The following is a 57,671-nucleotide window of genomic DNA, read 5'->3' as shown; positions in this document are numbered from 1 at the left end:
TAAGTCTTATAAGCAAGAAAAGCGTCCGGTAGCGTTACTCCTGATTGCAAGGTTACGTCACCCAAATCATAAATCTCATAATCCATCGTGTTGTTAACTCCCTTCAAAATGAAACCAACTTGTAGAATGTATTTCTTGTGATTAGTATAGATCTGTTATACTCTCAATAAAAGTGAATGGATTTCAAAACAGCATTCAATTTTATTGAAAGTAAAAGTAAAAGGGGGAAGGCATAATGGAATTGCGCCAACTGAATACGTTCCGCACGGTTGCTTCAACATTAAACTTCAGTCGCGCTGCGGAAGTGCTGAACTATGTTCCTTCCAACGTCACGATGCAAATAAAAGCATTGGAGGATGAGCTTGGTGTTCGCCTCTTTGACCGCTTGGGCAAGCAGCTCGTTCTCACAACGGCGGGTAAGCGTTTTTTAACTCATATTCAAGGAGTTCTAAATCAATTGGACGAAGCTCGCAGCGTTGTACATGACAATGAACATCATCTAAGCGGCACCTTAACGATAAGTGCCAACGAGGTTATATGCGCCTATCGGCTTCCAGCGGTCTTTCAATTATATCGCTCACGTAATCCGGGAGTACGCCTTATCTTCCGTTCCGTACCCAATCAAGAGCTCAAGCAGACGCTCTTTGAGGGAACCGCGGATGTTGTCTTCATGTTGGACGAACCTATTCGATCGAGCGGACTTGCAGTGGAACCGCTGCAGGAAGAAACGTTCCGCTTATTCGCTGCACCAGATCACCCGCTCGCCAAACGAAGTGTGCTGCAGCTGGAAGATTTTCACGGGGAAGTGTTCCTGACGAATGAAAAGGGTTGTCCCTATCGAACCATGTTTGACCGGTCATTTGAGAAAGAGGGCATTGATAGTATCACGTATTTAGAGTTTCAAAGTGCCGAAGCCATTAAACAATGTGCAATCTCGGGAATCGGTATTGCCTTTCTTCCTGAAATAACGACGGAAGCCGAGGTTGAACGGGGAGAACTTGTTCCTCTTCCATGGCAAATTCCAGATCTGCACGTGTATACACAGATGTCATGGCATAAAGACAAGTGGCTATCACCGATCATATTATCTTTCATTGAAGCTGCAAGGGAGGTTATTGCAAGCGTGGAGGAGGATAAAAACCGCATACGAGATCCAAGGGATTAGTGCTGACGACCGTTGAGGAATACTTTATAGGCGCGGCGATTGCTCATATTTATTCGAGAAAGATTGGTTGTTGGACCGTTAGTTGCGGAAGTGATGCCAAAATTCGCAGGACAAACAAGGCCCGTGAATGGATTACGGGCCTCTTCTTCATGAGTTACAGACTTATGTCTCGGCTCGAAAGGTTTTGCCTAAAGCTTGGCCTAGACCATAATAGTGCCGGAAATTGTAGATAAGCGGACTCCATTTGCCTGGGTCAATGTGTTGTTCATTCTTCATGATGTCCTGATGGGCATGCACATGCACAGCCTGCGTTTCTATAATGCCAAAAAAGGGTGAATCCTCAGGCACCCGAATGTGATTTACCCTGGCTTCAATCTGGATCGGACACTCCAGAATACGAGTCGGCCTGACAACGACGGAATCCACTGGCGTTAATCCGCTTCGTTCAAACTTATCTTTTTCATATGTAAATCCGCTCTCAAGTTTATAGTCCGGAACAGGATATTTCCCTGTCAATGGGGCTAATTGTTCGACATTCTCCCATAATGAAGGGTCCGGTATATTGATGACGCATTCAGGATGTCGTTCCAGATTCTCAATCGCTTTACCCCCAAGGCCGATGCCTAGAATGATATATTCTCCCAGCGCCCATGATGAGGAGATTGGACTAATATTAACGGTGTGATCTTCATTTAGCGTGTTGAGCAGTATAACCGGGGTTCCATAATATAGGATTCTCGGTTTAATTATTTTTGTGTTTATCTTTTGAGCGGTTTTCTTCATACCATCGTTCCTCCCATGAACTATTCTATCTCCACTCATTGTAAAATAAAAAAGGTTCGATGCTCATCGAAATATGGATTACATTAGGGGGGAAGAAGATGAATCCGAATCCAAACATATCACAGATCGCCTCACTGGTAAGCGATGCATCAAGAGCAGCCATCCTGACCGCCTTGTTGGATGGGCGATATCATCCGGCAGGAGAACTAGCGCATATGGCAAATATTAAACCGCAAACGGCCAGCTTTCATTTATCCAAAATGGTTACAGCGAATCTGGTCACCGTTGAAAAACAGGGAAGGCATCGTTATTACGGAATAGCGAATCAGGAAGTAGCCCGGATCATGGAGACCCTTTTATCCATATCGCCACCTGTTGAAATAAGATCATTAAACCAAGCCTTGGAGCATAAAGCGATACGCCATGCAAGGACATGCTACGATCATCTTGCAGGGAGTCTGGGAATCCAATTGACGGATTCGCTTCTCAGCGCAGGAGTCTTATCCGATGTGGGCGATCAATTTACGGTTACAGAAAAGGGAGTTGCCTTCTTCCAGACATTCCAGATCGATCTGGAACGCGTGAAGAAAAAGCGCCGCTCCTTCACGCATCGATGCCTGGATTGGAGTGAGAGACGTCATCACCTTGCCGGAGCATTAGGCCATGCCCTGCTAGAAAGGCTATTAGAATTAGCTTGGATACAACGCATGCCAAAAACCAGGGCTATATCTATCACGCCGGAAGGCAAAAGGGGGCTAAAAGAAACATTCCATATTGATATCGAATAGGCACCATACACATGGGGCAAGCCTATCGCGCGCGCTGTGACGGGATACAATCGTTCTGGAAGCGATGCTTAACCAAAGGGGCTTGAGATCCCGGAGAGGTTTACAAAACTGTCTGTACCAGCATGAACATGGGCTATCTTCCCGGAGCCGCTGCTTTTGCGGTTTTTGGGCTACAAGTTCTTGTTCCGAGTTGAGGACAAGAACTTGTTTTTTTCTGTAGAGGACAAAACTTGTACGAGTCTAAAGTGAATATAGATTCAACGATCCTGGTTCTTGACTCCCCACTCACATAAGCCTTCCAAAACAGGCAATAGGGTTTCCGCTTTCTCTGTGAGACTGTATTCCACCTTAGGGGGAACTTGAGGGTATTCTATCCGTTTTACCATGCCGTCTGCCTCCAACTCTTTAAGCTGTGAACTTAACATTTTATAAGTGATAGCTCCGATCTGCCTTTTCAGATCATTAAAGCGTACCGTCCCGTTCTCGGCGAGAAGGTAGATAATGACCATTTTCCATTTCCCGCCAATCACCGATAAGGTATAACCAAATGGCGTATCTTGAATATTTCTAACCTTACCTTTAAATTCAGCCATACTCATGTTTACACTATCCTTTCTGGAAGTACCTATCTAAAAAGCATATACTGTTTTTTTGTATGATTACATTTTAAACTAGATCTACTTTAAGTAAAGGGGATTATGAGTCCGTATGCTAATCTTTTCTTGAATGATTATTGCGAAATAAAGGCACCAGACGGACTAACCTTAGCCATTGCATAAATGTTGTACAATGAAGTCAGGTAAACCATTGCTTGCGCACACATGCGCTGCAAACGGAGAAAGGACAATATCAATATGGAAAACGTATCTATTTCAGATCAGTTGGAATCCATAAGGTCTCTGCAATCGACAGTCAGCAAACTCAAGAATGCCCTGTCCCAGATGAATCAAAGTGGTGCAAATACTACTCTCGTAAAGAAACGACTTCAAGCTGTTTCTATTGGCTTATCCATGCTGGAGCACGTTTGGAATCAAAGCCCCCATCATCACGGCCAGGAAGAATTAGCAGCTGCTCGCCATGTTATAAATGGTTTATTACCATCCATCCAGAACAGCTACGCTAAGTCTAAGGCTGGCAGTCCCCAAAGAACGCTTCTGGAAAGAAGAATGAGAGCGTTGGAACTTGCTGTTCAAGCGATTGACGATTACACCTCATAAGAAAGGGGAGGGAGTATTCGGGGGCATGAAACGATCGATTCTGTGAGGCTGGAAAAATAATTTATAAAAATAGTTGACGGCACCACTACTCGGTGTTACGATGTACGTGTAATAAGTAATACTAAATAGCGTGATTTCCATAAGCTACGGAGTAAAACTTCCCTTGGAACTATGTTGTACTGAATATATAGGTCAGACTAATTAGAGGAGGGACGAAATAAAGGAGGTTCTGAATATGGACAATTTAACTGAAATGCTGAAGGGTTCGCTGGAAGGCTGCGTATTGGAAATCATCAGCCGCCATGAAACCTATGGCTACGAGATTACCCGCCGATTGAACGATCTAGGGTTTACCGAAGTCGTGGAAGGGACAGTCTACACCATCCTCGTGCGATTAGAAAAGAAACAGTTGGTGAACATCGAAAAGAAGCCGTCAGATATGGGGCCGCCCCGCAAATTTTACTCGCTTAATGAAGCTGGCCGCCAGGAACTTGAATTGTTCTGGGAGAAGTGGGATTTTGTATCATCCAAAATCAACGATTTGAGATCAAAGGAGGATAAAAATTAATATGATGGAACTGTTCAAAAAATTGATCGGTGATAAAAAAGAATACAAGATGATGATGGCACGGGTGGATGCCCTGCCAGAGGATTATCAGTTCGTATTTAAGAAAATTCAAAACTATATGTGGAATTTCGCAACGGGCAGCGGAATGGATATGCTGAACATTCAATATGAATTAATCGAATTGTTTGAAGGTGGTGCGGCGGAAGGAAGACCAGTGCTGGATATCACCGGAGACGATGTGGCTTCCTTCGCCGATGAATTAGTCGCAAATGCGAAAACCTATGTCGCCAAATACCGCGAAGATTTGAATCAGAGCATCCAGAACCGGTTGGGAAAAAATAAATAAATAGATCATATCGACTGATTAGCTGGTTACCCAATGTGAATTGCCGCCTTCGCTATTCAGTTATATTTTTGGTCCGGTACTAAGTAATACTTATTATAAGTCAGACTAAATAGCTTATGAGGAGGAAGAAAGTATGAGTCATGCAGCAATTTCTGTAAAAGAGTTGAAAAAATCCTTTAAAGACAAGGAGGTCTTAAAGGGGGTGGATTTTAAAGTGCAACGTGGTGAGATATTCGCCCTGCTGGGCTCCAATGGAGCGGGCAAGACGACCACGGTGAACATTCTCTCAACGCTGATGAAGCCAGATGGCGGCGAAGCTCGGGTTAGTGGCTTTGATGTGCAGCGTCAACCGGATGATGTTCGCCAGAGCATCAGTCTGACAGGACAATTTGCAGCTATAGACGGCATGCTCACCGGGAGGGAAAACCTGATCATGATCGCCAAGTTGCGGGGCGTTTCCAATCCCGATCAAGTTGCCGACAATCTGCTTGCAAGATTCAGCCTGACTGATGCGGCCCATCGCCGGGCAGACCAATACTCCGGTGGGATGAAGCGCCGGATTGACATCGCCATGAGTTTGATTGGAACGCCAGCCGTCATTTTTCTCGACGAACCGACGACAGGACTTGATCCCGAAGGGCGAATTGAAGTCTGGGATACCGTCAAGGAGCTTGCCGGAGGCGGCACGACGATCTTGCTGACGACCCAGTACCTGGAGGAAGCCGAACAACTGGCAGACCGTATCGCCATCCTGCATGGCGGGAAAATTATCAAGACCGGTACCCTTACCGAACTCAAAGCGATGTTCCCGCCAGCGAAAGTGGAATATATCGAGAAGCAGCCGACGCTGGAGGAAATTTTCCTGGCGATGATCGGCAATAAGGAGGGAATGTAAATGAAAAGCAACACAGGGATATTACTTGGGCGTTTAATGCGCAACATCATGCGCAGCCCGGATACGATTATCACGGTGGCAATTACGCCGATTATGATGATGCTGTTGTTTGTCTACGTATTAGGGGGGGCCATAGAGACCGGCACGGACAACTACGTCAATTATTTATTGCCGGGAATCTTGCTGATGGCTATCGCATCGGGTGTAGCATACACGAGCCTTCGGCTGTTTAATGATGTAAAGAGCGGGCTGATGTCGCGTTTCATTACCATGCCTATTAAGCGCTCGTCGGTATTATGGGCGCACGTATTGACTTCGCTTGTATCCAATGCGCTTACGATTGTAGTGGTTTTCCTCGTAGCGCTCCTGATGGGCTTCCGTTCCAGTGCGAATATCCTGGATTGGCTCGCGGTAGCGGGTATGCTCGGACTGTTTACACTGGCGCTGACATGGCTGGCGGTCATTCCCGGATTGACGGCGGGGTCTATGGAAGGGGCGACAGCCTACTCGTATCCGTTGATTTTCCTTCCGTTTATCAGTTCGGCTTTTGTTCCAACCGAGACTATGCCTACCATTGTCCGTGTGTTCGCTGAGAACCAGCCCGTGACTTCCATCGTGAATGCCATTCGGGCCCTCTTGCAGGAAGGGACTGTCGGCAACGATATCTGGATCGCGCTTGCCTGGTGTGTCGGTATCATGATTATCGCTTATTTCTTTGCAAGTAAAGCATTTAAACGCCAGTTAGGCTAAATACACCATGATGGTTATTACATCAATTGAGCAGAACTTTTAAAATCAGATGAATAAGACAGAGGCAGCCGACCCGATGGAGCGGCTGCTTTTGCTCATATTACGGATGAATCTATAGCAAGTCATACTACTAAGCAATCAATCCTCTTTCCCCCATCAGGAACAGCTCATTCATCAAAAAGCATACACATACACCTTGGTGCATAGCGCATCCCGGCACGTGATGGTACGCAGCGGTACCTTGCCTGGCAAAGCAAAACAGACACTAATCACCCTGGCACCAGCCGGCAGTTCCCGGATGAATTTGTCCACGAGAAGATTCATCGCTCCGGGGAATAAATAACAGATCACACAATCCGCATGTTCATATGAACGGCTGTAGATATCGCCACGAATGAATCGCAGCCGTCCCTCCAGAGAATTCCGACTGCCTCTGGTCTGTCGAATGCGGACATTTACAAACGCAAGCAGCTGCGATGACCACAAGGGGACGAGTGAGTTTTCAATACCCGTAAGCCGTTTCCCAGGACAAGACCTGACCACGTCCAGAGCCAGCGTTCCCCACCCGGAGCCCGCTTCAATCACATTACCGTAACCGGGAATGCGGTTTACTTCCTGAATAACGACCTGTCTGACATGACTGGATGCAGGCATGGGCGAGATTCCGTTTTTCCAGCTGACCAGCACGATGGAGACCACCAATATAAGTGTCACCAGAGCAATCAACCATAGTATGAATTGAAATATGACCATAACCTCAACCCTTTGTATTTAAAATAAGAGGCTTTTACTTCTACATCATAACAAGAGAAGCTCCCCCAGGTCCAAATAGGCAGTGTTGAATTTTATGTCACGACGTGATATAGTCGTGACGTGATATATATAGTTGTGACATAGTTGAACAATACAAAGACAAGTGAGGTGGAAATTCTGGACATTGAAAAAGTGCTGAAAAAATATATACCCATGACTGAAACGGCCTTTTATATTCTTCTGTCCTTGGCTGAACCGCGTCACGGATATGGAATTGTTAAACACGTGGAGGAAATTTCCAATTCGCGAATCCGATTAGGTTCAGGTACTGTATACGGAACTTTAACAAAAATGCAAAAAGACGGGATAATAACCGTATTTGCCGACGAGGAAAGAAAAACGGTATACGGAGTGACTGAGATCGGACAAAAATTAATCATGGCTGAGATCGACAGACTTAAAGAGCTGTACCAGAATGCATTGAAATATGGGGAGGGTTTTTATGATAACAAAGATTTTTAGGCCATTCTGGAGTTATGATGTACAGAAAACCGAAGAGTGGCTCTCCTCTATGGCGGAAAAGGGTCACCAATTAGTGAAAATAAATAAAGGTACACGGCTTTTTATCTTTGAGCAAGCTGAGCCGAGAAAAAGAACGTACAGGATCGGATTCGACAAAATCCAACCCCATTTGCTTTCTAAAGTTTTATTAGATGATGGATGGGTGAAGATTCTGCAAAGTGGAAGGTGGTATGTAACGGCGAATGAACAACCTCAGGAATTAATTAAGACCTTCCCAGTACGCGAAGGCATAGTCAAGCACAATAAGTCGATAGGGTACATCTTCGCAAGTGTTTTAATCTATTTAACGATCATTGTTATGTTTAATCTTATCATCCGCTCGACATTGTTTTTTCAAGATGTACCGGTTCATTTTGTCGAAAGTCCTCTTTGGATTTTAACATACAGTTCAATGGGCATTGGAATTGCCCTATGGGTACTTGCACTTTATTCTGTTATGAAAATTAACAAGATCAACAAGAAATTGATCGCAGAAAACACACATCGAAAGAAACTCCAGGGAAGCGGCACCGTTGAAAGAAGGTTAAGCCAGGATGAAGAGAAGTGGTTAATGCGTTCAGGTCAACTAGTGGTTAAGAGAAGAATTGCATGGATGTATGCTCCGGATAAGCTTGAAAAGTGGCTTGAAGCAATGGAAGAACAGGGGCTTAATCTTTTTCGTGTTGGTAAAACAGGAACCGTTTTTTATTTTAAAATAGGAAGTCCTCGCAAAATAAGTTATTGCGCGGATTATCAAAATAATACAGATGAAAGCTACTTCGATATTCATAGAGATGCTGGCTGGGAGAGTGCTTATGTTTCCACCTCATCCTTTCAAAAATGGACTCTATGGAGCCGTGAATACTCAATGGGCGAGGAAGAACCACAAATCTACAGTGATAAATCACATCAATTAAAACATGCTAGACGTATAGCCGTCACCTATTCTTGTATGTTCATTCCATTAGTCATTTTTAATATTTTATTCATAGGGGCAAATATTCATCAGATGTTCAACTACAATCTGGATAAAATTGAACTTTTAAACATGATTTTGTTTGTCATATTAATCTTAATCTATGGTTCGTTCTCAATCAGGACTTGGCTGTACTACAGGCGACTAAGTAAGCGTTATAATTACAATATGTGACTATAATGGCGTTTTCTCGTACGGAGTAGAACATCGTCTTATTAACTAAAACACGAAGGAGGGACATGGATATGCAATATGGGCCTGATCCTCATGCAATCTACCCTAATGAAGCAATTAAAAGCATATGCTATATTAAAAACGTTGTAACACGTCCCAATATTATTGTTGGTGAATACACGTATTATGACGACATAAACGGTGCTGACGAGTTTGAAAAGCATGTCACACATCACTATGAATTTATTGGAGATAAACTGATTATCGGAAAATTTTGCGCAATAGCAAAGGGAATTGAATTTGTCATGAATGGTGCAAATCATAGAATGCAGAGTGTCACTACCTATCCATTCAACATTATGGGCAATGGTTGGGAGAGATCGACTCCAGCACTGGAAGATTTGCCCTTTAAAGGTGATACTGTAATTGGAAACGATGTGTGGATCGGACAAAATGTTACCGTAATGCCAGGTGTCCATATTGGTGATGGAGCAATTATTGCTGCCAACTCTGTTGTTGCAAAAGATGTCCCTCCTTACCATATTGCAGGCGGGAATCCCTGCAAAATAATTAAGAAAAGATTTGATGACGACCTCATCAATGATCTCCTGGCCATTAAATGGTGGAACTGGCCAGCTCGTAAAATTTTTGATAATCTTGAAGCCCTATGCAGCGGGGATCTTACAAAAATCAAGGAAATTAAATAACTCATTATAAACAGAGTGGGAAGTCGAGAATAAGGCTTCCCACTTTGCTGTTCGGTGGAGTAAAGATATACTTTCTAATACAGGAAAAATATGGTTTAATTGTATTACGCGTTTGGCACCAAGCACCGACAGCCGTAGATAACATTCCATTTGCGCTCAAGACAGTCCTCCATCTTTAGTCGGGTTAACTAAATCCATACTTCATGGCCCCATTCTGCATGTTCATAGAATCCTCGATTTCATCCACAATCACGCATCTTGGCATATTCTATAGAGTTCGAACAACGAAGATTTTACCAACTCTTCGAACCTCTCCCAGCTTGTGTGTGGAACGAACGAATATAAGCTCCCATGTGAGTTTATATATATTTTCGTGATCATGAAGGAGGCGGTAGTGTTTATAGGGATTGAGGGTTTGGAGGTTTATTTTAAATAGGAGGTGAGTTACAAGCAGCTATGGGCTCTCAGATTAACAAAATATAATAATGGAGGAATTCATGATGCCTGAAGTACGTTTATTTTGTGTTAATAAGTCCAGAATGCTGATTACTAGCGGAATTATATTCATGTTTTTATTTGCAATGTCGCTGTTGCTTACGGAACAAGCTTCCGCCCACGGAAATGTGACCAACAGTCGTGCAGGACTCTGTGAGAGCAACGTTAATAAAAACTGTGGATTGATTATTTATGAGCCCTATAGCTTGGAAGCTCATAAAGGGTTTCCGGCCGGAGGCCCTGCCGATGGGAAAATTGCAAGCGCAGGCGTACAGCATTTCTCTCCGCTTGACGAGCAGTCGGCAACGCGTTGGTCCAAAGTGAACATAGCACCGGGTTCAAACACATTTAATTGGAAGATTAAAGTACCGCATGCAACAGCGAGCTGGAAATATTACATCACGAAGCAGAACTGGAACCCTAATGCACCGTTAACTCGCGATTCCTTCGACTTAACTCCTTTCTGTACGGTGCCTTACAACGGTCAAATGCCTGGCAGTACCTATTCGGACACTTGTAACGTACCAAGTCGTACCGGATATCAAGTCATTCTAGCGGTCTGGGAAATTTCGGACACGCTAAATGCCTTCTATAATGTAATTGACGTTGATTTCGGTGGTAGCGTTGACAATATCGCACCTACTGCCCCTACAGCAGCTGCAGTATCCAATATTGGGACAACAAGCGCAACGATTACTTGGAATGCTTCTACAGACAACACAGGTGTAATTGGATACCGAATTTTCAACGGCCCCAACCAAATTGGATCGACTAACGGTGCATTAACCTTCAACGCAACGGGTCTTACAGCCAATACTGTCTATAACTTGACGGTTAAAGCGATTGATGCAGCCGGTAACATCTCCGCCGCGAGCAATGCCGTTTCCTTTACAACGCTTCCTGTGACGGGTCCAGATACAGAGGCGCCAACAGCACCTGGCCATCTTCATGTCATGGGAACCAGAACATCCACAACGATCCCTCTCATGTGGGATGCTTCTACCGATAATGTAGGAGTGACAGGCTATCAAATATTTGCAGGCAATACGCTGGTAGCCACGGTCTCGGGTGGAGCGACCATCGAACATCTTGTGACTGGCTTGACGCCGGATACCTTCTATCAATTTACTGTCAAAGCCGTTGATGCCGCTGGCAATGTATCCGCTGCAAGCAACGTTCTGACTGCAAGTACACCCCCAGCTCCAACCACTTATCCTGCTTGGAATTCTTCTACAGCCTATCTAGGTGGAACCAAAGTCACACATAACGGCTCCAACTATGAAGCAAAATGGTGGACACAAGGTGAAACACCTGGAGCGCCAGGTGTTGATGTGTGGAAACTGATCCCTTAGTATAAGGGATATCATACGAGCTATCTATAAATGGCGGGAAAGCATGTTCGAGATGCTGCCCGCCATTTTGTTGTAGCTGCTTACGGGCAGGATAGTACGGCATCCATGTTGAACTATGGATAGAGTGTATGAATAAGAAGTGTGACTATGAGATTGGAGAACGGAGTGACAAGTTGTTTGTAACTTTTGAGGTTATCACCCAAAAAGGCGTTGGGCTACTAAACGAGGATGCCGTTATTTCTCATCCCACAGCAAATGTGTACGGAGTTGTGGATGGAGTATCTTCATTGACAGCCTACTTAAACACCAACAAGGAAACTGGCGGTTTTATTGCAGCGAATCTGTTAAGAGACTACTTCGAATCTCTTGCTGAACTTGGAAGTCTAAGGGACCATATAGTTGAGGTCAATAATCTTCTTAGAGAACAAATGGTACTTGCAAATATTGACTTGGAGAAAAAAGAAGAGCTTTGGGGAGCGGCATTGTCCATCCTACATGTTCAGGATGATGGTGTGGAATTCATACAGACGGGGGATTGCATGATTCTGGCCGTGTATGATAATGGAGAGGTACGCCCTTTAACTTGGAGACAAGTTTCTCACTTAGAAGCACCGGCATTCGCTAAATGGCAGGAAGGAATATCGAGGGGCTTGAACACCCAGAAGGAGCTTCATGAAACCGTGATTGATACAATAACCAAGAACAGATATCAGTCTAACACGGATGGAGGCTACGGAGTCCTCAATGGGGAGAAGAATGCCGTGCGTTTCCTCGAATACGGAAAAATTAATCTGACAGGTCTGAAACATATTATTTTGTTGACCGACGGGATGTTTTTGCCGAGCAGTGTCGTGCCTGAACAGAACTCGTATTGGAGCTTTGTTGCCCATGAAATATTAACAAAAGGTATCAAACTGTACACTCAAGAGTTACTGGAACTTGAAGATAGCGACCCAGAGTGTATAAACCATATCCGATTTAAGAAATCGGATGACAAGACCGCAATGGTGATTCATTTTCAAAGCGATAAACCTGACGAGTGTAGCTAAGAAGAATACCGCGGCAGCTGATTTGAATGGATTAGTGCCAATACAAGGTCGATAACTTGTTGAAAACAGGTTATAAGCTGGAGAGGTAAATGTAAAAGGGAGGATTAAACAGCGTGTGGAATTATAGAAAATCAAGATTCTGGCTGCTTCTATTCTCAATTGTTATTATGTTAGCAGTTGCATCCGTACAGATTACGAACTCGAAGAATACACCATCAGGTGAGGAAGCCTCTTTGGAGCTACCAGAGAAATCAGCAGCAGAGATCTTAGGGGACCTGGCCAATCAACAATTTTCAATTCTAGGAAGTCAAATTCGTGATGATGATAAAGAAACCGTTGTCGCATTCGCAAAAGCTTTTGTGAATTTATATACCGGTGCTATTGCAGAACAACAAACAGTCTCATTTAACAATTACATATCGAACGGGAATCTTCTTGAGTACACAAATACCATGTTAGAGTTGGAACAAAGGCAGGAAGTGAAGGGAGCCGTCAGGTTCATTTTCGGTTTGGAAAATGAATTTAAACAAGCAGAACTTCAGAAACTTGATGGCAACCTGTTTTTCGTGGAGTTGCCTTTTTCGAACCAAGGTGCTGGAATGAGCCTCAAGCTGTTAGTTCAAGCTGAAAACAAGGCATTAAAAATCGTGGATTTATACTTTGGCAACAAAGATGGTGTGGATACGATTGTAACAGGACATCCCGCTGTCAGAAAACTTCAAGATCCCAAACGATGGGATGACCAAGTATGGGTGGATGGCGTTTTTGAAAAGCTTGAAAAAATAGGGATTTGAATGGATTTCAGAAAACCAACTCTTTTTCAGAGTTGGTTTTTTTTGATACTGCGATGAATTCGCTCTATTTTTCGTGCTCATTAATTTTAATGGTGATGAATCCGAGCGAGTCGGAAGAGGCTGCTTATATGGTTTGCAAAACTTGGTTATTCACACCATGAGTTGAATGTCTAAATGACGGACGATAAGAACTTTTCTGACGCAAGCTGCATATCCGCTCCAGCCCATACGCCACATCACGTTCCTACATACGTTATATAGAATCTGCCTAACTTTATGATAAAAAGCATACTCATTCCAAATAAGGAGTCGGTTAAATCAAATGAGATCAGAGGTTAAGCTTACAGGACGAGTGATTTTTAGGGGAGACCCTGGTTATGAAGCAGCCCGCAAGAACTGGGATCCGCATACGGACCGATATCCGAAAGTGTTCGTATTCGCTCAGAAAACACAGGATGTGGCAAACGCTATCCGCTGGGCTCGCAAGAATAATGTCCCGTTACGTCCGAGAAGTGGCAGGCATGCCCTGGAGGGCAATCTTTCACAGGTTAATGGAGGACTTGTCATCGACGTTAGCGAGATGAAGAAGATTCAATTGAACAAAAAGAGCCGTACAGCCGTTGTGGAGACAGGGAACCAGGTAGGAAGAATCGTGGATACGCTGGCGCGGCAAGGCTATATGGCGCCATTTGGCGATAGTCCGAGCGTTGGGATCGGCGGCATTACGCCGGGCGGTGGAATCGGGCCGCTGCAGCGGACGACGGGGCTCATCAGCGATAATCTGATCGAACTCGAAATGGTGGACGCGAAAGGGAGAATCATTCGAGCGAATAAGAAACAAAATTCCGATCTCCTCTGGGCTTCCCGCGGTGGTGGCGGTGGCAACTTCGGTGTCTACACCAAATACAAATTCAAAGTGCTGCGCGCTCCGGCTAATGCTACCGTATTCAGCATCATCTGGCCATGGGAGCAGTTCGAGAAAGTCGTGAAGAAATGGCAGGTATGGGCTCCTAACGCCAGCACTAAGCTCGGCAGCGAATTAAGTGTCGGTCCCAAAAAAGGCGGGAATGTCAGCATGCTGGGGGTCTACCTCGGGTCAAAAAGCGAGGCGCTTCGTCAGTTGGAGCCTATTCTTAGCGTCGGTACACCGACTCAAAAAACCATTCGTTACCTGCCTTACAGGGAAGCAACGAAGTTTTTGCTAGCCCCTGATCCAGTGCTTACGCAAAGGTTCAGTAACCAGTTCTCCAGCGGCTTTGGCAAACGCCCATTTCCGAATAAAGCTTACAAAACCATACGTAAATTCTTAGAAAAAGCTGAAGGGGGCACGCCAGCCGGCTTCTACTTCCTGAACTGGGGCGGGGCCATAAGTCGTATCGCACCTCGAGCCACCGCATTCTATTGGCGAAAACCCAAATTTTACGTTGAATGGAACAGCTCATGGGTGAAGCCATCCCATGCTGCCAGAAATATCGCCTTAGCTCGGAACACCAGGAAGAAGCTGCAGCCTTACATCGTAGGTTCCTATATTAACGTTCCGGACCAAGGCATCAAATGTTCAGGGCCAGTCTATTATGGAAAGAACTACGCCAGATTAAAAAGAGTGAAAGCGAAGTACGATCCGAATAATGTATTTAACAATCCGCAGAGCATTCCTCCAGCTAAATAAGGACAGAGCAGCTAACATCGGAGTTAAGGCAGTGAGATTCAAGCGGTTCGATATGTATTGATGGTTAGATGCCGAAGAACAAGCCCTAGGGATGATCTGACCCCAATTGTTAGAGACACACACTAACAGTTGGGGTTCAGTTCAGCTCACCGGCTTGTTCTATTTGTTATCTCTAGTTCATTCACCCGTTTCGGCAAACCGTTGAATTCTATGACCAATCTCATCCCGAACCTTCTGGAATACTGACCATTTTTCTTCATCTGTTCCTTGGGCTTTGGCGGGATCATCAAACCCCCAATGTTCTCTTCTTACGTTCGGTGGAGTGACAGGGCATTTATCCGCAGCATCACCACACAGCGTCACAACCAAATCTGCGTTATATAGCAGTTCTGGATCGATGATATCGGAGGTTTGGTCTGAAATGTCAATGCCAATCTCATGCATAGCTCGAACAGCATTCGGATTCAGGCCATGTGCTTCGATACCCGCGCTGTAAACATTCCAGCCAATTCCCAGATGTTTTTTTGCCCACCCTTCTGCGATCTGACTCCGGCATGAGTTACCTGTGCACAAAAAGTATATCGTTTTTTTCTCCATGATGTATCTTCTCCTTATATATGAATTACAAAAAAGTTAACCACAGATAAAGCCCCAGCAAAGTAATAAATAATGTCGGGATCGTGAGGATCATCCCCGTTTTAAAGTATGTCCCCCAAGAAATCTTAACCCCTTTGTTGGAAAGCACATGAAGCCATAGCAAGGTAGCCAATGAGCCGATAGGTGTTATTTTTGGTCCCAAATCAGAACCGATTACGTTAGCATATATCAGCGCTTCTCGGATCGCTTCAGACGTCTGGGTAGCGTCAATAGCGAGCGCATCAATCATAACAGTGGGCAGATTGTTCATGATAGATGACAGAATCGCAGCAATGAACCCCATACCCATTGTAGCGGCAAACAATCCTTGATCTGCAACGGATTGTATTACTTGTGCCAGCAGGTCTGTAAGCCCTGCATTTCGAAGTCCATACACCACGACATACATGCCAATGGAGAAAAAGACAATGGACCAGGGAGCTCCTTTGAGAACCTCTTGAGTTGGGACGCTGCGGCTCCTTTGAGCACATAGCAGGAACATAAAAGCTATGATACCTGCTATGACGGACACTGGAATACCAAGAAACTCGCTAATAAAATACCCGAACAATAGAAGCGTGAGGACATACCAGGAAATACGGAACATCAAGGGATCCTTGATGGCATCAGTTGGCTTCTTCAGGCGAGTGGCTTCAAATTGCCGCGGAATGCTTTTTCGGAAGAAGAGGTACAGGACTAAGATGCTGGTGACCAAAGAAAACAAATTCGGTATGATCATACGACTGGCGTATTCCGTGAACCCGATCCCAAAGAAATCAGCGGAAACGATATTGACCAAGTTACTTACAACGAGCGGAAGTGAGGTGGTATCCGCGATAAATCCACTCGCGATGATGAAGGGAAATACTTTTTTCTCATCGAAATTAAGCGCCCTTACCATTGCCAACACGATGGGTGTCAGAATCAACGCTGCTCCATCGTTTGCAAAAAATGCAGCTACGATAGCGCCCAAAACACTGACGTACACAAACATACGGATGCCACTTTCCCGAGCAGCTCGTGCCATATGCAGCGCAGCCCATTCAAAAAATCCAATCTTATCTAAGATTAAAGAAATGATGATAATTGCGACAAAAGCCAGGGTTGCATTCCAGACCATTTGAGTTACGTCCCAGACGTCTTGGATATTAACTACTCCTACAAGCAACGCAAGGACAGCACCGGCACAAGCTGACCATCCGATGGATAAATTTCGAGGCTGCCAAATGACCAGAGTTAAGGTAATCAAAAAAATAATACATGCTAAAATAACAGTTACCATTACGACCTCCGTTAATGATTAAGTCAGTATTTCATCGATCATTATATAACTATGTACTTATATAAAGGGCGCAAAAAACTCATTTGCAAATGAAAGTTATATCTTTCTTATTCAGGACGTTTAAAATAGTCCTCGAATCGGGTGTGTATTCGAGTACTGACTTAATATAGGGTTTATCATCTACATTCAAGGAGTAATACACCCACTGTCCGCGCTTATCTTCTTTTACAAGGCCCTGGGATTTTAACTTCCGTAAATGCTGACTCACACCAGGCTGAGAAATCTCCAGGATATCAACAAGCTCGCATACGCAAAACTCCCGGTCCTTCAGCAAAGCCAAAATGGTGAGACGTGTACCATCGCTTAACAGTTTCAACTTTTCGACCATTTCGTGGATCTGCTCCAATTCAACTCCTCCTTGCCCATTAAATATAAGTGAATGCTTATATAATATTCGGATATCCGTTAAAAATCAACTGAGACAGCAGCTGAAGCTTCCATAAATTCAACCAATAAAAGGGGGACTGGATATGAAATTTTATAGCAGAAATTGGTATTATATAGGTGGTATCTTATTTGTGATCATGTCCTTCGTCATGGGCTTTTTTGGAGACGGCGTCAGCCAAATTGAAAAAATCCTGATTTTCAGTTTTATGTCATTGCTGGTTCACCAATTCGAAGAGTATGGACTGCCTGGCGGCTTTCCTGCTTTTTTTAATGTCATCATGAACGGTGAGAAGGAAGCGCCCGACAGATATCCGCAAAATAGCCAGCTTGCCATGGTAGTAAACGTCGTGTTAGCTTATCCGTTCTACATGGCTGCGATTATATTTTCAGATGCTATCTGGTTAGGATTAGCAACCATGTACTTTGGATTCTCCCAAATACTCATGCATGGCATAGTAATGAACAGAAAATTGAAGAGCTTTTATAATCCAGGACTTGCGGCGAGTATTTTTCTGCATGGTCCGATAGGGGTGTATTATACTTGGTACGTTACAACCCATGATCTTGCGGGTACCTGGGATTATATTGCTGGCATTATTGCAATGATTGCAGCAGCGGTCATAATCGTAGCACTTCCGATCAAGCTTTTTTCAAGCAGACAGGCAAAGTACCCATTCTCGCAAGAAGAGATGGAACGATTTGGCATGTCAGAAAAAGCAAAGCGGCTTAGCGAGCCTATGAGGGTTCAAAAAAGTAATACATTCTGTTTCTGTTTCATCATTATGTATAGATCGGAACAAGGAGGGCATCTCGCAAGATGTAAGATCCTTTGAGATACCCTCTTGCTTGTATTTCACCTTCGGGCATGGACAATAAGGGCGGGAACGGTTATTGCCCCTGTCTTGGCTGATCAGCCTCGAAATGAATCGGCGCAATGCCTGTTGCTTGCCATACTGTTCCTCTACGCTCGTACTCGAATAACTTTTCGATGGCATTCGCAATCTGTGGCCCTACTTCACGCTCAACCAAATACAAGGCCACGTCAAGTCCGGAAGTAACACCTCCGGGAGTCACCAAGCGCGGAGTATCTTCCACGATTCTTGCATCAACCGGAATTGCCCCGAGAGCTCCTAGTGCACCCATGCCTATTTGATTGGTGACAGCATATCTGTCTTTCAACAAACCACCCATAGCCAGCACCAATGAACCTCCACACACGGTAACCACTGTGACTTCCTTATTATTTAAAGCTTGTTTCATCATACTTGTTAAAGCAGTATCCTTAGCCTGCTTCAATATATTAGGAATAGAATCTTCTGATTTTCCGGCTGGCTTACCCGAAGCTCCAGGAACCACAATAATTCCAGAACGAACGGGGTCAATTACGCCTTGCGCTTCAAGGGAGGGCCCATTCAGACCGCTCGGAACCGAACGCTTGCCTTCTGCGGATACCAATTCTACTGTGACTTTCCCTCCGGAGTACATTCCAGCGGCAGCGAATACTTCATATGGCGCTAACGCGTCCAGCAGATCGAACCCATCGAACAGTACGATTTGAACATGTACACTTTTGTCCTTGGCATCTTGATCCTTTTTTGTATTCGCACTTGCTACGGGGGCAAACAGACTTAACATAAGCGTTAACGACATGAGTAAGCTAATCATTTTTTTCATCCTATACCAATTCCTCTCGTTTTGTTTGAAAGATGATGTTTGGGATAACTAACCCCAGTGCGATAGAGCCGTAAATGTCGATGGTGTAGTCACCCGACGCGCTAGGTACGACAATGATACCCGCAATCTTCCTAGTCTCTATTAGACAGAAAATCTTTCAGCATGCGATATTCCTTCTCATCTATTTCGCCTTTGGCCATTCGCTCCTTCAGAATCATAGCAAAGTCATGCTTTTGATGATCACCTTTTTGTCGATGACGAATCGCGTATACACGAACCGCTAGGAAAGAAAACAGCGTGAGACAAAATAAAGCGCCGAACGGGAAAAATGAGAAAGCTTCATTTTCTAAACCCATATGGAAACCTCCTTCATTGAGTATTCTGTGAGAAGACGATTTTCCGAAATTCAAAGAATCCGTGCTCCCAAATAAAAGCATAACAAACAAATATCTCAAACGAAGATGTAGAAAGGTCTCAAAATTATAAACAAATCATCACAATACAAAAGCTCGTATAAGCACTGGGACAGAGCGATTCGTAATATTGGGAAATTATAAGGAGCAGCCTTTGTTCTTTAACTTCCTCGCCAACCATCATACCCCTATAAAAATGCATGAAATTAATCGATGACTTTAACCAAGTCAAAGGGGGGATACATAATGAGCTATACCATATTGCAAACTCCAACATGAATGAAGTCAACAAGGTTTGGAGAATGATCGTGTAAGATGAAAAAAACAATACAGAATGATTCTAGCTTTGTTACGCAAATACGATCCCGTACAATATCAAGCCTACGTCTAAGATCAAAACACTCGATTTGATGCAAAGGAACCAATGCAAAATTACAAACTGATGATGATCCGAAATGATATTAAAGGTGAGCTTGAATGGTGAAATAAACCTGCACTAGCCACAACATAATTAAAAAAAGCCGCAATCGCGGCTTTTTTATTATCTCGTCTTATCCAATCAAAATATGATCTTCCGCGTAGCCAATTTTGGATGAACGCTTTTTCTGAGCCAATGCGTAAGCCAGTGTCAAGGGACCCAGCCGTCCGGCAAACATCGTTATGGTTACAATGAATTTCCCCACGGGAGATAATTCGCTTGTCAATCCCATCGACAATCCAGTAGTGCTGAAAGCGGATGTCGCTTCAAACAGCACTTCCAAAAAATGTTCTTCCAGCATTCCTTCTGAAATGGTCAGCAATAGGGAAACTCCCAGCACAACCACCAGAGAACTCATGACAACGGCCAGTGCGCGCATAACGGTTTCGCCTGCTATTTTGCGCTTGAAGGCATGGATTTGACCACCCCCGCGAAAGGTTTGGATCGTAGCTAATATGAGTACAACAAGTGTATTGATCTTAATACCGCCGCCTGTCCCTCCGGAAGCAGCACCAATGAACATCAGAATAATAATGAAGAACTGAGAAGCTGCCAGCATACTGCCGATATCAATCGTATTAAACCCCGAGCTTCGTGGCGTTATGCCTTGAAAAAAAGCAGCCAGTACTTGTTCGCTCCCACTCAATTGGCCAAAGGTTGACGGATTCCAGCTCTCCATAAAGTATATAAATAGAAAACCGAGCAGGGACAGCGTTCCTGTCCCGACCAGAACAACCTTGGAGTGAAGCGAAAGTTTTTTCCATGAACGTTTTTGGAATACATCCACAATGACGATATAGCCGAGACCTCCAATGATAAATAACAGGACAATCGTAATATTGACGATCGGATCGCCAACGAAGGGTGTCAGGCTGTCAGACCACAGGGCGAAACCGGCATTGTTGAATGCGGAAACGGAATGGAAAAGGGCGTAATAGGCCGCCTGCCCCCATCCAAAATCCGATTGCCAACGAAGTGTTAGAACAATCGTTGCCAGTGCTTCAAATGCGAAAGCGATAAGTACCATGTACATTGACAATTTAACCAAACCTTGTGCCGAAGTTGAATAGGTGGTCTGCTGGATGATGAGCCGTTGTTTCAAGCCAATCCTTTTCCCCAAAACAATGGCGACCATGACACCAAAGGTCATAAAGCCAAGTCCGCCAATTTGGATCAACATCATAATGATGACTTGTCCAAAAGTTGAAAACACGCTGCCGGTATCCAAGACAACGAGTCCGTTTACGCATATTGCTGACGTGGCCGTAAATAATGCATCCAGCAGACCAACTGAACTTCCGGTGGAGGAAGAGTGGGGAAGCGCCAGCAATGCGGCTCCGATTAATATCAATGTGAAAAAAACAAGCATGATGAGTTGAGGAGGGCTCATCTTTTTCTTAAGCTTGTTGATGAACAACTCCATTTTGCCAGGAGCGGAATGTTGTGTATTTCGATCGTTTGAATTTATAGAGGGTCTTCTCACAAATTCCACTCCCATTTCTTATTAATCTTCGTCCTTGGCATACATTTCTCTGTTTTGGAATAAAGACGAGTCTATTACTTTTCCGTGACTTATTTTTAGATATTGGACTTCTTGATCTGTTTTTATTTTTAGCAAACCGGTGTCAAAATCGGTATTCAACTCTTTGAAAAATAGTCCGCTGGCTACAGGGTTGCCCCCGGATTCCTTATTACCGATTATATAATGAGGACCCTCTTTGAAAACGGCGACTCGAATCCCTCGTTCATGGGTGTCAGTAATTTGTTCATCCATCCTCTGAACTGCCACGATGTGCAGATCCGTTTCGCCAATCTGGTTTAGGAGTTCGTTGACAAACGACCCGCGCGTAATTTCTTGCCATCGTGTTTGTCCAGACTGCCCGATGATGAGTTGGGTAATATGAAGGTTCTTGGCAGTTTCTGCTATGATTTCGGAAGCCTTGCGATCTTTGTTTGGTTTGACGATAAAGGTTGCCCCATATTCGTCGCATTTCATTTGCCACTCAGCCATATACCTTTCTTGTGTCTGATCAAGCTCATTCTCACGTAAGGGTATAACGCTCAACACAAACAGGGGACACTGAAGCAGATTGGCTAATTCACCGCCTCGGCGGATGAGGCGTTCGCCGTTCGGACCATAATACACGCATACCAGTATTTTTTCGTTGTTCAACAGATAAATCATTCCTTTCTTATTCTTCAGTAGACGGTAATTACCACATTAGCTTAAATTAAAAAGGCCTGGTTGCAGAGATATATCTGCTTCCAGACCTTGGCTGTACGAATTTTGGACAAGTCAAAGTAGAAGAGTGTTCTCTCCCAAGACGCTGACGAGGTTAGCTGTCGGATTCGGGATTGAGAGTTCCCGTTCCTTCTTCATCAGAAAGAATTCACCCCTAAAGCTTAAGCAGCTTTTGTTGGTTCCCCCGTTCCTCATAGAGGATTAAGCGTAATGCGTATAAAATTTATTGTAATAAATATTATGCTAAAATAAGCTAAAAGTAAACAGTCTGCCATGGGCAATGAATGTCATTCATGGGTTGAGGTAGAATTCAATCTTTGTTTTGTATATACTCGTTTCAAGTTATTATTTGATTACACGAAGGTTACTTACATATCCGTACCGTCTTTTTCCTTCACGGGGTTAGCTAATCCAAACTTCTTAACCAATGGTTTGATGGTTAACCCCTGCACGAGAAGTGAGAAAAGGACAACACTAAACGTGAGCACGAGTATATCGTCGCGGCCGGCGAAGGTTGAAGGCAAACTTAAGGCGAGTGCGATGGATAAGCTGCCCTTTAACCCTCCCCAATTCAAAACCATCTTCCATGATGAAGGGAAGGGTCTCAGGAAGTACAGGCTCGCGTAGACGGCCACAGTCCTACCGATGAGAACGATCAGAATGGCGGCACCGATTAACGCCCATTTGTCTGCGAAGTTAATATGTTTGATTTCGAGACCGATCATCAGGAATATCAATGAATTTGCAATCAACGTGATGACGTCCCAGAACGAATTAATGTTCATCTTGGTCGTCTCCGACATCCCGATGCGCGCTCCGTAACTGCCGAAAATCAAGCCGCCCACGACGACGGCAATCACACCGGATACATGGAAATGCTCGGCGATAAAGAAACTTCCGAAGAAGAGGAGCATTGAGAACGCAATCTCCAACGGATAATCGTCATAGAAGCGAATGAGCTGTGAGAATAGATACCCAAGCAAGCCTCCAACTGCGATACCGCCGACACTGAACTTGAGAAAGAGCAATAGGCCGCTGCCTGCTCCCGCCCAGCCCATTTCCATATATGTAAGTAAATAAACGGAGGAGATCTGAAACAACACAACGGCAATTCCGTCATTAAACAACGATTCCCCTTCAATAATCGTCACGATTTTCTTCGGTACGCCTAAAGACTTGAAGATGGAGATGACACTGATCGGATCTGTGGCGCTCATTAAAGCCGCAAAGGTAAATGCAACGACTAAAGGTAATCCCATAAGCCCGTACATGGCAAGAGCAATAAGAAGGAAAGAGAGCAAGGTGCCGCCAAAAGCAAGGGCAAGCACCGGCTTGCCTTGTTCACGAAGATGCGAGAATGGAAGCTTTAGCGTAGCATCCCCGAGAAGGATTGGCAGGAACAGGGAAATAATGATCGCTTGAAACACATTCGATTGGGTGATGAAAGATTCGGCTTCATCCAGCACCGGCACGTGGATCAATCCAAGCAGCAGACCTACGATAACAAGAGCAATAGAGTAGGGCTGATTCATTTTTTTGGCTAACGCGATAACCCCCATCGAAACCGCTAGTAGAATTAACAATTGAACGAATATCTCATTAAAATGATGCATAGAGCCCCCCTCCTTAAAGAAGATAATCTCCAGTTATTGTAACTTAATGACCTCCAAACAACAAATATATTGACAAATGGGAAAAAGAGGGCGTATTTTATGAATATAAAATAAAATTAATCACAGAATCATTCCTATGCTGATTAAGGATGTGAAATACGATATGCCAAAAAAATTCTCTGACGAAGAACGTAAGTGGATTCGAGAAAAACTGCTGGTGGAGGCACGTCAGCATTTCGAAAAGTCTGGTCTCCGTAAAACGAGTGTTGAAGAATTAACGAAGGCGGTCGGCATTGCCCAAGGCTCATTTTACATGTTCTTCGGATCGAAAGAGGAATTGTATTATGAACTGATTCTGGAAGAGGAGGATCGAATCCGCAGTGCGGTTCTAAACTTATTTCCTCCGGAACAGGTCAGCAGCCAGGATAGCATCAAACGGTTTCTCTTGTATTCATTAAGGATGATGGATGAGAGCCCGCTGCTTCGACAGATGATGGATCGGGGGGAGATGGAGCTGTTGTTCAGGAAATTACCGAAGGAACTGCTGGACCGTAACTTTACCGAGGATCAGGATGCGCTCCTGCCAGTGATTGCAGCTTGGCAGAAAGCCGGCATTTTGAACGGTACGGCACCCGAATCCATCGTGGGCATGATCAGATCCTTGGCGTTTCTTACGCTGCACAGAAAAGAGATTGGAGAAGCACCATTTACAGCTACGATCGAACTATTGGTAGAGCTATTATCTGCCGGTATGCTCGCAGTGTCCAAAGGGGCACAAGGAGGTGAGGGATTGTGATCGAAGTAAGCGGGCTTCATTTCACTTATCCCAATCGTAAAGAGCCGACCCTGCAGGGACTTGATTTTGTCATACGGTCTGGAGAAATCTTTGGATTTCTCGGCCCGTCTGGTGCAGGTAAAAGCACAACGCAGAAGCTGCTGATCGGTGTTCTGAAGGGATATCGTGGGAGCATAAAGGTAATGGGAAACGAAATTAAGGAAATCGGTCCGGAATATTACGAGCGAATCGGTGTAGCCTTTGAATTTCCTAACTTCTACAACAAATTTTCGGTTCTCGAAAATTTAAAACTTTTTCGATCTCTTTACAAGGGGAATACGGAAGATCCATTGAGATTGCTTGAACAAGTTGATTTGTCAGATGCAGCCAATATGATGGTTTCACACCTTTCCAAAGGGATGAAGATGAGGCTGAATTTCTGCAGGGCGTTAATGCATGATCCGGATATCCTCTTTCTGGATGAGCCTACCTCCGGATTGGACCCCGTGAATGCGAAACGAATAAAGGAATTGATCCTCGCGAAAAAAGCGGCAGGAAAGACGGTTCTCATAACAACGCACAATATGCAAGCAGCAGAAGAGTTGTGCGATCGGGTTGCATTTATCGTCGACGGCGAGATCAAGTTGGTTGATTCGCCAAGGGAATTGAAACTCCGGAATGGAAGAAGGCTGGTGCGAGTTGAATACCGGAAGGACAGTGAGTTAGAAGAGGCTACATTTCCTCTAGATGATATGGGTCGGAATGACCGATTTCTGAGGCTTATACAGGAGTTCCCACCTGAGACTATTCATTCGCAAGAAGCATCCCTTGAACAAATTTTTATTGAGGTGACAGGGAGGCAGCTTTCATGAGAGGGCTAACCCTTTTTCTTTTTGATCTACGTTTCCAGTGGCGCCATGGCTTTTATTACGTTTATATATTCGTCTGTATCTGTTACTGGATTCTGCTTCGATTCGTTCCTGAGACATATCAGGAGATAACCGCCATCGTGCTAACCTTCAGCGATCCGGCTGCCCTGGGACTTATCATGGCAGGTGGTATGGTCCTGCTGGAGAGAGATCAAGGCGTTCACGACCCGCTGTTTGTAGCGCCGGTGCACTTACGGGATTATTTACTGGCAAAAGCATTCTCGCTGTCGCTGTTATCTCTTGCGGCAGGATGGGTCATTCATATGGCAACCGGTACCATTCCCGATTCACCGTTTGCTTTTTCTACAGGTATTGTCTTAACCTCAACCTTCATGACCTTGTTGTCGATTGGGATTGCGGCACGCCAGCGGACCATTAACGGCTTTATTCTGATGGCACAAGTCTACGCGATACCACTCGTGCTTCCCTTGTTTGGTTTCCTTCAATTGTGGCATACTGACCTGTTTATGTTCCTTCCGACTGAAGGAACACTCCGCTTACTTGTTTCCCCTGGTGACGGCTTATCTGCTGGCAGTGTTCTATTCTCCGTATGTCTTTTATCGCTCTGGAACATTGCTGCTTACTTCTGGGCATACCGTTCCTATACTCGACATGTGCTGATGCGGATAGGCGAGGGAGGGGCCGTACATGGAGAAATATAAATTCCTCATTATGAAGGATCTTCGGCATGCTTGGAAGGATCCTGTTCTGATGGCAGCGTTGATCGGACCGTTAGCGATCCTGTTTCTATCGAGATTCGGCTTTCCTGTTGCCGTTGATTGGCTTGAGGTAAACTATTCCTTTCACTTGGAGCTGTACCGTGGTTTTGCTGCATCGTTATTGGTTGTTACGATCCCAATGCTGACGGGAATGCTTACAGGATTGCTTATGCTCGACGAGCGGGACGAGAATATGATTGCTTATTATGCGGTTACACCTTTAACGAGTAAAGGCTATTTGTTTTATAGAATGGCTCTTCCTTTTCTGTTGTGCACCGTCCTATCTTTTGTGTATTTGTTTTTTTCCAATTTGTCAGAAGTCCGTTCATACAATGTATTTGTGTTGCTGTTGCTGGCGTTGGAAGCACCCATGTTTTCGCTGTTTCTTGCCGCCTTCTCAACAAACAAGGTGGAAGGGTTGGCCTTGTCTAAATTAGGGGGGCTGTTCATAGCTGGCCCAGTGGTGGCCCATTTCGTGCCTGGAGCCTGGCAGGTGGTAGGCGCCTGGCTTCCAACGTATTGGCCTGCTAAGATTCCCTACCTGTTCATGCACAATGAATCTTTTCTGGCATCTGTATTTTTTGCCGGTGGTTTGCTCTTACACGGCGTGTTCTTGTACCTGATGGTAACTGTATTCATAAACAGGCGATCTTAACTGGTGCTCCGGCGTTTAATGCAGCCTGCTTGAATGATAGAATTCAAGCACTTGAAGCGAATGGAAGGTGCGTTGTTGAACGGGTCGAGTACTGCATACCCGGAAGTAAAGTTTTATCGGAAATGATGAGACAAGAACATGGACCGATTGCCGGTCAGATAAGTGTGATAGAACCGGTCCATGTTTATATGGCAGTAGGCACGAGCATCTGCTAGAATAATTGCTTACTTGTTTTTAATATTAATCCATACCTAAAAGGTCTTTAACGACTATGTTAGATTCGTTAACCAGGCAGCAAGTGCTTCGCCAATTTCATGAGGCGAATCTTCCTGAGGATAATGAAGTCCACGGACGGTGATCTCCGTTTGCATTGACCAGGTACGGCAGAACTCAACATGAGATACCGGCATAGTGCCTGGATCACAGTTGATGAAGAGTTTCGGGACCGAGCTCTGTACCAACCACTCTCCGTACGTGGTTACAATCTCCGTCACATCAGCGGGATCTCCATCAAACGGAAGTTGTCGCGGCCAGGTTAACGTCGGGCGGCGGCCTTCACCAGGCAGCGAGAATGGCCGACGATATTCATTCATCTCTTCCTCGGTCAACTTACGAAGAATGCCGATTGGGAGGTTAGTCTCGATGAAAGAATTGTGTTCCAACACCATCTGTTCACCTTCCTCCGATCGTAAGGCCTGAAAAATTTTCCGTCCCCGTTCCGGAAGATCGCTCCAACTACGAGGTTGTATGATTCCCTCCATGTAGGCGATTCCTTTAACAGCCTCCGGATGGCGGTAAGCCCAATCAAATCCCAGGGCCGACCCCCAATCGTGCACCACAAAAGTAACCCGTTCGTGAACACCAATCTGATCCAACAGGGCATCGAGATAGCGACGATTCTCTACAAAGGTGTAAGAGTCGGTACCACTATGGGGAATTTTCTCGGAATCCCCCATACCTATGAGATCAGGAGCAATGCAACGACCAAAATCTTGGGCATAAGGAAGAATTTCACGCCAGAGATAAGAGGAGGTAGGGTTGCCGTGCAGGAAGACAATCGGATCTCCACTTCCTTCGTCAACGTAAGCCATTTCTAGACCCAGTACGCGTTGACGCCTTTTTTCGTAGGGAAAAGACGGTGTAATCATTCAGAATCTCACCTTTCTATTGTTAAATTTAATATATATAAATGCTTTCATATATGAAAGCAAGCACATACTTTCATTTATGTTATAAGAAAAGCTCCTTCGGAGCTGTTCTTAGTGAAATAATAGCTAAGGGCTAAGTGCCTTAGTAAATACACTTACACTTTCTTCAATAAATTCCTCAAGCGTATCTTCCGAGACCGCTTCTTTAGCATGTAGTCTACTGATGAAAGCCCCGTAATTCATCCACATGAACGATAAAGCTTGAATTTCAGGATTTGTGGAGACCACTTTGCCTTCTGATGACATTGTAGTTAGATAATCAGCGAGCAAATTTTTTAAGTGCTTCGGATTGCGCGAAGCCTCTTGTAGAACAGAGTCGGGTAGAGTACTACTCCCTTTTAGCGCGATTGATATTAGCTTTCTGTTTCGGTTCATGATGTTATGATACGTTCGACTCACTGTAAGCAGATCCTCATGCAGATTTCCTATAAGACCCTCGTTAAAAAGCCTGGTCATCTCATTGCCATAGTGGAACCGGCTGAAGGCGGCCTCAAGCAGTTTTTCTTTCGTCCCAAAATGCCGAAATAAAGTGACCTCGTTCACTCCAGCAGCTAGCGCGATTTCTTTGGTTGTTGTGCTGTCATAGCCTTTTTCTGCCATGAGGTCCATGGTTGCCAGCAATATCTTTTCGCTTGTAGTCGGATTAGCACTCATGAGACACCCCTCCCTTAATGCAAGTGCTTGCTTACATTTTTTATTGTAGGTTATGTGTAAACAATTGTCAATACAGAATTTTATAGGATTTTCATCGAATCATCATGAGAGGCAACTTCTATTAAGAGGACAGTGAATCGGAAGAGATGGCTATGTTACATCACATTGTTGAAATGGAGGATAAAAGGAGCAATTCATAAGAAAGCATAACGTTTGTTACATGCTAGGATAGACGCAGTTCTCATGAAAGGAGAAATCAAGATGGCAACAAACAATATCCGTGAACCAGAGAATGATAATGCCCTTACTTCACACAATCCGTCTAAACCCCATCCTGCAATGGAACGCTTGAATGTCTTCGTAGGGAAATGGAATACAGAGGGTGTGATTAAAGCCAGTCCATCCGGGGCAGCTGATCTGTTGAAAGCAGTAGATACCTACGAATGGCTACCCGGGGGTTATTTTCTCATTCATCATGTCGATGGCTATATGGGAAAAGATAAGGTCAAGGCTATTGAGATCATTGGCTATGATGCTTCCAGTCAGAACTACACGACACACTCATATGACAACCAAGGTAATTTCAATGCATACCAAGCGAACCTACTCGACCGTGATTGGAAAATTTGGGGGGAGTCGGAGCGATTCACAGGAATGTTTAGCGAAGATAGTAACATCTTAACAGGTAGTTGGGAGCTATCAAGCGACGGTACGAATTGGGTACCATGGATGGACATCAAGTTGACTAAAGTGATCTAGTAAAGAAATTCTCTACTATCCATGAAGTGCATTTGAATGAAAGCAGCCTCTATCGCAACGTTATATCTGTTAAAACCACTGATCAAAATGATTCAGTGGTTTTTTAGTTATGAAAGAGGAGGGAGGGAACCAACAGAAAGACGACAAGAACATATAGGGCTAACCGTTATTGTTATGCGTTATCACTAATCATAATTATTACGATTTTCAGAAAAGCTCTTGACAAAGACAGGTTGTCGGGATAAAGTTGTACCAGTTAATCGTAATATTTACGAATAATAAACATTTCATTTTCAGGAGGGCCAAACAAACCTATGTACCTAAAGATCAAGCAGTGCGAAAAGAGTACCTTGCATTACGGTTATTGTCGATTCCACAATTGAAGGGTTACTTCTTAAATAAAACACTTTAGAATTATCTACTTGATAGGAAAAGGAAGGAAATCATGCATACATCACGCAAGCATTACACACTTACTCTGTTACTATCTCTTTCAATAGTGCTTCTATTATCAGCTTGTTCATCCGGCACAGAAGCAGGAAATGCGCAACAAACCGCCAAAGCTTCCAACGCGGAATTAGTCTTTGCCAGCACCAAGGATATCCGGGATATCAATCCCCATCTATACGCGGGAGAGATGCCGGCACAGAATATGGTATTTGAATCCCTTGTGATCAATACGCCGGAAGGCATTAAGCCTGCACTCGCAGAGAAGTGGGATATATCAGAAGATGGCACAACGTATACCTTCTATTTACATAAAGGTGTTCAGTTTTCGGACGGAGAGCCGTTTAATGCCGAAGCCGTGAAGCTGAATATCGATGCAGTTTTGGAAAATGTCGAGAAGAACTCATGGCTGAATCTGGTCGCCGAGATCAAGGAGACGAAAGTGATCGATGACGCCACGTTCCAGATTGTACTGAAACATCCGTATTACCCGACATTGGAGGAATTGGGGTTAACTCGTCCGTTTCGCTTCATCTCACCAAAAAGCTTTATTGACGGTACAACTGCGAATGGAGTCAGCAGCTATGCCGGAACAGGGCCATACATTTTAACGGAGCACAAGCAGGACCAGTACGCGACATTTACGGTCAATGAAAATTACTGGGGAGACAAACCGCAGATTCAAACGATTAAGTGGAAAGTCATGCCTGACCATCAAACGATTCTGCTTGCCCTGGAAAAGGGAGAAGTAGACCTGTTATTCGGTTCGGACGGTGACATGGTGGACAATGAATCGTTCAAAGTGTTGACGGATCAAGGGAAGTACAGCACGGTCATCAGTCATCCGGTTGGCTCACGTGCGATCGTTCTTAATACCAACCGCTCAGCAACTCAGGAGCCTCAAGTGCGTGAAGCGCTGATGTATGCCATTAATAAACAGATCATCGCGGAAGGCATATTGAACGGGACGGAACAAGTGGCAGATACGCTGCTCTCCACTTCGGTTCCGTACGCAGATGTGGGCCTTGAAGGTGTGCAGTATGACATGAACAAAGCAAGCGATCTGCTTACGGCGGCTGGCTGGGCTGCGGGCTCGGATGGCTATCGGTACAAGGATGGGAACAAGCTTGAACTGACGATCTATTACAATTCCGATAATGCACAGGAGCGGACCATTAGTGAATCGATGCAAAACGATTTGAAGCAGGTTGGGGTAGCGTTGAACATTGTTGGCGAGGAAAAGCAGGCCTATCTGGACCGTCAGAAAACGGGCGAATTTGATCTGATGTACTCCCTCTCCTGGGGATTGCCGTATGATCCGCAAACGTATGTCTCTTCCTGGAGGGTTCCCTCCCACGCAGATTATCAGGCCCAATTGGGGCTGGAGAAAAAAGAGTGGCTGGATCATACGATCACAGACCTGATGGTCGAGCAGAATGAGGAACAGCGCCAAAACATGTACAAAGAGGTTCTAACGTATATTCATCATGAAAATGTATATATTCCACTGACCTATTCGGTTACCAAAGCCGTTCATATCAAGGCGCTTCAGGGTGTGGGCTTTAACGTTTCCCAATACGAAATTCCGTTTGAGAAGATGTACTTCGAAGAGTAATCAGGAATTTTGAAAATTCATTAGGAAAGTCAGGAAGCCTCGCTCACCATCTTCCATTCGCGGAGTTGTGCAGCGGGGTTTCCTTGTGAATCCATGAAATATAAAGGAGGATCACCTTGGGCAGGTACGTCATAAAACGAATATTAGCCATTATTCCGGTGCTGATCGGTATTTCATTTTTAGCATTTATTCTGATCCATTTGCGAACCAGTGATCCGGCTGAAGTGGCGCTGCGGGTGAATCAAGTTACGCCGACACCGGAAATGGTGGATGCCATGAGGGAAACACTAGGTTTGGATAAACCGTTTCTGACCCGTTACGTGGACTGGATTAGCAGCAGCATTCAGGGGGATTTCGGCATTAGTTATGTCAACCAACAATCGGTTGGAGAGCAGATTGCACGAGCCCTTCCAGCCACATTAAAGCTATCGGCTGTTGCCCTCGTTATCATTCTGACGATAAGTATTCTGATTGGTGTGCTATGTGCGATATATGAGAACAGTATCCTGGATCGATTCATGCGTGCATGGGTCTTTATTGGCACAGCCATGCCGAGCTTCTGGATTGGCATTCTGCTGATGTGGTTATTTGCCGTCAAGCTGAATTGGTTCCCCACGAGTGGCATGGAGCAGGCGAGTTCAGTTATCCTGCCGGCAGTAACGCTGTCCCTGGTATTCATCTCTACCTATGTCAGGCTGATTCGCAACAATATGGTGCAAAACAAAACCGAAAACTACGTATTATACGCTCGTGTCAGAGGATTGAAGGAACGGACGATTATCTGGAAAGTGTTCCGTAATTCTCTTCAATTATCGATTACGGCGCTGGGCATGTCGATCCCGAAGTTAATCGCGGGTACGGTCATTGTGGAAAATATTTATGCATGGCCAGGCATTGGGCGTTTGTGCGTCACCGCGATTTTTAATTCGGATTTTCCGATTATTCAAGCCTATATTCTGATTATGGGTGTGATGTTTGTCGTCTGTAATCTACTCGTGGATCTTCTGAATTCAGCTCTGGATCCCCGGATAAGAAGGGAGGGGTAACATGATGTTCTGGAAGCGCCTGGTGTCCGATAAAATGGCAGTGTTATGCATGATTACGATCGCACTTGTGGTCGTCGCTGGTGTTGGTGCACCCTGGTTCGCACCGCATGATCCCACGAGTCTAAACATTATGAACAAATATGCAGGGATCAGTCTGGAGTATCCATTGGGTACAGATCAACTCGGCCGCTGTAATCTGTCACGTCTTCTTTATGGCATTCGTACAACGATCCTGTTTGCTGTAATTACAACCGCGATTACAATTACGATCGGAACCCTGCTGGGCATCATATCGGGTTATTTTCGCGGCAAGGTGGATGAAGTCATTATGCGAATCTGTGACATGATGCTCTCCTTTCCGGCAGAAGTGATGATTCTGGCGATTGTCGGCATTCTCGGTCCAGGCCTGCTAAATGTCGTCGTCGCCAATATTATCGCCAAATGGGCATGGTATACCCGGATGATTCGTACAACAGTTATTCAATACACGGACAAGAACTATATTCGTTTTGCCAAAGTCTCGGGATGCGGGACGGGTCATATTATGAGAAAACATGTGCTGCCTGGCGTTTCGGGCGAAGTCGCTGTCTTTGCGACGCTGGATACGGGCTGGGTCATCCTCAATATATCGGCGTTGTCCTTCCTTGGTCTGGGTGTACAGGCACCTACGCCGGAGTGGGGCATGATGCTGAATGATGCAAAAAATGTAATGATTACACATCCAACGCAAATGCTTGCGCCTGGATTGGCGATTTTGCTGGTCGTGGCTGCTTTCAACTTTTTGGGAGACAGCCTGCACGCGGCGATGAATCCGAAAAGTTATATGCACAAGAAGGGAGGCCGGTTGAATGTCTTTGTTAGAAGTAAAAAATCTGTCCATCACTGATTCCAGAACCGGTCTGCCCATTGTGCAAAATCTAAGCTTTGCGTTGCAGTCCAATACCTGCCTTGGCATTGTGGGCGAGAGTGGCAGCGGCAAATCCTTATCCACCAAAGCCATTCTGGGATTGGCCTCTCCCTGGCTTGAAATTAGTGGAACAGCCTTTTACCAGGGGAAGGATCTATTACAGCAAACCGGGGAAGAGCTTCGAAAGATCCGCGGTCAGCGCATTTGCATGATTTTACAGGATGCAATGACGGCGTTTAACCCGCTGGAACCGATTGGGAAACAAATGATGGAGACCTTTCGAGAGAACCTTCGGATCCCCAAAATAGAAGCCAGACAACTGGCGGCGGATGCCTTGCATCGTGTTCATATTCTTCAACCTGAGCAGGTGCTGCAAAAGTATCCGCATCAACTATCAGGGGGCATGCTGCAAAGAGTAATGATCTCCATTGCCATGATGTTGGAGCCTGACATTATCATCGCCGATGAGCCGACAACCGCACTGGATTCGATTAACCAGCGTGCGATTGTTGAGCAATTCAAGCAACTTCGCGAAACGATGGGTATGTCTATCATTTTCATATCGCATGATTTGGGTGTCGTGCAGTATTTGGCGGATGATCTTATCGTTATGCGGGATGGGGAATGCGTCGAGCAAGGAAAGGCGAATGACGTATTTGCGAATCCTCAGCATGAGTTTACACAATATCTGATCCAGACCCGAATCAAGCTGTCTGATCCTTTTCAAGCCTCCATGGAAGCAGGTGTGCAGTAATGCTGGTCGAAGTGAATCATCTGTCCAAAAGCTATCCCCAATCGGGTGGCTTCTTTCGGAAAGAGACAACAGAAATTCTGAAAGATATTCATTTTGAGATCCGTGAAGGTGAATGTCTGGGTCTGATTGGTGAGAGTGGAAGTGGGAAAAGCACGTTAAGCCGCCTCATTCTTGGATTGGAGAAACCAACACAAGGTGAAGTTCGGATTGAGGGGATGGTTGTTTCCCAATGGATGAAGAAGAATAAAGGGAAAATAAGCGTTGTTTTTCAGGATTATACGTCTTCGGTCAATGGCAAATTCATCGTGCGGGATATCATAGCTGAACCCTTGGTTGCACTGGGTGATATCGCGGATCTGGATGATCGGGTCAATGACCTGCTCGCGAAGGTGGGGCTTCCTCATGCGGTGATGCACAAGTATGCTCATGAACTGAGTGGCGGGCAATTACAGCGGGTGTGTATCGCCCGCGCAATCTCAACCAAACCCAAATTCGTAGTTCTGGATGAAGCGCTCAGTTCGCTGGATGTCTCCGTCCAGGCGCAAATCCTGGAGTTGCTGCGCACTTTGCAGCATGAAATGAACATGACCTATCTATTTGTAGCGCATGATCTTCAGGCTGTGGCGAATCTCTGTGACCGGGTACTCTTCCTGTACCGCGGAACAATTGTGGAGGAGCTAGAACGGAATCATCTCTCGGATGCAACGAATGAATATGCGAAAGCATTGCTTGCATCGGTTATGCCCTTTCGAGCAAACGGTACCTGATTTGTATAATGGCCAGTCACTTCTGTGATTAACTGCCAAATGAAGAAGGAGAGGAACGATATTTTGGATTCTTCAGAAGCGGCCAATGGAAAATTAAACCCCATGTCCTTTTCGTTTATCCGGTTTTATATGCTGGCCTTTTTATTTTTTGCAGCCAATTCGGCCTTGACGATTATTCTTCCCTTGCGGAGTGAAGCAGCCGGCTTGAATCAGGCTGAGATCGGGCTAATAATGGGGGCATACATGTTTACGTGTATGCTTCTAAGGCCTTTTGCGGCCCAACTACTTGGTAAGTATGGACCGCTGCGTGTGATGAAGTGGCTGCTGGTTCTGCATGCGACTACTCTGCTGCTGTTTGTTGTTTTTGATGTGAAATCGTATCTGTGGCTGCGGGCACTGCAAGGTGCGGCTACCGCATTTTTTTCTATGACGATGCAGGTTGGCATTGTCGAGAAACTGGAGGATAAAGACCGGGGGCAGGGGTTATCCATGTATACCCTTTTTACAATGGTTCCTTCTCTGGTTATCCCTATACTCGCCATACAAATTTGGGAGCACGCAAGCGAAATCTGGTTTACCGTACTGATGATCGGTTTAGCGGTGTTCCCAATCCTGATCGGATACAACGTGGACATGCCACGAAGCACGGTGCAGAATAAATCGTATTCACTCAGAGATATAGCAGGGTCATTCAGAGGAATGTTGAACAGCACACCACTGCTGATTAGTAGTTTGGTTATGCTGTTTGCTTCATGCGTATATGGAGCAACCGCAACTTTCCTACCACTGTATATGGTATCGGCAAGGGTGGCGAGTCCAGGAATATTTTTGACGATTCAGGGGTTTGTGGTTATTTTGTGCAGATTCAGCTTGCGCAAAAAAATCCCTTCTGACGGAAGCTGGAATACTTGGCTGATAGCGGGTTTACTTATTTCTGCCTCATTGGGAACCCAATTGCTCGCTCTGCTAGAGATGATTGGGCCGCTTGTGTACCTTTCTGCAGTGTTCAGTGGTTTTGCCGTAGCACTGCTGTACCCAATGTTAACCACATATTTGTCATTTGTATTACCTGCTGATTCCAGATATGTTCTTATGGGCATTTTCATGTCAGCCTATGATCTGGGTTTCTCCCTGGGCGGACTCCTAATGGGTATAATTGTACAAACAAGTTCGTACTCTACCATGTTTACAATCTGCACGTTTCTTACTATCACAGCCATGATTATGGTCATGGTTTTCAGGAAACAGATGGAAGCAGGCAATGAGATCAGATCTGCAATGAATGCTAAATCGTAAAGCCGCGAAAGTGCGGCTTGTTTTTTTTGGAAATTTCTGTTGACTATCTCATAGTGACATGCTATATTACACTTGTCCTTAATCGTAATTATTACGATTAATAAACAAACCAACTGATCACATATTGTAATCAAGGGAGCCCGGTATGAAGCATAAGATCGATTTTGTGAAATGCAACCCTACACAGAATATGACGGTACTGATTAAGAGCAAGCTTCCTCCCGATGACTATAAAGTCATTGCTGCTAAAATCATGTCCTACGACAATGTTTATGCTGAACAGGTTGGATTTATTGAACCGTTCCGGAAGGAGAATGCGGATGCGCGCCTACATATGGCTGGAGGTGAATTCTGCGGTAATGCCTGCATGGCTCTAGCTGCTTATTTAGCAAATGAACAGGGGTTAAATCAAAATGAAACAACCGAACTCCACTTACAAGTATCCGGTGTTGAGCGATTGGTGACTTGTCGGATAACAAAAAACAGTGGGGATTATCAGTGTCAAGTGGATATGCCGCTTCCGTTAACAATTGAACAAACTGTGCTAAACGACGGGAGTGACTCTTACGACATGATCGTTGTCAGATACAGCGACTTTGTCCATTTCGTAATTGAAGTCGAGGACATTGATACTGAAATGAAGAGGAAAATGTTAAATCTGGTTAAACTTATCGGTCCCTTGCTCGATACAAAGATGCTGGGCATTCTGTTATACAACATACGCACCAGTGAATTGGCTCCGCTGATCTATGTGTCGGATCTGGATAGCGCAGTATGGGAAAGAGGCTGCGGCTCCGGAACGGCTTCCGTAGGGGCTTACTTAGCCTGGAAGAATCAAAAAAGTATGGAGGCTGCCATCCAGCAGCCGGGTGGAACGATTCAAGTAAGAGCCTTCTACGATCAAGAGCGGTTGACTCAACTGGAAATCGAAGGAAACGTCGGCATTGTAGCACAAGGCATAGCATTCATCGAACAGGATGCAGACCATGTGGAGGGAGTGAGGAATCGTGAAATTAGCATGGTTTGAGCAGTCCGTGACCGATTATCTCTCAAGTTTTAAGTATTTCGCGGACCAGTTTGATTATTCGGCTGGACATTGTACGGAATTGGAGCAGCTCATTGACGATTATTCTGCGTTTATCATTGATGAGTCCAACCTCAGTAACTGGGAATTGCTGAAGGAACAAGGAATGGGTGGAATAAACGATCTTGTGGATGAGGTGAGAAAGCACTCTGCGAGATGCGTAGCCATTCTGGAGAAATATCGTGCGATGAAATTATTACAGGGAGATGCTGAGATCACCAATTATTTCAGAAATATTGAAGAATGCATCGAGAAGGAGTTCGGCAGCTTCCAGGTAACTTCCGCATCGAGTGTATTGCTGGTTGGCTCCGGCTCGTTCCCGATGACGGCATTGTTAATCGCTCAGCGTACGGGAGCTCAAGTGGTCGGTATTGACATTGACAACGAGGCCATTGAACTCGGATTGAAGGTTACTGAGAAATTGGGCCCCGGATTGAAGATTACTTTAAAAAATACACCGGTGGATCTCCTCGATGATATGAATGTGATTACCCATGTTATCTTCAGTTCTACGATTTCTAATAAATACGAAATACTGGATCAGCTGCACCCATTGACGAATGAACACGTCGTAGTAGCCATGAGATACGGAGACCAATTAAAGTCATTATTCAATTATCCCATGCAAGATACGGATGTAAGCAAATGGAGACTGGTTGGTAACGTATTGCGCAGGAACGATATCTTTGACATTGCGTTGTACAAGAAAAGCTAGGTTCGCCATAAGGTAATCGATGTGAGGTGTTTTTATGGAAAATATGAAGCGAGTCTTATTATTGGGGACGGGACCTGCTGCCTTGCAACTGGCGGTTACTCTTAAAAGGGAATTTCGCTGCCGGCTCGGAATTGCCGGAAGGGAATCGGTCCGTTCCGCTGATTTCTTCGAATCACTTGCAGTAAATGATCAGAAGGTTTGCGTGAGTATTCAAAACAAAAAGCATCATGCTATGGAAGGCGAAGCTTGTATTGACGATGTATTTCGAGGCTTCGAAACCATTGAAGGGGCATGGGATAGTCTCTTTCTTGCAGTGACCACGGATGCTTATATAGATGTGATCCGGCAAATTCATCCTGACGTTCTGTGCAAGGTCAAAAGCTTAGTGCTGATTTCACCGACTCTCGGCTCCAATCAGCTGGTCTCCGGCTACATCCGGCGCTTGAATCCGGATGCGGAAATCATAAGTTTCTCTACGTATATCGGGGACACGAGGTGGATGGATAACAGGGTATCCAACCATGTCATCACAACGGCGGTTAAGAAAAAAGTCTTTATCGGATCTACGAGGGGACGTTCTCCTCTTATCGATGCGTTATGCCGTCTGCACAAGGGCCTCGATATAGATTTAGAAGTCATGCGGACGCCTCTGGAAGCAGAGGCGAGGAACATCTCGCTCTACGTTCACCCTGCTTTGTTCATGAATGATTTTTCACTAAGCGCCATTTTTGACGAATCGAATGACATTCCCAAATATGTCTACAAGCTCTTCCCGGAAGGGCCCATTACACAGAATCTGATCCGTAATATGCGATCGCAATGGAGCGAGATGATGAGTATTTTAGACAAGTTAGGGATACCAAGCATCAATTTGCTGAAATTCATGACCGATGATAACTATCCCGTACGGAACGAAAGCTTGTCGCGTGAGGATATCGAAGGTTTTAACCATTTACAGGCCGTTCATCAAGAGTATTTGTTGTTCATACGTTACGCTTCCTTGTTAATCGATCCCTTCTCGCAGCCAGATCAAGACGGGAAATACTTCGATTTCTCGGCGGTTCCGATTCGGAAGATATTTGTCAATAAGGAAGGAAGCCTGGATATCCCGAGGATGCCCAAGGAGGATTATTACCGGGTAAAGATCATCCAAGGCATTGCCAGAAATCTCAAGGTGAATTGCCCCACTATCGATCGCTTCATTGATACGTATGAGAACAAAATTACAAGTGTGTCGCTAGCTAATCAAGGCCGAGTATTGTCAGACGCCTTTCAGATCCAAAGTTTCGAGGAGGATCTGAAATGGATAGGCGAGGAGATGTCTAACGTATAGCCTTTTGCGTTTACATATAACAACCAGATAAATAGGAGGAAGACTGTGAGAAGAACAACTTTATGGCTATGGATGCTTATGGTTATGACCGCGCTTTTGGCTGCGTGTGGAGCTGAGAATCAGGGAAGCAAGGACACAACCAAGCTCCAAGACGAAATCATTTATGCAACAGCGAAAGATATTCATGATATGAATCCACATTTATACACAGGATCGATGCCGGCTCAAGGAATGGTTTACGAATCACTGGTAGAGAACACAAAAGAAGGAATAAAGCCGCTTCTGGCGGAATCCTGGGACCTATCCGAGGATGGGAAGACGTACACCTTCCATTTAAGGAAAGATGTAAAGTTTCATGACGGGGAACCCTTTAATGCGGAAGCCGTCAGAATGAACATCGAAGCTGTGCAGCACAACGCGGATAAACATGCCTGGATCAAACTGTCGACCAAGATCAAGAGCATCAAGGTAGTGGATGAATATACCTTTCAATTGAATTTAAGCGAACCCTACTATCCTGCACTTGTTGAATTGTCTATGACGCGGCCTTATGTGTTCCTCTCTCCCAATGACTTCATTCAGGGAGAAACCAAGGATGGGGTGCAAGGACATAACGGAACCGGCCCCTACAAATTTACAGAACATAAAATCGATGAGTATGCCACATTTACCGCCAATGAGGAGTATTGGGGAGGTCAGCCAAAAATCAAAAAAAATAACGGCAAAGGTGCTTCCCGCCGGGGAAACGACCTTCCTGGCTATGCAAAAAGGAGAGGTGAACTTCGTATTCACCGATGATCGGGGCGCAGACAGCATCGACGTCCAGGCCATGAATCACCTGGTTGACGCCGGAACCTTTCAATTGGTTCGAAGCGAAGCCATGAATACAAAAATGATCGTGGCTAACAGCAGCAAAGCGGACAGTCCGGTAAGTGAAAAGGCAGTGCGCGAGGCCATTTGGCATGCGATAGATCGCGAAACGATCAGCAAGGATATCTTCGAAGGAACCGAATCGGTGGCGAATCGACTCTTCTCATCCAACGTCAACTATGCCGATGTTCAGCTGAAGGAGCGTGGTTATGACCTCCAAGCTGCAGAGCGAATTCTGGAGCAAGCCGGTTGGACAAAGGACGGTGACGGCGATGCCAGAATGAAGGACGGGAAACGCTTGACCATCAAATTATACTATGACAGTAACTCAGCTTCGCAAAAAACGCAGGCGGAATATATTCAGAATACGGTGGGCGGGATTGGAATCAAGCTGGATCTCATCGGCGAGGAGTCGAGTTCCATTGCGAATCGACGCTCTACAGGGGATTACGAATTATTATTCAATCAGACCTGGGGATTGGCCTATGACCCTCAGAGCACGATTTTTGCATTCACTTCGGAAGCGTCATATCTGCATACAACCAAGGGAATCGCAGAAGCGGATCACCTCTATGACCTGATTCAGCAGGTTATGGTTTCTACCGACGAGGAAGTCAGAAAGTCGTTGTATGCTGAAATCCTGCAAATTGTTCACGATGAAGCGGTATTCATTCCGATTTCCAACGGGAGTGTCACGGTGCTGGCGCCCAAGAGCCTGCAAGGTATTGCATTCAAGCAAACTCAGTTCGAACTGCCTTTTGAGCAAATGTATTTTGAATAGTTCGGTCTGACCGCTGAATCCTAATTCGACAAGGAGTCCTTATGGGAAGTTATGTTGTAAAAAGATTACTGATCTCTGTTCCGATCCTGTTCATCATTTCGTTTCTGACCTTTCTGCTGATTAACCTGTCGCCCATGGATCCTGCAGAAGTCGTACTCCGGGCGCAAGAAGTTCCCGAGATAACGGAAGAACTGTTGGCACAGACACGCGAAGAGTTGGGAATGAATCAGCCGTTCCTGAAACAGTATGCCGACTGGATGCTGGCCAGCCTTCGGTTAGACTTCGGGGAGTCTTATGTAACGGGACAGTCTGTGTGGTCCTTGATCAGCCCGGCCTTTGTCAATACATTCAAGCTGACGATGGTTTCATCCGTCATCATTATCTTCATGTCTATTCTTCTGGGGGTTGTATGCGCATTAAATGAAGGGAAAATACTGGATCGATCCGTAAGAGGCGTCTCTTTTATTCTAACGTCGATGCCTTCGTACTGGCTTGCCTCGATATTGATCTGGTATCTATCGGTCCGCTTGGACTTGCTGCCCACCAGCGGTATGGACTCCTATCAGAGCTATATTCTCCCCGTCACCGTGATATCGGTAAGTTATGTGGGCATTTATTTTCGAAACGTCCGAAGTTCAATGCTTACCCAATTGGATGAAGGCTATGTGGTATATGGGAGAGCCTGCGGCTTGTCAGAGAGAAAGATTACCCAACATATTCTGAGGAATTCCCTGCAGGTGGCCGTGTCCATATTCTGCATGGCGATCCCTATTATTTTGGGGAGTACTGTCGTGATTGAGAACGTATTTGCCTGGCCGGGCCTTGGACGACTGAGCGTAAAATCCATCCTGAGCAGGGATTTTCCGGTGATACAGGCGTATGTTCTTATTTTAGCGGTAACCTTCGTGCTGTTTAACACGTTGTCGGACGTAATCAACGCTGCGCTGAATCCGAAATTAAGAAAGGAATTGTGATGAGCACACTCAAAAATTTGACTAGAGACAAACTGGCCAGCCTGTCACTAGTCGTTATCGCCACAATCGTTGTTGTCGGCCTGTTTGCTCCCTTCTTTGCGCCGCACGATCCTAACCAAGTCGATATGAAACTTCGCTTCGCTCATTCATCCTGGTCGTATTGGCTTGGCAATGATCATTTGGGAAGATGCATTTTATCCAGACTGATCTATGGGATACGTCCCAGCGTTCTATGGGTTCTGGCCACCATGTTGGCATCGGTAGGTGTTGGCGCCATCGTTGGTTTCATAGCAGGTTATTTCAGAGGAAAAACGGATGCGTTCCTGATGAGAGTATGCGATGTGATGCTCTCATTTCCAGGGTATGTGATGACATTGGCCGTAGTCGGCATTCTGGGCGCCGGACTTGAGAACATCCTGATTGCTTTCGTAGCCATGAAATGGGCATGGTTTGCTCGCGTCATCCGTACATCGGTTCTCCAGTACACGGAAAAGGATTACGTTAAGTTCTCAAAAGCAATCGGCATCAGCAATCGAAGAATTATCCTCAGACACATCGTTCCCGTGACCTTCTCCGATATTGCCGTCATTGCCAGCGGTTCGATGTGTTCCATGATTTTACAAATCTCCGGGTTGTCATTCCTGGGGCTGGGTATCAAGGCTCCCAACGCCGAATGGGGAATGATGCTTAATGAAGCAAGAGAGGTTATGTTCTCTCGGCCCGAGCTGATGTTAGCGCCCGGCCTGGCTATTGTGATTGCTGTATCAGCATTTAATTTTCTGGCGGATGGACTTCAAGTCGCGCTTGATCCCAAACGCATGAAGTCCGGCAAGCAGCCGCAAATGACAGAGGTGGAGAAACCGGCTTATGAATATGCTAGAGGTTAATCATCTGAAGGTATGGGATGCCAGCGAGGGAAGAGAAATTATTCGTAACATTTCGTTTCAATTGAAGCAGGGAACCTGTCTTGCAATTGTAGGCGAAAGCGGGAGCGGGAAATCATTGACGTGCAGATCGATCATACGATTACATAGGCCTTGGATTCGTCAATCCGGGGAGATCCTGTACAAGGGTGAGCATCTGGAACATCTTTCAGATAAAGCAATGCGAAAAATAAGGGGCAAACACATCGGCATGATCATGCAGCACGGTATGGGAGCGTTTGATCCGTCCTCCGTGGTAGGCGTTCATGTCCAGGAGACACTGAGAACGCATTATGACTGGAGCAAGAGTATCGCTGAGGCCAATATGAAGAAGGCGATGGAAAGCGTCATGCTGGAGCAGCCTATGGAGATTTTGAACAAATACCCACACCAGTTATCAGGCGGCATGCTCCAACGATTGATGATTGCACTCACACTTGTACTGGAACCCGATATCATCATTGCCGATGAACCGACTACGGCGCTGGATACGATTTCGCAATTCGAGGTCGTTGAGCAGTTCATCCGTCTTCGGGAAAGAATGGGGGCTTCCATGATCTTTGTGTCGCATGATTTGGGGGTCGTAAAGAAGATTGCAGATGAGGTTGCGGTCATGAAAAACGGTATCATCGTGGAGACAGGGAGCGTTGAAGAGGTGTTTACCGCACCTCGGCATCCCTACACGCAATACCTGGTCTCTACCCGGCTTGAGCTCAGCCATCATTTCAATGCGCTCATGAACGGAGGGATGTAATGTGCTGACCGTGGTGAACGTCGAGAAATCCTACCGGACAGGCGGCATGTTTACTAGAAACAAACAACAGGTTCTGCATGGTGTAAGCTTTGAATGCGGCAATGGCGAAAGCCTTGGCATCATCGGTGAAAGCGGCAGCGGAAAATCAACGCTCGGACGCCTAGTTTTGGGTATTGAACAACCTGACCGCGGCAGTGTTCTGTATGAAGGAAAGCCTGTAAGACACCGGCATGTGCGATCCGGCAACATGAGTGCCGTGTTCCAGGATTATTCGTCGTCCATTAATCCATTCTTTACCGTGGAGGAAGCAATCCTGGAGGCACTGGCTATGCAAAAACCACTTCAGTCTGACAAGAGGAGCAAAATCGATCTGCTGCTGAAGCAGGTTGGATTGGACCCTTCATATAAAATGAAATACGCCCATGAGTTATCCGGAGGAGAGGCACAGCGAGTCTGCATTGCCAGAGCCGTTGCCACAGAACCAAAATGCATTGTGCTGGACGAGGCGATCAGTTCCCTGGACGTATCGGTGCAGATTCAAGTGCTTCGGTTGCTAAAGGAGCTTAAAGAAATATATCACATGAGTTACATTTTTATCACGCATGACATTCAAGCTGCCGCTTATCTGTGCGACCGAATCCTTATATTCAAAAGCGGCAAAGTTGTGGAAACGGTTCGTGTTGAGCAATTAAAAGAGGTCGAGTCCGACTACGCCAAAAAATTAATGAAGCATTTGATTACGTTCTGACGTTTATTCGCAAGCAGGAGGAGAGTCATTGTGAGTGGAGCCATGTCTTGGCCATTTTTACGTCTATATATGCTGGCACTTCTATATTTCAGCGCCAACGCCTTGCTCAATGTTATAATTCCGCTCCAGGGGGCCGCTTGGGGAGCGAGTAGTACAACCATCGGCCTTGTCATGGGAGCGTACATGCTTACAACCATGTTCTTTCGGCCCTGGGCCGGGCAATTGATCCAAAAGCATGGACCAGTCAAGGTGCTGCGACTGATTCTTTTGGTTAATGGCGCTGCCCTGATTTTATATACGTTTACAGGAATAGGCGGATATGTCCTGGCTCGAATCCTGCAAGGCGTTGCAACCGCATTTTTCTCGATGGCGCTCCAGATCGGAATCATCGATGCGCTGCCCGAGAAGGAACGATCCCAAGGAATATCATTCTATTCGTTATTCTCCTATATACCCGGGATCATCGGGCCGGTGTTCGCTTTAAGTCTCTGGCAGGCCAACGGCATGGATGCCTTTACCGTCATCCTGATCAGCATCGCCGTCTGTACCGGAGTATTCGGTTACACGGTCAAGATGGAGAAGGAGCCGAATACTGGCGAGAAATCGTCCGATAGTTTTGGAGTGATGGCCTCATTCGGGCAAATTGTAAAGAATCCGCATCTGTTCAAATGCAGCGTGCTGATGCTGTCCGCATCGATCATATTCGGAGCGGTAACGACGTTCATGCCATTATATGGTGCACAGCTGAATAGCGGCAGCGCCGGCATTTATTTGATGCTTCAGGCCGCGGTTGTTGTTGCCTCGCGGGTTCTCCTGAGAAAGCGAATCCCTTCCGATGGCAGATGGCATTCGTCATTTATTATGGGTACTATGCTGCTTATCACCTTGGCTTCGGCATGCATCAGTTTGTCTTCAGCGAAGGGGGCCATTCTACTGTATGCCGGGGCCATTCTTATGGGCGCTGCGCAAGCACTGCTGTATCCCACATTAACAACGTATTTGTCCTTTGTACTGCCTTCTGCGAATCGCAACGTGTTAATCGGGTTGTTTATTGCCACGGCTGACCTTGGTGTATCGATGGGGGGAGCCCTGATGGGGCCCATTTCAGATTATTATTCTTACTCCACGATGTATTTCATTTGCGCTATTTTAGGCATAGTGATGATTGTGTTTTCGTACGAGAGAAGAAAGAGTTCCGATGAATCAGTGATCCGTGTGGATTCTAATGATGGTCCGAGTACCAAGGGCTGATAAACGTTCAATTTATTTAAAAGCCATGAAGAGATTGCAAGAAGCTGACAGTTTAGAACTGTCAGCTTCTTGTGATTGTTCGCAAGGATTTGGTAAACAGCGGAGAAGTAAAGTAAAGAGTTGAAGGTTGTTGCAACAAGAGGGGTGTTTGATAATGAAAGCGTAGCCAATTCCCATTTATTTGCCCTTCATCCCGGTAGTCAAATAACCCTAAAACTTTCTGGACAATCACCCGCCGTTCCAGATTGACGGCAATTTCGGAGGAACCGCCGCTAGGGGAACGATTCGGTTTCAAGCAGAAACAGGGGCAGTATATCAAATCTCTTTAATATAAAAGTTAAGCAAAGAAGTGCTGGCGCACCGCTTGCAAGACCGCGTGCTTCTTTTTTTTGTTTTAATTACGGTACTCTTTTGCTTGACAATACGAGAAACTGATGGATAGCCCAGAATTCCTTGAAGGCTGAGCAAGTCCTTTCACAATTAACCAACACTCAAAGATCTGGTTGTGACAGAGTTATTTGTGTAAACGCCGCAAATGGAGCTTGGGCAAGTTTTTACTAAAATCATCATTTGAATTATTTTTCGACAAATACTTTAACACTAAGATGTAATCATGAGTGAAGGAAAACAAACATTCATGTAGCTTATGAAGGAAATCCTACAAGAAAGAGCGGGTGCATCTATGATTAGGTTTATATGGTTGGATCTTGGTTATACCCTGGTCAAGACCCACCGGGAAGAAGTGTATTTTAAAACCCTGCAGGTCTTTGACGTCTCCAAAACGCTTGATGAAATCACAATTGCGTATCATTTAGCAGACAAGCTGTTCATGAGAGAATTCCGGGGCGTTCTGGGTAAGGACAGTCGATCGTTCATGCCTTGGTACGTGGGCGTGCTCAACTATTATCTTCAATTGAGTTTGCCTATTGAAGAGATAATTCAGGTGCAACAGCGGATATTAAAAGATTCAGTAACGGGTTGGCGTGCATTTGATTTTAGCAAGCCTACATTGAGGTATCTAAGAGAGTTAGGATACAAGGTGGGCTTAATTTCGAATTGGGACAACACGGCAAGGGAGGTACTCCGACGCAACCAGCTAGATGAAGAGATGGCTGAAATCGTAATTTCTTCCGAGGTGAAACTGGAAAAGCCAGATCCAGCTATATTTACTTATGCTTTACAGAAAGCCGGAGTAACTGCGCAGCAGTCCCTTTACGTGGGAGACAACTACTATGATGATGTACTGGGTTCGCGCCAAGTTGGCATGGAATCTCTGCTAATCAATCCTTACGGCAAACAAGGAATTGAGGAGCTTGATTATGAACGGGTTATTTCCAGTTTGGAGGAGCTGCCCGCCTATTTGGGTCACCCGCCTAAGCTCAATTTGTCAGCGTGCTCCGTCGTTGGAGGAACTTGTCATGTCGAGAATTGAAGACAAGATTGCTGAGCAGTTTGAAAATTTGAGCCTTGGGAAAAAGAAAGTCGCTCACTACATCCAGAGTAATCTGCGTGAAGCTGCATTACAATCGGCACAACGAATTGCCGAGAAGTCGGATGTTAGCGAAGCTACCGTTCATCGGCTGGCTCAAGCACTTTCTTATTCAAGCTTCTCCGAGATGCAACAAGATTTACGGCGCATTGTAATTCAGGACCAGCGGGCGGTCCACAATTTTATTCAATCCACGAACCGGCAGGAACATTCGTGGCTGGAAAAGCACTTTACGCAAGAAGCTGAAAATATTCGCCAAACGATGATGCAGGTGGATCGGGCACAAATTCATGAGGCTGCGTCCTTGTTGTTGCAGGCAGATCGCGTTTGGGTTGCAGGCTGGAGAATGGGGTTGTCCGTCACATCTTTTTTCAGTTTTGTCATGAAATACATGCTGGGTAACTGCGAGTTAATTCCTCAAGGGGGAGTTGCGGAGTATGTTTCGTATATTAAACCGGGGGACGTAGTGTTTGCTTGCGGCTACCCGAGGTATTGTTCCAGAACGCTGAAATTATCCAGGCTGGCCAAGGAGCAACAGGCTAAACTGATCGTTCTCACAGATTCGGGTCTGTCCCCTTTTGCCAAGCTTGCTGATTTGGTATTGCTGGCAGAATGCAAATCCAACGGTTTTCTTGATTCATATACAGCCCCCTTAGCTGTAGTCAATGCTATCATCAATGAAATTTCTTATTTGGAGAAAGAACGGGTTCAAGGCAATCTTGAACGGATGGAATTGATGCTTAATGAGTTCCAAGACAGCTTTGAGTGGGTGCACAAACTCAAATGACCTCTAAAGAAGAGTAGAAAGGAAGCATCATGGAGCTTACAGTAATCGGCTATTGGGGAGCCTATCCCGCCAAAAATGAAGCAACCTCTGGCTATCTGCTTAGGCATGCGGACAGTGCGGTATTACTCGATTGCGGGAGTGGCGTCTTGTCACGGTTGCAAAATGAAATCAATTTGGAACAACTGGATGCGGTATTTATTACCCACACACATGCTGACCATTTTGCAGATGTTTATGCACTGGAATTTTCTGCATTGGTGTTAACTCAGCTTGGTAAACGCACTCGCCCGTTAGATGTGTATATTTATGGGGAGAATCTAGCCAGTTTGAATTTTGCTTATCCTGATTATGTCCATGTGCATCCGATTGAACCGGCAAGAACGGTGAATGTTGGAGAACTGATGTTTTCATTTTCAGAGACCGTTCATGAAGTTCCCTGTTGTGCCATCAAAGCGACAACCCGGGAAGGAGCAAATCTAATCTATTCAGGAGATACAGGATATTGCAGCAGTTTTATTGAATTTGCGGAAAACGCTGACCTGCTTGTTCTGGAATGCAGCCTCTACGATGTACAGAAGGGAGTGCTGGATGGTCATCTTACTGCGGGGGAAGCAGGGGAGATTGCTCGCTTAGCCAACGCCGGATATTTGATCCTGACGCATTTTCCGCATTATGGCGACCAGCGGCAACTTGCCATGGAGGCAGCACGTAACTATAGCGGTCCTATCGAATTAGCTTATTCGGGATTGAAATGGAGCTTCTAGTATTCTATTAGAATAAAAATTCATATTCAGGGAGAGGAGCTTTACCATGATGAGCTTGAAGAAGACATTAGTGGCGGGTTTGTCTACACTTACTTTATTTGCGGTAATCATTTCGGGATGCGGTGGAAATGCCCAACCAGCGGCAACGGGCAATAAGCCCGAAACCTCTACAGAAACGGCGGCAGAATCGGATCAGGATAAGGTTATGGAAGGGGGTACAGTAAGAGTAGCTATCGCTACCGAACCGGATAATCTGGACCCCTATCTTTCTGCAGCAACGGATACGAACTCTATGATGGATAACGTATTTGACGGCTTATTTGAAGCGGGTGAGAAGGGTGATCTCATTCCGGCAATCGCGGAGTCGTATGAAGTATCTGAGGATGGGCTTATCTATACTTTTAATATAAAAAAGAATGTGGTGTTCCACGACGGCTCTCCTCTTACGTCGGATGATGTTTCTTATTCTTATGCGAAATTGGCTGGATTGGATGGACAAGAGCCCCTTTCCTCCAAGTTCTCCGGCATTAAGAGCATCGAGAACCCGGATGACTACACCGTTGTAGTCAAGCTTAAAGAACGTGATGCTGCTTTTATGGCAGCTAATATCGTGGGTATTGTGCCCAAAAATTATGAGCAACAAAGCCAGAAGCCTATAGGAGCGGGTCCTTTCAAATTCGTGGAATATCAGCCCGGACAGCAACTGGTACTGGAAAAAAAATGCAGATTTCTACGACAACGAGCGGATGCCCAAGCTGGATCGCATTGAATTTAAAATAATGCCTGACGCCAATTCATCGATCCTGGCATTGCAATCAGGAGATATTGATATGGTGCCAGGCGTTAGCGAACAAGGGGCTATGCAGTTAGGGGATGGCTATTCCATCGTATCTGGTCCGCAGAACATGGTTCAATTGATGGCTTTAAACAATTCGGTCAAGCCGCTGGACGATGTAAGAGTACGCCAGGCAATCAATTTTGCGATTGACAAGAATGTCATCATTCAAACGGTAGCAGACGGAAACGGTACTCCATTAGGTTCGAATATGAGTCCTGCGATGAAAATGTACTATCAGGAAGGGTTAGAAAGTCGCTATGAACCGAATATCGAGCAAGCAAAATCATTGTTAAAAGAGGCAGGCTATGAGAATGGTTTTGATTTGACGATTACCGTGCCTTCCAACTATCAATTCCATGTGGATACCGCTCAGGTCATTAGCGAACAGCTCAAGCAGGTTGGCATTCGAGCGGCACTCAAGCAAATTGAATGGAGCAGTTGGCTGGAGGATGTCTATAATAACGCCAAGTATGAGGCCACCATTATAGGTTTGACCGGAAAACTGGATCCAAACGAGGTACTGGGGCGTTATGAATCAAGCTATGCAAAAAACTTCTATAAATTCAGTAATAGCGAATTTGACGATTTGGTGGGTCAAGCTCGAACCGAGCTGGATGAGAAGGCGCGAGCTGACCTTTACAAGCAAGCGCAAGAGCTGTTGACCGATCAAGCTGTAGCGGTATTTATTATGGATCCCGGCCGGAATGTAGCGATGAAGAAAAGCCTCAAAGGCTTTAAAATGTATCCCGTGCAAAAGTATGACTTCGCTCCAATGTACTTTACGGAAGAATAATTTAGGGGACATGCATCTTGAGATTTTATATTCGAAAGCTGATTATGCTGGCTGCTACTGTGTTACTGGTTTCGGTTATCACCTTTCTTGTGTTTCAGGTGTTGCCCGGTGATCCTGCTCAGATTATTTTGGGAGTGGACGCAGATCCGCATCAGTTGGCGGCGCTACGGGATACGATGGGTCTTGATCGACCTGTGGGAGAACGGTATGTAGCTTGGATTAAAAATGCGGCTGTGGGCGATTTGGGCGAATCACTACGCTACCATCGTCCGGTAACGGAGATTTTGGCAGAGCGGGTGCCTGTAACGGTTTCACTTGCGCTATTCTCCTTGGCGCTGACGCTGCTGATTGGTATTCCCTTGGGAATTCTTATCGCCAGATACGACGGTAAATGGCCGGCCGTATGGCTGTCCGCTTTCACTCAGCTAGGAGTAGCAATGCCATCCTTTTGGCTTGCATTTATTCTCATCCTGGTCTTCTCGGTTACGTTCCGTCTATTTCCAACGTATGGATATGTTCCTTGGGGAGAGAATCCGATTGCCGCTATACGTTCTTTATTTCTGCCGTCGCTGGCTCTATCCATTCCCGGTATTGCTGTTGTGATGAGATATTTACGCAATACTTTATTGGACCAGACTCGCATGGATTATGTACGAACAGCCAGGAGTAAGGGGGTGCGAGAGAGGGCCATTATGTACCGACATATTTTGCGCAATGCCCTAATCCCGGTGGTGACGATAGTGGGTCTCATCATTACCGATACCCTCGGGGGCAGTATTGTGGTAGAGAATGTATTTGCCCTTCCGGGCCTCGGGAACCTGCTGATTACTTCCATTGGCACTCGCGATTTGCCATTGGTGCAAACCCTTGTTTTGTACATTGCTATATTGGTAGCGGGGATCAATTTTATCATTGATTTGCTGTATAAAGTGATTGATCCCCGTATTCGAATAAAAAGGTGAGGAACGATGAACGTAAAATCATGGCTCCACAGCAAGCCGCTTGTCTTCGGCGGGGTGCTGGTTATTATGCTAATGCTGTTCATGCTGACAGGATTATTCTATACCCCTTACGAGCCCAATGAAATGAATACCTCGATGAGGCTGGCTCCGCCACAGACCAGCCATATCTGGGGAACTGACAATTTTGGCCGGGATATCTTCAGCCGAATTATGGAGGGAGCACAGACTGCATTTTTGATTGGTTTCTCCTCTGTTTTTATTGGTTTGTCCTGCGGTCTGCTGTTAGGGGCAATTGCTGGATATTTCGGAGGATGGCTAGATGAGTTGATTATGCGGTTCATAGATGCTATGCAGGCCTTTCCGGGCATCCTGCTTGCTATTATGCTGGTTTCGGTGTTTGGCCCGGGTTTGAACAATACGATATTGGCTTTAGGACTGATGAGTATTCCTTCTTTTTCTCGGATAGCCCGGAGTGGATTTATTCAATACAAGGAGTTTGACTTTGTTAAGGCTTCTGTAGCCAAGGGAGCAGGACCATGGCGTATTATTGTTCGGCATATCTTGCCCAATATGGTATCCCCTTTGATTGTTGCGGCGTCGTTAGGGTTCTCTGGTTCAGTGTTGGCGGAAGCCGGACTTAGTTATCTGGGACTTGGCGTACAGCCGCCGGACCCAAGTTGGGGACGGATGTTGAGTGAAGCCCAACCGTTCATTATGAATGCGCCGTGGTATGTCATCATAACCGGTGTGATCATGACGGCCATGGTATTAGGATTCAATCTGCTCGGTGATGGTATTCGGGATATTTACAATAAGAAGAGTTAGGGGGGAAAGCATGTGAAATCGGAACTTTTGGAAGTACGGGATCTGAAGGTGGCGTTTACCAGTAGGAAAGCTTCCCTTCCGGCGCTTCAGAACATATCCTTTGCATTGAGGGAGGGTGAAGTGCTCGGTATCGTTGGCGAATCAGGCTGTGGTAAGAGCCTGACTTCACTTTCGGTAATGGGATTATTACCCAAGGGGGCTGAGGTTACCGGCGGGGAAATTGTACTAGCGGGGAAAAATTTGTGTGAATTCAGTGCAGAAGAATGGTGCAAGGTTCGGGGCAAGCAAGCTGCCATGATTTTTCAAGATCCCATGACGGCCTTAAATCCCCTGGTTCCAATCGGCTGGCAGATTGCGGAAACGGCTATGGTCCATATGCCGGTTTCCCGCAAGGAAGCCCATAGGCTTGCTCTCGATATGATGGAGCGGGTGGGGCTCCCTCGTGCGGAGCAGTTATTCCGTGAATACCCACATCAATTATCGGGTGGTATGCGTCAGCGGGTGATGATTGCAATGGCGCTGATTTGCAAACCACAATTGTTGATTGCTGATGAGCCAACAACTGCACTGGATGTAACCATTCAAGCACAGATCTTAAGTTTGCTGCAGGTTATGAAGGAGGAGACCGGAGCAGCCATGCTTTTTATTTCACATGACCTGGGTGTCATTCGTGAGATTAGCGACAGGGTTATGGTCATGTATGCCGGTTATGTTGTAGAAGAGGCCCCGGTGAAGGAGTTGCTGAATGATCCGAAGCATCCTTACACGGTGGGACTGATGAAATCCATCCCCGATATTGAGCGTAAAGACAAACCGCTGTATACTATTCCAGGCCGTGTGCCTTCCCTTGCAGAACGTGGAGAAGGATGTCCGTTTACAAGCCGATGTCCTCATGCGGAGAGTCTCTGCTTAACTCATGTGCCTCCGCTCACAGAACAAACGGCTAATCATTTCGTTCGTTGTCACCTGTATACGAATCCGGGGAGGGATTGGGAGGGGGACGAATGAATACGGCGTTGATTGAGATTGAGGGATTGGTCAAATATTATGCCGTTCCAAGGCAAGGTCTATGGGAAAGCCAGCAGTATGTGAAAGCGGTGGATAACGTGTCGTTTACAATCCGTGAAGGCGAAACCTTTGGGCTGGTTGGGGAGAGCGGCTGCGGCAAATCTACAACGGGTCAATTGCTGGTGCGGCTGCTGCAGCAGACCGGGGGCAGCATACGTTACCGGGGTAGAGACGTTACGGGACTGGACCGCCGAGAAATGAGGATATTGCGGCAGGAAATACAAATCGTATTTCAGGACCCCTATGCCTCCCTAAACCCCAAAAAGCAGATTGGCTGGATCCTGGAGGAGCCGCTAATTATACATCGTATTGGCGATAAGCAGGAAAGACGGAAGATTGTCGCCTCTGTGCTGGAGCAAGTGGGGCTGGATAACAGTTTTCTGAAGAGGTATCCACATGAATTAAGTGGAGGTCAAAGGCAACGCGTCGGAATTGCTGCGGCGCTTGTCTTGAACCCTAAATTTATCGTTATTGATGAAGCGGTGTCAGCCCTGGACGTTTCCATTCAATCTCAAATACTTAATCTGCTTAAAGAATTACAACATCGGCATGGCTTGACGTATCTGTTCATTTCCCACGATTTGAATGTAATTCAGTATATGAGCGATCGAATCGGGGTGATGTATCTGGGGCGATTGGCAGAAATCATTGATGTTGCTCAAGCAGGAAGAGAACCGGTTCACCCCTATACACAGGCCTTATTTTCATCCATCCCCCAAGTGAAGGCAACACAGAGGGAGAGGATTTTACTCCAGGGGGATTTACCAAGTCCACTTACTCCCCCAACGGGATGCACATTTCATCCTCGCTGTCCCTATGCCATGGACAGATGCCATCAGGAGATGCCGGAGCTGAAGCCCTATTCGACGGGAAATATGGTAAGTTGTCATCTATATGAAGGGGAGGAAATCAAATGAATCTGGGAATCATATCGGATCTCCATGTCGATTTGAACAAGCAGCCTCAAGATCTTCCTGTTCAGGAAGCACTGCTTGAGGTTGTGAAAGAGCGGGAATTGACTCATCTAATCGTTGCTGGAGATATATCTAATGATTCGCACCTCAGTTTGAGCGTGCTTCATGAACTGCGTGAGAGAAGTGGTATCCCGGTATTGTTTGTCCCTGGAAACCACGATTACTGGAGCAAAGAGAATGGGATTACCGATACTTGGGAAATTTATAAAGCCTATCAATCCTTCCCGGGCTGCTTAAGTGAGCAGCCATATATTCTGAACGATGAGTGGGTCGTAATCGGCAATACGGGATGGTATGATTACACATTGGGAGAGCCCACGTATGGGTCTGCCGATTTCGAGAAAATGAAATTTGCGGATCGCACATGGCAAGACAGCATCTATGTTCATTGGGGAAGAAGCAACTCCGACATGCATCGTTATTTCTACGAGGCAATGGAACGGGAGCTTGCCGAGTATCAAGGCAAACAGATCATCCTGGTAACCCATATGCTGGGGCACCCGTTCTTCAAAGTGCCGATGCCGCATCCAAGGTGGGAATACTTCAATGCCTTCCTGGGAAGTGCAGAATATGCGGATTTGTACGTCAAATATAATGTTCATTACGCCGTGATGGGACATGTGCATTATCGAAAAAAGCATGTCCACCAAAATACGGAGATGGTTTGTGCTTGCTTGGGGTATCGCCAAGAATGGACACAAGAAGTCGCATTAGATGAAATACGCAGCTGCCTGCAAGTCATCTCTCTTTAAAATCTATCATAAACTATCGTCCATATAAAAAAGAAGCGTCGCGACTGGATTAACCGGATGTGGCGCTTTATTTTAACTAAGATGGGGTATTTCCAGCATCATCTTAATAGGACCGAAAGAAAGGTACCTTAACTCGAAATTCGATGAGCTTGTTTGAGGTCGATGAGACTAATAATCTTTTCAGCAACCTGATGTTCGGATAAGGGAGTTTGTTCAGCAGCGGCTAATCAATTTTTGAAGGTGTTCCCTTTTGTAGACTACATGGTTTATTACAACGGTGCTTTAGCTACTTGCAAATCTAAGCAAAATGAGCGGCACATTAGTATCCCTATGGAGATTAGCCAACAGATTCATAAATTCATCGAGTTACGAGTACCTCATTCGATAATCTCATACGAGGTTCATGATTCATGGTATACGTGTAGACCAGTTCCCGATTCACAATGTGCTCAATTAGGTATCCGCTCGAATGACCCGAAACCCCAGGTTGTTGATAAAGATTATATAAGTTTGCTTTCCCCGACCAAAATATTGGTTCTAGGTTGCAGCACATGGGGGGATATATGCGAGCAATTCGGTGACCATGTGAACGTAATCGCAACCGATGGAGGAGTATTGGTCCAAATCATGCATAAATCAGCCTCAAAGGAAAAAGCCGTGCAATGTGTGTTAAGCGATATCGGAGTAAGATCAGAAAATGTAATGGTATTCGGGGATGACTTTAACGATTTAGGCCTGTTTCATATGTCGGGATTTCCAGTTGCAATGGAAAATGCGATAATCGAACTGAAGAATTGTGCAGCCCACGTAACCGATTCAAATGATCATGATGGTGTTGCTGTTGCAATTGAGAGATTTGTAGTGTAATGCAGACCATCCATGACACTATACCGCAATAACTAGTAGAAAACAGGCAGCCCGATACTATCGGCTGCCTGTTTCCTCGTTTTTTTTCGGAAAAAATGAACTGCGCTTTTCTCTACTTCTCTACACGCCAATCTATCTTTTTCAAGATCAACACGATGGACAACAGCGAGAAAAATAAGAGTATAAGCGTGTTCCAGGCGACAGAGCCGGACCAGCCCGATATCAGTACCTCCCGCATGGCTTCAGCGGCGTAAGTGGTTGGAAAGATATAAGAGAACCATTGCAGGATTCCAGGCAATTGATTCATATCCACCATGACTGGTGTCAAAAACGAGATGAACATCATCAACGCCTGGACGAGCATATTTGTCAGTTGATGGCTAGGAGACCAGAAGCCGATCAGTACACCCGCGCCAACCACGCTAAAAACGGTGAGCAGCAATACAGGGACAAGTCCCCAACTGTAGTGGAATTGAATGCCGTAAGCAAGCTGACCAATCAGGGCCAGGATAATAAAAGACGGTACGCTCATGATCAAGCCGCGTAGCAAATTGGCGAAGATGAAGTTTACCTTGGCAATCGGCAGGGACGAATAGTACGTGAAGTGGCCTTGATGCTTCTGCCAAGAAATCTCCTGAGCCATGGAATTGAGTCCCATAACGATTAAGCCGAAGAGCATATTCCCTGTAATAATACGTGTCATGACGGCTGGCGTTGGGTCAACCGTGAAAAATTTGAGAAACAACAGCGTTGTTAACGGAAACATGCATGCCATGATGAATATCCAAACCCACGCCTCGCGGATAATCGTGAATTGAATACGGGCCAGGATCAGCCATTCCGTAATTCTGCGTTGGATGATACTCTGCTCCTGGTGCCCTTGGAGAAAGACCGCTTCTTGCAGCTGCAAGTCATGGCTTTGCATGGATGGTTTTGCCTTTTCCATGTTTAGACCACCTCCGCTGTGACAGGTTTATCCTGTTCGTCATCGATATGAAAATAAACATCTTCAAGATTCGGAGGGACCAGCGAATATTCTTCAATCGGCAAATGCTGGTTGGTCAGGCAGTCAATCGCGTAGCTGGCGTTTTGCTTCTCAATCAGTGCCCGGATTCGGTTTTCTCCTATCTTGGTCCACTGTCCCAGCGCGCTTAAGCTTTCGCAAACATAATCGCTTTCGCCTAAGGAAGTCGTAATTTCCAGTTTCATCCGCTGATCGACCCTTTGTTTTAAGACAGTGACATGATCGATGGCCAATAGCTTGCCGTGATTTACAACTGCTACTCTGTCCACGACCTGTTCGGCCTCCAGCACGTTATGTGTCACCAAGATTACGGTTACTCCTTGACGATTGCGTTCCTGAATCAGATCCCATACGAGCCTTCTCTTTTTAGGGTCCAGTTCATTGGTCGGTTCATCCAGGATCATGACGGGGGAAAAGCCGATCAAACATGTACCAATCCCGATTAAACGCTTCTGTCCGCCGGAAACGTTTTTGAGTAGCTTATGACGGAGGTCCTGCATTCCAAAGCGTTCCAACAATTCCTCTGATTGCTCTATGGAGGACTGCTTTGTCAATCCTCGTAATCTTCCTGTAAAATACAGGGCTTCCCAGGTTTTTAAACTGGTCAGGGCGTGAGGCTCTTGTGAGTAGTAGGCCACCTCTTGGGCAACTCGCTTGGTTTGTGTCTGTACGCTGGTTCCTTTGTAGCGTACCGTACCTGAGGTGGGAGCAAGATGACCTACCATTTGCTTGATTAG

General features: G+C 45.6%; 61 protein-coding genes, 1 pseudogene and 1 riboswitch (2 of these 63 cut by a window edge). Of the genes and pseudogenes, 46 read left to right on the top strand and 16 right to left on the bottom strand.

Annotated elements, in window-relative coordinates:
• On the bottom strand, window positions 1–86 hold the 5' end (the start) of the coding sequence (locus PVOR_RS15685) for an alpha/beta fold hydrolase (protein ID WP_006210318.1). It extends 934 nt beyond the left edge of the window; the window shows 86 of its 1,020 coding nt (coding positions 1–86); its start codon is at window positions 84–86; the stop codon falls past the left edge of the window.
• A 149-nt stretch (window positions 87–235) separates the two neighbouring features.
• Between PVOR_RS15685 and PVOR_RS15680 the strand changes: the two genes are divergently transcribed.
• A complete protein-coding gene (locus tag PVOR_RS15680; protein ID WP_006210316.1) occupies window positions 236–1,165 on the top strand; it encodes a LysR family transcriptional regulator in 930 nt (309 codons plus the stop codon).
• A gap of 162 nt (window positions 1,166–1,327) precedes the next feature.
• On the opposite strand, the gene PVOR_RS15675 is transcribed toward PVOR_RS15680, so the two are convergent.
• Complete coding sequence (locus tag PVOR_RS15675; RefSeq protein WP_006210315.1) at window positions 1,328–1,948, bottom strand: flavin reductase family protein; 621 nt, start codon at window positions 1,946–1,948, stop codon at window positions 1,328–1,330.
• 98 nt (window positions 1,949–2,046) lie between these two features.
• Here PVOR_RS15675 and PVOR_RS15670 point away from each other — a divergent pair, with 98 nt between their 5' ends.
• A complete protein-coding gene (locus PVOR_RS15670) occupies window positions 2,047–2,736 on the top strand; it encodes an ArsR/SmtB family transcription factor (protein ID WP_006210311.1) in 690 nt (229 codons plus the stop codon).
• Between the two features lie 257 nt (window positions 2,737–2,993).
• Here the strand turns inward: PVOR_RS15670 and PVOR_RS15665 are convergent, their stop codons facing one another.
• Window positions 2,994–3,335, bottom strand: coding sequence for a winged helix-turn-helix transcriptional regulator (locus PVOR_RS15665; protein ID WP_006210310.1), 342 nt, complete (start codon window positions 3,333–3,335; stop codon window positions 2,994–2,996).
• A 255-nt stretch (window positions 3,336–3,590) separates the two neighbouring features.
• On the opposite strand from PVOR_RS15665, the gene PVOR_RS15660 reads away from it, so the two are divergent.
• The 5 genes from PVOR_RS15660 (at window position 3,591) to PVOR_RS15640 (ending at window position 6,512) form a co-directional block, all read left to right on the top strand.
• Window positions 3,591–3,953: a hypothetical protein gene (locus PVOR_RS15660; protein ID WP_006210309.1), complete on the top strand. Its 363-nt coding sequence runs from the start codon at window positions 3,591–3,593 to the stop codon at window positions 3,951–3,953.
• 235 nt (window positions 3,954–4,188) lie between these two features.
• Window positions 4,189–4,521, top strand: a complete 333-nt coding sequence (locus PVOR_RS15655; RefSeq protein WP_006210308.1) for a PadR family transcriptional regulator — start codon at window positions 4,189–4,191, stop codon at window positions 4,519–4,521.
• Window position 4,522: 1 nt separating this feature from the next.
• Window positions 4,523–4,867 carry a DUF1048 domain-containing protein gene (locus tag PVOR_RS15650; RefSeq protein WP_006210307.1) on the top strand — a complete coding sequence of 115 codons (345 nt, stop codon included), beginning with the start codon at window positions 4,523–4,525 and terminating at the stop codon, window positions 4,865–4,867.
• A 133-nt stretch (window positions 4,868–5,000) separates the two neighbouring features.
• Complete coding sequence (locus PVOR_RS15645; RefSeq protein WP_006210306.1) at window positions 5,001–5,762, top strand: ABC transporter ATP-binding protein; 762 nt, start codon at window positions 5,001–5,003, stop codon at window positions 5,760–5,762.
• Window positions 5,763–6,512, top strand: coding sequence for an ABC transporter permease (locus PVOR_RS15640; protein WP_006210304.1), 750 nt, complete (start codon window positions 5,763–5,765; stop codon window positions 6,510–6,512).
• Between the two features lie 174 nt (window positions 6,513–6,686).
• Here PVOR_RS15640 and PVOR_RS15635 read toward each other — a convergent pair whose 3' ends face one another.
• Window positions 6,687–7,265 (bottom strand): class I SAM-dependent methyltransferase, encoded by a 579-nt coding sequence (locus PVOR_RS15635; RefSeq protein WP_006210303.1) that lies wholly within the window; start codon window positions 7,263–7,265, stop codon window positions 6,687–6,689.
• Window positions 7,266–7,433: 168 nt separating this feature from the next.
• Between PVOR_RS15635 and PVOR_RS15630 the strand changes: the two genes are divergently transcribed.
• The 7 genes from PVOR_RS15630 (at window position 7,434) to PVOR_RS15600 (ending at window position 15,042) form a co-directional block, all read left to right on the top strand.
• Window positions 7,434–7,787, top strand: coding sequence for a PadR family transcriptional regulator (locus tag PVOR_RS15630; RefSeq protein WP_006210302.1), 354 nt, complete (start codon window positions 7,434–7,436; stop codon window positions 7,785–7,787).
• On the top strand, window positions 7,768–8,976 hold the full coding sequence (locus PVOR_RS15625) for a DUF2812 domain-containing protein (protein WP_006210301.1): 1,209 nt from the start codon (window positions 7,768–7,770) through the stop codon (window positions 8,974–8,976). The genes PVOR_RS15630 and PVOR_RS15625 overlap by 20 nt, the downstream gene beginning before the upstream one ends.
• A gap of 71 nt (window positions 8,977–9,047) precedes the next feature.
• Window positions 9,048–9,683, top strand: a complete 636-nt coding sequence (locus tag PVOR_RS15620) for a Vat family streptogramin A O-acetyltransferase (protein WP_006210300.1) — start codon at window positions 9,048–9,050, stop codon at window positions 9,681–9,683.
• A gap of 500 nt (window positions 9,684–10,183) precedes the next feature.
• Window positions 10,184–11,530: a lytic polysaccharide monooxygenase gene (locus PVOR_RS15615; protein ID WP_006210296.1), complete on the top strand. Its 1,347-nt coding sequence runs from the start codon at window positions 10,184–10,186 to the stop codon at window positions 11,528–11,530.
• Between the two features lie 128 nt (window positions 11,531–11,658).
• Window positions 11,659–12,579 carry a protein phosphatase 2C domain-containing protein gene (locus PVOR_RS15610; RefSeq protein ID WP_006210295.1) on the top strand — a complete coding sequence of 307 codons (921 nt, stop codon included), beginning with the start codon at window positions 11,659–11,661 and terminating at the stop codon, window positions 12,577–12,579.
• 167 nt (window positions 12,580–12,746) lie between these two features.
• Window positions 12,747–13,373 carry a hypothetical protein gene (locus tag PVOR_RS15605; RefSeq protein ID WP_152826243.1) on the top strand — a complete coding sequence of 209 codons (627 nt, stop codon included), beginning with the start codon at window positions 12,747–12,749 and terminating at the stop codon, window positions 13,371–13,373.
• Between the two features lie 322 nt (window positions 13,374–13,695).
• Entirely contained in the window at window positions 13,696–15,042 is a 1,347-nt protein-coding gene (locus PVOR_RS15600) for an FAD-binding oxidoreductase (protein WP_006210291.1), read from the top strand.
• Between the two features lie 177 nt (window positions 15,043–15,219).
• Here the strand turns inward: PVOR_RS15600 and arsC are convergent, their stop codons facing one another.
• The 3 genes from arsC to PVOR_RS15585 form a co-directional block, all read right to left on the bottom strand.
• Complete coding sequence (gene arsC / locus PVOR_RS15595; RefSeq protein ID WP_006210289.1) at window positions 15,220–15,639, bottom strand: arsenate reductase (thioredoxin); 420 nt, start codon at window positions 15,637–15,639, stop codon at window positions 15,220–15,222.
• A 25-nt stretch (window positions 15,640–15,664) separates the two neighbouring features.
• Window positions 15,665–16,960: an arsenical efflux pump membrane protein ArsB gene (locus tag PVOR_RS15590; RefSeq protein ID WP_006210288.1), complete on the bottom strand. Its 1,296-nt coding sequence runs from the start codon at window positions 16,958–16,960 to the stop codon at window positions 15,665–15,667.
• A 79-nt stretch (window positions 16,961–17,039) separates the two neighbouring features.
• On the bottom strand, window positions 17,040–17,366 hold the full coding sequence (locus PVOR_RS15585; RefSeq protein WP_006210287.1) for a metalloregulator ArsR/SmtB family transcription factor: 327 nt from the start codon (window positions 17,364–17,366) through the stop codon (window positions 17,040–17,042).
• A 124-nt stretch (window positions 17,367–17,490) separates the two neighbouring features.
• On the opposite strand from PVOR_RS15585, the gene PVOR_RS15580 reads away from it, so the two are divergent.
• Entirely contained in the window at window positions 17,491–18,240 is a 750-nt protein-coding gene (locus PVOR_RS15580) for an HXXEE domain-containing protein (RefSeq protein ID WP_006210286.1), read from the top strand.
• Between the two features lie 55 nt (window positions 18,241–18,295).
• On the opposite strand, the gene PVOR_RS15575 is transcribed toward PVOR_RS15580, so the two are convergent.
• From PVOR_RS15575 to PVOR_RS15555, 5 genes are all read right to left on the bottom strand, one after another.
• Window positions 18,296–19,081, bottom strand: a complete 786-nt coding sequence (locus PVOR_RS15575) for a DJ-1/PfpI family protein (RefSeq protein WP_006210285.1) — start codon at window positions 19,079–19,081, stop codon at window positions 18,296–18,298.
• 131 nt (window positions 19,082–19,212) lie between these two features.
• Entirely contained in the window at window positions 19,213–19,437 is a 225-nt protein-coding gene (locus tag PVOR_RS15570) for a hypothetical protein (RefSeq protein WP_006210284.1), read from the bottom strand.
• A gap of 608 nt (window positions 19,438–20,045) precedes the next feature.
• Window positions 20,046–21,341: a TrkH family potassium uptake protein gene (locus tag PVOR_RS15565; protein WP_234972965.1), complete on the bottom strand. Its 1,296-nt coding sequence runs from the start codon at window positions 21,339–21,341 to the stop codon at window positions 20,046–20,048.
• 135 nt (window positions 21,342–21,476) lie between these two features.
• Window positions 21,477–22,145: a universal stress protein gene (locus tag PVOR_RS15560; RefSeq protein ID WP_234972960.1), complete on the bottom strand. Its 669-nt coding sequence runs from the start codon at window positions 22,143–22,145 to the stop codon at window positions 21,477–21,479.
• Between the two features lie 136 nt (window positions 22,146–22,281).
• Window positions 22,282–22,432, bottom strand: a riboswitch (cyclic di-AMP (ydaO/yuaA leader).
• A 150-nt stretch (window positions 22,433–22,582) separates the two neighbouring features.
• Window positions 22,583–23,827 (bottom strand): cation:proton antiporter, encoded by a 1,245-nt coding sequence (locus PVOR_RS15555; protein WP_006210281.1) that lies wholly within the window; start codon window positions 23,825–23,827, stop codon window positions 22,583–22,585.
• A gap of 163 nt (window positions 23,828–23,990) precedes the next feature.
• Between PVOR_RS15555 and PVOR_RS15550 the strand changes: the two genes are divergently transcribed.
• From PVOR_RS15550 to PVOR_RS15535, 4 genes are read left to right on the top strand one after another with little or no spacing between them, the layout of a single operon-like run.
• On the top strand, window positions 23,991–24,623 hold the full coding sequence (locus tag PVOR_RS15550) for a TetR/AcrR family transcriptional regulator (RefSeq protein WP_006210280.1): 633 nt from the start codon (window positions 23,991–23,993) through the stop codon (window positions 24,621–24,623).
• Complete coding sequence (locus PVOR_RS15545; RefSeq protein WP_006210279.1) at window positions 24,620–25,474, top strand: ABC transporter ATP-binding protein; 855 nt, start codon at window positions 24,620–24,622, stop codon at window positions 25,472–25,474. Before PVOR_RS15550 ends, PVOR_RS15545 begins: the two co-directional genes overlap by 4 nt.
• Window positions 25,471–26,193, top strand: a complete 723-nt coding sequence (locus tag PVOR_RS15540) for a fluoroquinolone export ABC transporter permease subunit (RefSeq protein WP_006210278.1) — start codon at window positions 25,471–25,473, stop codon at window positions 26,191–26,193. The genes PVOR_RS15545 and PVOR_RS15540 overlap by 4 nt, the downstream gene beginning before the upstream one ends.
• Complete coding sequence (locus PVOR_RS15535; RefSeq protein ID WP_006210277.1) at window positions 26,180–26,905, top strand: hypothetical protein; 726 nt, start codon at window positions 26,180–26,182, stop codon at window positions 26,903–26,905. The genes PVOR_RS15540 and PVOR_RS15535 overlap by 14 nt, the downstream gene beginning before the upstream one ends.
• Window positions 26,906–27,174: 269 nt before the next feature.
• Here PVOR_RS15535 and PVOR_RS15530 read toward each other — a convergent pair whose 3' ends face one another.
• Together PVOR_RS15530 and PVOR_RS15525 are read right to left on the bottom strand one after the other, a co-directional pair.
• The gene (locus PVOR_RS15530) at window positions 27,175–28,053 is read right to left on the bottom strand and encodes a haloalkane dehalogenase (protein WP_006210276.1); all 879 of its coding nucleotides are present in this window, start codon (window positions 28,051–28,053) and stop codon (window positions 27,175–27,177) included.
• Window positions 28,054–28,179: 126 nt separating this feature from the next.
• Entirely contained in the window at window positions 28,180–28,767 is a 588-nt protein-coding gene (locus PVOR_RS15525; RefSeq protein ID WP_006210275.1) for a TetR/AcrR family transcriptional regulator, read from the bottom strand.
• A 261-nt stretch (window positions 28,768–29,028) separates the two neighbouring features.
• On the opposite strand from PVOR_RS15525, the gene PVOR_RS15520 reads away from it, so the two are divergent.
• The 27 genes and pseudogenes from PVOR_RS15520 to PVOR_RS15395 all read left to right on the top strand — a co-directional run bounded on the left by PVOR_RS15520 (window position 29,029) and on the right by PVOR_RS15395 (window position 55,910).
• Complete coding sequence (locus PVOR_RS15520; protein WP_006210274.1) at window positions 29,029–29,526, top strand: DUF1579 family protein; 498 nt, start codon at window positions 29,029–29,031, stop codon at window positions 29,524–29,526.
• Window positions 29,527–29,971: 445 nt separating this feature from the next.
• Complete coding sequence (gene nikA, locus PVOR_RS15515; RefSeq protein WP_006210273.1) at window positions 29,972–31,588, top strand: nickel ABC transporter substrate-binding protein; 1,617 nt, start codon at window positions 29,972–29,974, stop codon at window positions 31,586–31,588.
• 116 nt (window positions 31,589–31,704) lie between these two features.
• Entirely contained in the window at window positions 31,705–32,634 is a 930-nt protein-coding gene (gene opp1B, locus PVOR_RS15510; protein WP_006210272.1) for a nickel/cobalt ABC transporter permease, read from the top strand.
• A 1-nt stretch (window position 32,635) separates the two neighbouring features.
• A complete protein-coding gene (gene opp1C / locus PVOR_RS15505) occupies window positions 32,636–33,520 on the top strand; it encodes a nickel/cobalt ABC transporter permease (protein WP_036638912.1) in 885 nt (294 codons plus the stop codon).
• Window positions 33,483–34,295: an ABC transporter ATP-binding protein gene (locus tag PVOR_RS15500; protein WP_006210270.1), complete on the top strand. Its 813-nt coding sequence runs from the start codon at window positions 33,483–33,485 to the stop codon at window positions 34,293–34,295. The genes opp1C and PVOR_RS15500 overlap by 38 nt, the downstream gene beginning before the upstream one ends.
• A complete protein-coding gene (locus tag PVOR_RS15495) occupies window positions 34,295–35,062 on the top strand; it encodes an ABC transporter ATP-binding protein (RefSeq protein WP_006210269.1) in 768 nt (255 codons plus the stop codon). Before PVOR_RS15500 ends, PVOR_RS15495 begins: the two co-directional genes overlap by 1 nt.
• A 63-nt stretch (window positions 35,063–35,125) precedes the next feature.
• Window positions 35,126–36,358: a staphylopine family metallophore export MFS transporter CntE gene (cntE, locus tag PVOR_RS15490; RefSeq protein ID WP_006210268.1), complete on the top strand. Its 1,233-nt coding sequence runs from the start codon at window positions 35,126–35,128 to the stop codon at window positions 36,356–36,358.
• Window positions 36,359–36,503: 145 nt separating this feature from the next.
• A complete protein-coding gene (locus PVOR_RS15485) occupies window positions 36,504–37,385 on the top strand; it encodes a hypothetical protein (protein WP_006210267.1) in 882 nt (293 codons plus the stop codon).
• Entirely contained in the window at window positions 37,366–38,157 is a 792-nt protein-coding gene (locus PVOR_RS15480; RefSeq protein WP_006210266.1) for a hypothetical protein, read from the top strand. Before PVOR_RS15485 ends, PVOR_RS15480 begins: the two co-directional genes overlap by 20 nt.
• Window positions 38,158–38,191: 34 nt before the next feature.
• Window positions 38,192–39,490, top strand: a complete 1,299-nt coding sequence (locus PVOR_RS15475; protein ID WP_006210265.1) for an opine metallophore biosynthesis dehydrogenase — start codon at window positions 38,192–38,194, stop codon at window positions 39,488–39,490.
• Window positions 39,491–39,562: 72 nt separating this feature from the next.
• Window positions 39,563–41,141: pseudogene (gene cntA, locus PVOR_RS15470) on the top strand (staphylopine-dependent metal ABC transporter substrate-binding lipoprotein).
• A 41-nt stretch (window positions 41,142–41,182) separates the two neighbouring features.
• Entirely contained in the window at window positions 41,183–42,115 is a 933-nt protein-coding gene (opp1B, locus tag PVOR_RS15465) for a nickel/cobalt ABC transporter permease (RefSeq protein ID WP_006210264.1), read from the top strand.
• Window positions 42,115–43,002 (top strand): staphylopine uptake ABC transporter permease subunit CntC, encoded by an 888-nt coding sequence (gene cntC / locus PVOR_RS15460; RefSeq protein WP_006210263.1) that lies wholly within the window; start codon window positions 42,115–42,117, stop codon window positions 43,000–43,002. Before opp1B (PVOR_RS15465) ends, cntC begins: the two co-directional genes overlap by 1 nt.
• On the top strand, window positions 42,983–43,792 hold the full coding sequence (gene cntD, locus PVOR_RS15455) for a staphylopine uptake ABC transporter ATP-binding protein CntD (RefSeq protein WP_006210262.1): 810 nt from the start codon (window positions 42,983–42,985) through the stop codon (window positions 43,790–43,792). The genes cntC and cntD overlap by 20 nt, the downstream gene beginning before the upstream one ends.
• Before the next feature lies 1 nt (window position 43,793).
• Window positions 43,794–44,540, top strand: a complete 747-nt coding sequence (locus tag PVOR_RS15450; RefSeq protein ID WP_006210261.1) for an ABC transporter ATP-binding protein — start codon at window positions 43,794–43,796, stop codon at window positions 44,538–44,540.
• Window positions 44,541–44,570: 30 nt separating this feature from the next.
• Window positions 44,571–45,791, top strand: coding sequence for a staphylopine family metallophore export MFS transporter CntE (gene cntE, locus PVOR_RS15445; RefSeq protein ID WP_006210260.1), 1,221 nt, complete (start codon window positions 44,571–44,573; stop codon window positions 45,789–45,791).
• A 700-nt stretch (window positions 45,792–46,491) separates the two neighbouring features.
• Complete coding sequence (locus tag PVOR_RS15440; protein ID WP_234972957.1) at window positions 46,492–47,223, top strand: HAD family hydrolase; 732 nt, start codon at window positions 46,492–46,494, stop codon at window positions 47,221–47,223.
• On the top strand, window positions 47,210–48,067 hold the full coding sequence (locus tag PVOR_RS15435) for a MurR/RpiR family transcriptional regulator (RefSeq protein WP_006210258.1): 858 nt from the start codon (window positions 47,210–47,212) through the stop codon (window positions 48,065–48,067). The genes PVOR_RS15440 and PVOR_RS15435 overlap by 14 nt, the downstream gene beginning before the upstream one ends.
• A gap of 29 nt (window positions 48,068–48,096) precedes the next feature.
• Window positions 48,097–48,831, top strand: coding sequence for an MBL fold metallo-hydrolase (locus tag PVOR_RS15430; RefSeq protein ID WP_006210257.1), 735 nt, complete (start codon window positions 48,097–48,099; stop codon window positions 48,829–48,831).
• A gap of 46 nt (window positions 48,832–48,877) precedes the next feature.
• Window positions 48,878–49,600 carry an ABC transporter substrate-binding protein gene (locus tag PVOR_RS31860; RefSeq protein WP_234972955.1) on the top strand — a complete coding sequence of 241 codons (723 nt, stop codon included), beginning with the start codon at window positions 48,878–48,880 and terminating at the stop codon, window positions 49,598–49,600.
• 10 nt (window positions 49,601–49,610) lie between these two features.
• Window positions 49,611–50,462 (top strand): ABC transporter substrate-binding protein, encoded by an 852-nt coding sequence (locus PVOR_RS31855; protein ID WP_419144514.1) that lies wholly within the window; start codon window positions 49,611–49,613, stop codon window positions 50,460–50,462.
• Between the two features lie 17 nt (window positions 50,463–50,479).
• Window positions 50,480–51,424 carry an ABC transporter permease gene (locus PVOR_RS15420; protein WP_006210256.1) on the top strand — a complete coding sequence of 315 codons (945 nt, stop codon included), beginning with the start codon at window positions 50,480–50,482 and terminating at the stop codon, window positions 51,422–51,424.
• Window positions 51,425–51,430: 6 nt separating this feature from the next.
• Window positions 51,431–52,249, top strand: a complete 819-nt coding sequence (locus PVOR_RS15415; RefSeq protein ID WP_006210255.1) for an ABC transporter permease — start codon at window positions 51,431–51,433, stop codon at window positions 52,247–52,249.
• A 12-nt stretch (window positions 52,250–52,261) separates the two neighbouring features.
• The gene (locus PVOR_RS15410) at window positions 52,262–53,257 is read left to right on the top strand and encodes an ABC transporter ATP-binding protein (RefSeq protein ID WP_006210254.1); all 996 of its coding nucleotides are present in this window, start codon (window positions 52,262–52,264) and stop codon (window positions 53,255–53,257) included.
• Complete coding sequence (locus PVOR_RS15405; protein ID WP_006210253.1) at window positions 53,254–54,234, top strand: ABC transporter ATP-binding protein; 981 nt, start codon at window positions 53,254–53,256, stop codon at window positions 54,232–54,234. The genes PVOR_RS15410 and PVOR_RS15405 overlap by 4 nt, the downstream gene beginning before the upstream one ends.
• Window positions 54,231–55,043 carry a metallophosphoesterase gene (locus tag PVOR_RS15400; protein WP_006210252.1) on the top strand — a complete coding sequence of 271 codons (813 nt, stop codon included), beginning with the start codon at window positions 54,231–54,233 and terminating at the stop codon, window positions 55,041–55,043. Before PVOR_RS15405 ends, PVOR_RS15400 begins: the two co-directional genes overlap by 4 nt.
• A gap of 234 nt (window positions 55,044–55,277) precedes the next feature.
• Window positions 55,278–55,910 (top strand): HAD hydrolase family protein, encoded by a 633-nt coding sequence (locus PVOR_RS15395; RefSeq protein WP_040680666.1) that lies wholly within the window; start codon window positions 55,278–55,280, stop codon window positions 55,908–55,910.
• 112 nt (window positions 55,911–56,022) lie between these two features.
• Here PVOR_RS15395 and PVOR_RS15390 read toward each other — a convergent pair whose 3' ends face one another.
• Window positions 56,023–56,856, bottom strand: a complete 834-nt coding sequence (locus PVOR_RS15390; RefSeq protein ID WP_006210250.1) for an ABC transporter permease — start codon at window positions 56,854–56,856, stop codon at window positions 56,023–56,025.
• Between the two features lie 2 nt (window positions 56,857–56,858).
• Window positions 56,859–57,671 carry the 3' portion of an ABC transporter ATP-binding protein gene (locus PVOR_RS15385; protein WP_179087322.1) on the bottom strand. The gene runs 144 nt beyond the window's last position, so 813 of the gene's 957 nt are visible here — the last part of the coding sequence; its start codon lies beyond the right edge, outside the window; its stop codon occupies window positions 56,859–56,861.

The sequence above is a fragment of the Paenibacillus vortex V453 genome (assembly GCF_000193415.1).
In the GTDB taxonomy this organism is placed as follows: domain Bacteria; phylum Bacillota; class Bacilli; order Paenibacillales; family Paenibacillaceae; genus Paenibacillus_AQ; species Paenibacillus_AQ glucanolyticus.
Note: the sequence above shows the minus strand (reverse complement) of the source record. Positions and strands in the feature narration are given on the sequence as shown.

What these genes read in the sequence shown, in the direction of transcription:
- PVOR_RS15525 (WP_006210275.1), bottom strand. Translation starts at nt 28,767, where the DNA reads ATGAGTGCTAATCCGACTACAAGCGAAAAGATATTGCTGGCAACCATG.
- PVOR_RS15670 (WP_006210311.1), top strand. Translation starts at nt 2,047, where the DNA reads ATGAATCCGAATCCAAACATATCACAGATCGCCTCACTGGTAAGCGAT.
- PVOR_RS15620 (WP_006210300.1), top strand. Translation starts at nt 9,048, where the DNA reads ATGCAATATGGGCCTGATCCTCATGCAATCTACCCTAATGAAGCAATT.
- PVOR_RS31855 (WP_419144514.1), top strand. Translation starts at nt 49,611, where the DNA reads ATGCCTGACGCCAATTCATCGATCCTGGCATTGCAATCAGGAGATATT.
- PVOR_RS15635 (WP_006210303.1), bottom strand. Translation starts at nt 7,265, where the DNA reads ATGGTCATATTTCAATTCATACTATGGTTGATTGCTCTGGTGACACTT.
- PVOR_RS15540 (WP_006210278.1), top strand. Translation starts at nt 25,471, where the DNA reads ATGAGAGGGCTAACCCTTTTTCTTTTTGATCTACGTTTCCAGTGGCGC.
- PVOR_RS15600 (WP_006210291.1), top strand. Translation starts at nt 13,696, where the DNA reads ATGAGATCAGAGGTTAAGCTTACAGGACGAGTGATTTTTAGGGGAGAC.
- PVOR_RS15485 (WP_006210267.1), top strand. Translation starts at nt 36,504, where the DNA reads ATGAAGCATAAGATCGATTTTGTGAAATGCAACCCTACACAGAATATG.
- opp1C (WP_036638912.1), top strand. Translation starts at nt 32,636, where the DNA reads ATGATGTTCTGGAAGCGCCTGGTGTCCGATAAAATGGCAGTGTTATGC.
- PVOR_RS15675 (WP_006210315.1), bottom strand. Translation starts at nt 1,948, where the DNA reads ATGAAGAAAACCGCTCAAAAGATAAACACAAAAATAATTAAACCGAGA.
- PVOR_RS31860 (WP_234972955.1), top strand. Translation starts at nt 48,878, where the DNA reads ATGATGAGCTTGAAGAAGACATTAGTGGCGGGTTTGTCTACACTTACT.
- PVOR_RS15520 (WP_006210274.1), top strand. Translation starts at nt 29,029, where the DNA reads ATGGCAACAAACAATATCCGTGAACCAGAGAATGATAATGCCCTTACT.
- PVOR_RS15665 (WP_006210310.1), bottom strand. Translation starts at nt 3,335, where the DNA reads ATGAGTATGGCTGAATTTAAAGGTAAGGTTAGAAATATTCAAGATACG.
- PVOR_RS15390 (WP_006210250.1), bottom strand. Translation starts at nt 56,856, where the DNA reads ATGGAAAAGGCAAAACCATCCATGCAAAGCCATGACTTGCAGCTGCAA.
- nikA (WP_006210273.1), top strand. Translation starts at nt 29,972, where the DNA reads ATGCATACATCACGCAAGCATTACACACTTACTCTGTTACTATCTCTT.
- PVOR_RS15605 (WP_152826243.1), top strand. Translation starts at nt 12,747, where the DNA reads ATGTTAGCAGTTGCATCCGTACAGATTACGAACTCGAAGAATACACCA.
- PVOR_RS15435 (WP_006210258.1), top strand. Translation starts at nt 47,210, where the DNA reads ATGTCGAGAATTGAAGACAAGATTGCTGAGCAGTTTGAAAATTTGAGC.
- PVOR_RS15625 (WP_006210301.1), top strand. Translation starts at nt 7,768, where the DNA reads ATGATAACAAAGATTTTTAGGCCATTCTGGAGTTATGATGTACAGAAA.
- PVOR_RS15405 (WP_006210253.1), top strand. Translation starts at nt 53,254, where the DNA reads ATGAATACGGCGTTGATTGAGATTGAGGGATTGGTCAAATATTATGCC.
- PVOR_RS15575 (WP_006210285.1), bottom strand. Translation starts at nt 19,081, where the DNA reads ATGAAAAAAATGATTAGCTTACTCATGTCGTTAACGCTTATGTTAAGT.
- PVOR_RS15530 (WP_006210276.1), bottom strand. Translation starts at nt 28,053, where the DNA reads ATGATTACACCGTCTTTTCCCTACGAAAAAAGGCGTCAACGCGTACTG.
- PVOR_RS15565 (WP_234972965.1), bottom strand. Translation starts at nt 21,341, where the DNA reads ATGCTTGTTTTTTTCACATTGATATTAATCGGAGCCGCATTGCTGGCG.
- PVOR_RS15430 (WP_006210257.1), top strand. Translation starts at nt 48,097, where the DNA reads ATGGAGCTTACAGTAATCGGCTATTGGGGAGCCTATCCCGCCAAAAAT.
- PVOR_RS15610 (WP_006210295.1), top strand. Translation starts at nt 11,659, where the DNA reads ATGAATAAGAAGTGTGACTATGAGATTGGAGAACGGAGTGACAAGTTG.
- PVOR_RS15415 (WP_006210255.1), top strand. Translation starts at nt 51,431, where the DNA reads ATGAACGTAAAATCATGGCTCCACAGCAAGCCGCTTGTCTTCGGCGGG.
- PVOR_RS15475 (WP_006210265.1), top strand. Translation starts at nt 38,192, where the DNA reads ATGGAAAATATGAAGCGAGTCTTATTATTGGGGACGGGACCTGCTGCC.
- PVOR_RS15655 (WP_006210308.1), top strand. Translation starts at nt 4,189, where the DNA reads ATGGACAATTTAACTGAAATGCTGAAGGGTTCGCTGGAAGGCTGCGTA.
- PVOR_RS15640 (WP_006210304.1), top strand. Translation starts at nt 5,763, where the DNA reads ATGAAAAGCAACACAGGGATATTACTTGGGCGTTTAATGCGCAACATC.
- PVOR_RS15500 (WP_006210270.1), top strand. Translation starts at nt 33,483, where the DNA reads ATGTCTTTGTTAGAAGTAAAAAATCTGTCCATCACTGATTCCAGAACC.
- PVOR_RS15400 (WP_006210252.1), top strand. Translation starts at nt 54,231, where the DNA reads ATGAATCTGGGAATCATATCGGATCTCCATGTCGATTTGAACAAGCAG.
- PVOR_RS15650 (WP_006210307.1), top strand. Translation starts at nt 4,523, where the DNA reads ATGATGGAACTGTTCAAAAAATTGATCGGTGATAAAAAAGAATACAAG.
- PVOR_RS15680 (WP_006210316.1), top strand. Translation starts at nt 236, where the DNA reads ATGGAATTGCGCCAACTGAATACGTTCCGCACGGTTGCTTCAACATTA.
- PVOR_RS15615 (WP_006210296.1), top strand. Translation starts at nt 10,184, where the DNA reads ATGCCTGAAGTACGTTTATTTTGTGTTAATAAGTCCAGAATGCTGATT.
- PVOR_RS15580 (WP_006210286.1), top strand. Translation starts at nt 17,491, where the DNA reads ATGAAATTTTATAGCAGAAATTGGTATTATATAGGTGGTATCTTATTT.
- PVOR_RS15535 (WP_006210277.1), top strand. Translation starts at nt 26,180, where the DNA reads ATGGAGAAATATAAATTCCTCATTATGAAGGATCTTCGGCATGCTTGG.
- arsC (WP_006210289.1), bottom strand. Translation starts at nt 15,639, where the DNA reads ATGGAGAAAAAAACGATATACTTTTTGTGCACAGGTAACTCATGCCGG.
- PVOR_RS15495 (WP_006210269.1), top strand. Translation starts at nt 34,295, where the DNA reads ATGCTGGTCGAAGTGAATCATCTGTCCAAAAGCTATCCCCAATCGGGT.
- PVOR_RS15550 (WP_006210280.1), top strand. Translation starts at nt 23,991, where the DNA reads ATGCCAAAAAAATTCTCTGACGAAGAACGTAAGTGGATTCGAGAAAAA.
- cntC (WP_006210263.1), top strand. Translation starts at nt 42,115, where the DNA reads ATGAGCACACTCAAAAATTTGACTAGAGACAAACTGGCCAGCCTGTCA.
- PVOR_RS15570 (WP_006210284.1), bottom strand. Translation starts at nt 19,437, where the DNA reads ATGGGTTTAGAAAATGAAGCTTTCTCATTTTTCCCGTTCGGCGCTTTA.
- PVOR_RS15590 (WP_006210288.1), bottom strand. Translation starts at nt 16,960, where the DNA reads ATGGTAACTGTTATTTTAGCATGTATTATTTTTTTGATTACCTTAACT.
- PVOR_RS15555 (WP_006210281.1), bottom strand. Translation starts at nt 23,827, where the DNA reads ATGCATCATTTTAATGAGATATTCGTTCAATTGTTAATTCTACTAGCG.
- PVOR_RS15645 (WP_006210306.1), top strand. Translation starts at nt 5,001, where the DNA reads ATGAGTCATGCAGCAATTTCTGTAAAAGAGTTGAAAAAATCCTTTAAA.
- cntD (WP_006210262.1), top strand. Translation starts at nt 42,983, where the DNA reads ATGAATATGCTAGAGGTTAATCATCTGAAGGTATGGGATGCCAGCGAG.
- PVOR_RS15660 (WP_006210309.1), top strand. Translation starts at nt 3,591, where the DNA reads ATGGAAAACGTATCTATTTCAGATCAGTTGGAATCCATAAGGTCTCTG.
- opp1B (WP_006210264.1), top strand. Translation starts at nt 41,183, where the DNA reads ATGGGAAGTTATGTTGTAAAAAGATTACTGATCTCTGTTCCGATCCTG.